Source organism: Pseudomonadota bacterium, from assembly GCA_016195085.1.
Lineage (GTDB): Bacteria > Pseudomonadota > Alphaproteobacteria > SHVZ01 > SHVZ01 > JACQAG01.
Map to the genome: position 1 here is coordinate 1 of JACQAG010000024.1, position 57,671 is coordinate 57,671.

At 66.4% G+C, this 57,671-nt stretch carries 49 protein-coding genes (1 of these 49 running past the window's edge); 31 read left to right on the plus strand and 18 right to left on the minus strand.

From position 1 onward, the window contains the following. Positions 1-302 precede the first annotated feature (302 nt). A complete protein-coding gene (locus HY058_07280; protein MBI3497088.1) occupies positions 303-1,049 on the plus strand; it encodes a 2OG-Fe(II) oxygenase in 747 nt (248 codons plus the stop codon). 314 nt (positions 1,050-1,363) lie between these two features. Here the strand turns inward: HY058_07280 and HY058_07285 are convergent, their stop codons facing one another. Continuing rightward, on the minus strand, positions 1,364-2,104 hold the full coding sequence (locus HY058_07285) for a dienelactone hydrolase family protein (protein ID MBI3497089.1): 741 nt from the start codon (positions 2,102-2,104) through the stop codon (positions 1,364-1,366). A gap of 172 nt (positions 2,105-2,276) precedes the next feature. On the opposite strand from HY058_07285, the gene HY058_07290 reads away from it, so the two are divergent. Beyond that, complete coding sequence (locus tag HY058_07290; protein ID MBI3497090.1) at positions 2,277-3,023, plus strand: DUF1080 domain-containing protein; 747 nt, start codon at positions 2,277-2,279, stop codon at positions 3,021-3,023. 8 nt (positions 3,024-3,031) lie between these two features. Here HY058_07290 and HY058_07295 read toward each other — a convergent pair whose 3' ends face one another. Then, positions 3,032-4,291 carry a PQQ-dependent sugar dehydrogenase gene (locus HY058_07295; GenBank protein MBI3497091.1) on the minus strand — a complete coding sequence of 420 codons (1,260 nt, stop codon included), beginning with the start codon at positions 4,289-4,291 and terminating at the stop codon, positions 3,032-3,034. A gap of 191 nt (positions 4,292-4,482) precedes the next feature. On the opposite strand from HY058_07295, the gene HY058_07300 reads away from it, so the two are divergent. After that, positions 4,483-5,580, plus strand: a complete 1,098-nt coding sequence (locus HY058_07300) for a hypothetical protein (protein ID MBI3497092.1) — start codon at positions 4,483-4,485, stop codon at positions 5,578-5,580. Positions 5,581-5,628: 48 nt separating this feature from the next. Here the strand turns inward: HY058_07300 and HY058_07305 are convergent, their stop codons facing one another. Together HY058_07305 and HY058_07310 are read right to left on the minus strand one after the other, a co-directional pair. Next, positions 5,629-6,453 (minus strand): hypothetical protein, encoded by an 825-nt coding sequence (locus tag HY058_07305; GenBank protein ID MBI3497093.1) that lies wholly within the window; start codon positions 6,451-6,453, stop codon positions 5,629-5,631. Positions 6,454-6,599: 146 nt separating this feature from the next. Next, entirely contained in the window at positions 6,600-7,799 is a 1,200-nt protein-coding gene (locus HY058_07310; protein ID MBI3497094.1) for a patatin-like phospholipase family protein, read from the minus strand. A 181-nt stretch (positions 7,800-7,980) separates the two neighbouring features. Between HY058_07310 and HY058_07315 the strand changes: the two genes are divergently transcribed. The 5 genes from HY058_07315 (at position 7,981) to HY058_07335 (ending at position 12,196) form a co-directional block, all read left to right on the plus strand. Continuing rightward, entirely contained in the window at positions 7,981-8,613 is a 633-nt protein-coding gene (locus HY058_07315) for a pyridoxamine 5'-phosphate oxidase family protein (protein ID MBI3497095.1), read from the plus strand. Positions 8,614-8,709: 96 nt separating this feature from the next. Continuing rightward, positions 8,710-9,759, plus strand: a complete 1,050-nt coding sequence (locus HY058_07320; GenBank protein MBI3497096.1) for a LacI family DNA-binding transcriptional regulator — start codon at positions 8,710-8,712, stop codon at positions 9,757-9,759. Positions 9,760-9,949: 190 nt separating this feature from the next. After that, positions 9,950-10,750, plus strand: coding sequence for a transporter substrate-binding domain-containing protein (locus tag HY058_07325; protein ID MBI3497097.1), 801 nt, complete (start codon positions 9,950-9,952; stop codon positions 10,748-10,750). Between the two features lie 95 nt (positions 10,751-10,845). After that, on the plus strand, positions 10,846-11,517 hold the full coding sequence (locus HY058_07330; protein MBI3497098.1) for an amino acid ABC transporter permease: 672 nt from the start codon (positions 10,846-10,848) through the stop codon (positions 11,515-11,517). A 7-nt stretch (positions 11,518-11,524) separates the two neighbouring features. Then, positions 11,525-12,196, plus strand: coding sequence for an amino acid ABC transporter permease (locus HY058_07335; protein MBI3497099.1), 672 nt, complete (start codon positions 11,525-11,527; stop codon positions 12,194-12,196). Positions 12,197-12,380: 184 nt separating this feature from the next. On the opposite strand, the gene HY058_07340 is transcribed toward HY058_07335, so the two are convergent. Together HY058_07340 and HY058_07345 are read right to left on the minus strand one after the other, a co-directional pair. Then, complete coding sequence (locus HY058_07340; protein MBI3497100.1) at positions 12,381-12,593, minus strand: hypothetical protein; 213 nt, start codon at positions 12,591-12,593, stop codon at positions 12,381-12,383. Between the two features lie 65 nt (positions 12,594-12,658). Next, positions 12,659-13,573 carry a LysR family transcriptional regulator gene (locus tag HY058_07345; protein MBI3497101.1) on the minus strand — a complete coding sequence of 305 codons (915 nt, stop codon included), beginning with the start codon at positions 13,571-13,573 and terminating at the stop codon, positions 12,659-12,661. A gap of 128 nt (positions 13,574-13,701) precedes the next feature. Here HY058_07345 and HY058_07350 point away from each other — a divergent pair, with 128 nt between their 5' ends. From HY058_07350 to HY058_07385, 8 genes are read left to right on the plus strand one after another with little or no spacing between them, the layout of a single operon-like run. Beyond that, positions 13,702-14,733: an ABC transporter substrate-binding protein gene (locus HY058_07350; protein ID MBI3497102.1), complete on the plus strand. Its 1,032-nt coding sequence runs from the start codon at positions 13,702-13,704 to the stop codon at positions 14,731-14,733. Between the two features lie 16 nt (positions 14,734-14,749). Next, positions 14,750-15,787: an ABC transporter ATP-binding protein gene (locus HY058_07355; protein MBI3497103.1), complete on the plus strand. Its 1,038-nt coding sequence runs from the start codon at positions 14,750-14,752 to the stop codon at positions 15,785-15,787. 2 nt (positions 15,788-15,789) lie between these two features. Beyond that, the gene (locus tag HY058_07360) at positions 15,790-16,647 is read left to right on the plus strand and encodes an ABC transporter permease (protein MBI3497104.1); all 858 of its coding nucleotides are present in this window, start codon (positions 15,790-15,792) and stop codon (positions 16,645-16,647) included. Continuing rightward, positions 16,644-17,444 carry an ABC transporter permease gene (locus tag HY058_07365; protein ID MBI3497105.1) on the plus strand — a complete coding sequence of 267 codons (801 nt, stop codon included), beginning with the start codon at positions 16,644-16,646 and terminating at the stop codon, positions 17,442-17,444. The genes HY058_07360 and HY058_07365 overlap by 4 nt, the downstream gene beginning before the upstream one ends. Next, positions 17,441-18,577 carry an FAD-binding oxidoreductase gene (locus HY058_07370; protein MBI3497106.1) on the plus strand — a complete coding sequence of 379 codons (1,137 nt, stop codon included), beginning with the start codon at positions 17,441-17,443 and terminating at the stop codon, positions 18,575-18,577. Before HY058_07365 ends, HY058_07370 begins: the two co-directional genes overlap by 4 nt. Further along, positions 18,528-18,833 (plus strand): (2Fe-2S)-binding protein, encoded by a 306-nt coding sequence (locus HY058_07375; protein ID MBI3497107.1) that lies wholly within the window; start codon positions 18,528-18,530, stop codon positions 18,831-18,833. Before HY058_07370 ends, HY058_07375 begins: the two co-directional genes overlap by 50 nt. Then, complete coding sequence (locus HY058_07380) at positions 18,830-20,212, plus strand: FAD-dependent oxidoreductase (protein ID MBI3497108.1); 1,383 nt, start codon at positions 18,830-18,832, stop codon at positions 20,210-20,212. The genes HY058_07375 and HY058_07380 overlap by 4 nt, the downstream gene beginning before the upstream one ends. Positions 20,213-20,223: 11 nt before the next feature. After that, the gene (locus HY058_07385; GenBank protein MBI3497109.1) at positions 20,224-21,375 is read left to right on the plus strand and encodes an FAD-binding oxidoreductase; all 1,152 of its coding nucleotides are present in this window, start codon (positions 20,224-20,226) and stop codon (positions 21,373-21,375) included. 172 nt (positions 21,376-21,547) lie between these two features. Here the strand turns inward: HY058_07385 and HY058_07390 are convergent, their stop codons facing one another. The 10 genes from HY058_07390 to HY058_07435 form a co-directional block, all read right to left on the minus strand. Beyond that, positions 21,548-21,916, minus strand: coding sequence for a hypothetical protein (locus HY058_07390; GenBank protein MBI3497110.1), 369 nt, complete (start codon positions 21,914-21,916; stop codon positions 21,548-21,550). Then, positions 21,916-22,776 carry a universal stress protein gene (locus HY058_07395; protein MBI3497111.1) on the minus strand — a complete coding sequence of 287 codons (861 nt, stop codon included), beginning with the start codon at positions 22,774-22,776 and terminating at the stop codon, positions 21,916-21,918. The genes HY058_07390 and HY058_07395 overlap by 1 nt, the downstream gene beginning before the upstream one ends. A gap of 120 nt (positions 22,777-22,896) precedes the next feature. Next, positions 22,897-23,493, minus strand: a complete 597-nt coding sequence (locus tag HY058_07400; GenBank protein MBI3497112.1) for an SCO family protein — start codon at positions 23,491-23,493, stop codon at positions 22,897-22,899. Next, positions 23,490-23,960, minus strand: coding sequence for a copper chaperone PCu(A)C (locus HY058_07405; protein ID MBI3497113.1), 471 nt, complete (start codon positions 23,958-23,960; stop codon positions 23,490-23,492). Before HY058_07405 ends, HY058_07400 begins: the two co-directional genes overlap by 4 nt. A gap of 15 nt (positions 23,961-23,975) precedes the next feature. Next, a complete protein-coding gene (locus tag HY058_07410) occupies positions 23,976-25,871 on the minus strand; it encodes a CopD family protein (protein ID MBI3497114.1) in 1,896 nt (631 codons plus the stop codon). A 34-nt stretch (positions 25,872-25,905) separates the two neighbouring features. After that, positions 25,906-26,238: a copper homeostasis periplasmic binding protein CopC gene (copC, locus tag HY058_07415; GenBank protein MBI3497115.1), complete on the minus strand. Its 333-nt coding sequence runs from the start codon at positions 26,236-26,238 to the stop codon at positions 25,906-25,908. Between the two features lie 133 nt (positions 26,239-26,371). After that, positions 26,372-26,743 carry a hypothetical protein gene (locus HY058_07420; protein ID MBI3497116.1) on the minus strand — a complete coding sequence of 124 codons (372 nt, stop codon included), beginning with the start codon at positions 26,741-26,743 and terminating at the stop codon, positions 26,372-26,374. 126 nt (positions 26,744-26,869) lie between these two features. After that, positions 26,870-28,117, minus strand: coding sequence for a DUF1501 domain-containing protein (locus tag HY058_07425; GenBank protein ID MBI3497117.1), 1,248 nt, complete (start codon positions 28,115-28,117; stop codon positions 26,870-26,872). A 12-nt stretch (positions 28,118-28,129) separates the two neighbouring features. Continuing rightward, the gene (locus tag HY058_07430; GenBank protein MBI3497118.1) at positions 28,130-29,689 is read right to left on the minus strand and encodes a DUF1800 domain-containing protein; all 1,560 of its coding nucleotides are present in this window, start codon (positions 29,687-29,689) and stop codon (positions 28,130-28,132) included. A gap of 416 nt (positions 29,690-30,105) precedes the next feature. Further along, a complete protein-coding gene (locus HY058_07435) occupies positions 30,106-31,590 on the minus strand; it encodes a peptide ABC transporter (protein MBI3497119.1) in 1,485 nt (494 codons plus the stop codon). A 199-nt stretch (positions 31,591-31,789) separates the two neighbouring features. Between HY058_07435 and HY058_07440 the strand changes: the two genes are divergently transcribed. From HY058_07440 to HY058_07485, 10 genes are all read left to right on the plus strand, one after another. Beyond that, on the plus strand, positions 31,790-32,026 hold the full coding sequence (locus HY058_07440; protein ID MBI3497120.1) for a hypothetical protein: 237 nt from the start codon (positions 31,790-31,792) through the stop codon (positions 32,024-32,026). A 180-nt stretch (positions 32,027-32,206) separates the two neighbouring features. After that, positions 32,207-35,356 carry a CHAT domain-containing protein gene (locus tag HY058_07445; GenBank protein ID MBI3497121.1) on the plus strand — a complete coding sequence of 1,050 codons (3,150 nt, stop codon included), beginning with the start codon at positions 32,207-32,209 and terminating at the stop codon, positions 35,354-35,356. A 3-nt stretch (positions 35,357-35,359) separates the two neighbouring features. Further along, complete coding sequence (locus HY058_07450) at positions 35,360-36,052, plus strand: hypothetical protein (GenBank protein MBI3497122.1); 693 nt, start codon at positions 35,360-35,362, stop codon at positions 36,050-36,052. Positions 36,053-36,083: 31 nt separating this feature from the next. Continuing rightward, positions 36,084-38,219 carry an adenylate/guanylate cyclase domain-containing protein gene (locus tag HY058_07455; protein ID MBI3497123.1) on the plus strand — a complete coding sequence of 712 codons (2,136 nt, stop codon included), beginning with the start codon at positions 36,084-36,086 and terminating at the stop codon, positions 38,217-38,219. 45 nt (positions 38,220-38,264) lie between these two features. Then, positions 38,265-39,491, plus strand: coding sequence for an MFS transporter (locus HY058_07460; protein MBI3497124.1), 1,227 nt, complete (start codon positions 38,265-38,267; stop codon positions 39,489-39,491). 220 nt (positions 39,492-39,711) lie between these two features. After that, positions 39,712-40,383, plus strand: a complete 672-nt coding sequence (locus HY058_07465) for a TetR/AcrR family transcriptional regulator (GenBank protein ID MBI3497125.1) — start codon at positions 39,712-39,714, stop codon at positions 40,381-40,383. Beyond that, positions 40,380-41,591, plus strand: coding sequence for an efflux RND transporter periplasmic adaptor subunit (locus HY058_07470; GenBank protein ID MBI3497126.1), 1,212 nt, complete (start codon positions 40,380-40,382; stop codon positions 41,589-41,591). The genes HY058_07465 and HY058_07470 overlap by 4 nt, the downstream gene beginning before the upstream one ends. After that, entirely contained in the window at positions 41,588-44,743 is a 3,156-nt protein-coding gene (locus tag HY058_07475; protein MBI3497127.1) for an efflux RND transporter permease subunit, read from the plus strand. Before HY058_07470 ends, HY058_07475 begins: the two co-directional genes overlap by 4 nt. 277 nt (positions 44,744-45,020) lie before the next feature. Then, positions 45,021-46,379 carry a tetratricopeptide repeat protein gene (locus HY058_07480; protein ID MBI3497128.1) on the plus strand — a complete coding sequence of 453 codons (1,359 nt, stop codon included), beginning with the start codon at positions 45,021-45,023 and terminating at the stop codon, positions 46,377-46,379. A gap of 21 nt (positions 46,380-46,400) precedes the next feature. Continuing rightward, the gene (locus HY058_07485) at positions 46,401-48,785 is read left to right on the plus strand and encodes a FecR domain-containing protein (protein MBI3497129.1); all 2,385 of its coding nucleotides are present in this window, start codon (positions 46,401-46,403) and stop codon (positions 48,783-48,785) included. Positions 48,786-48,794: 9 nt separating this feature from the next. Here the strand turns inward: HY058_07485 and HY058_07490 are convergent, their stop codons facing one another. Then, positions 48,795-51,020, minus strand: a complete 2,226-nt coding sequence (locus HY058_07490; protein MBI3497130.1) for an adenylate/guanylate cyclase domain-containing protein — start codon at positions 51,018-51,020, stop codon at positions 48,795-48,797. 246 nt (positions 51,021-51,266) lie between these two features. Between HY058_07490 and HY058_07495 the strand changes: the two genes are divergently transcribed. The 5 genes from HY058_07495 (at position 51,267) to HY058_07515 (ending at position 57,099) form a co-directional block, all read left to right on the plus strand. Then, the gene (locus HY058_07495; GenBank protein ID MBI3497131.1) at positions 51,267-52,766 is read left to right on the plus strand and encodes a M81 family metallopeptidase; all 1,500 of its coding nucleotides are present in this window, start codon (positions 51,267-51,269) and stop codon (positions 52,764-52,766) included. A gap of 504 nt (positions 52,767-53,270) precedes the next feature. After that, on the plus strand, positions 53,271-53,861 hold the full coding sequence (locus HY058_07500; protein MBI3497132.1) for a hypothetical protein: 591 nt from the start codon (positions 53,271-53,273) through the stop codon (positions 53,859-53,861). 16 nt (positions 53,862-53,877) lie between these two features. Continuing rightward, positions 53,878-54,525 carry a hypothetical protein gene (locus HY058_07505; protein MBI3497133.1) on the plus strand — a complete coding sequence of 216 codons (648 nt, stop codon included), beginning with the start codon at positions 53,878-53,880 and terminating at the stop codon, positions 54,523-54,525. A 309-nt stretch (positions 54,526-54,834) separates the two neighbouring features. After that, positions 54,835-56,529 carry an amidohydrolase family protein gene (locus HY058_07510; protein ID MBI3497134.1) on the plus strand — a complete coding sequence of 565 codons (1,695 nt, stop codon included), beginning with the start codon at positions 54,835-54,837 and terminating at the stop codon, positions 56,527-56,529. Between the two features lie 12 nt (positions 56,530-56,541). Then, positions 56,542-57,099: a cupin domain-containing protein gene (locus tag HY058_07515; GenBank protein ID MBI3497135.1), complete on the plus strand. Its 558-nt coding sequence runs from the start codon at positions 56,542-56,544 to the stop codon at positions 57,097-57,099. 18 nt (positions 57,100-57,117) lie between these two features. On the opposite strand, the gene HY058_07520 is transcribed toward HY058_07515, so the two are convergent. Beyond that, positions 57,118-57,671 carry the final stretch of an amidase gene (locus tag HY058_07520; GenBank protein ID MBI3497136.1) on the minus strand. It continues 946 nt past the right edge of the window, so the window shows 554 of its 1,500 coding nt (coding positions 947-1,500); its start codon lies off the right edge, out of view — the gene reads right to left on this strand; it ends in the stop codon at positions 57,118-57,120.

Here is a 57,671-nt window from a genome sequence, read left to right on the forward strand (position 1 = left end):
CCGCGTCAACCTCATGCATCGAAAGCCAATTGCCCACCTGCTCAACCCACTGCCAGGGCCAAGTCTCAATAACTCCCAATTGACCCTTCAATGCATCTGAATCTAAACCGGACAGCCGTGGGCTTGACCCGGCAATCCATCTTGTTTTGTACGATGGATGCCCGGATCAAGTCCGGGCATGACGACAAAATAGGCAGGTAGCCTGACGCCCCGCTGGCGGCGACGCAAGGCCGACGACCTCGGCCGGGATTCAACGCATGAAGCGGATGGACCCTGCGGTCCGCCTGCCCCCATCATGGCCCATGGCCGGCCAACGCCCCGCATCCGCCGAGGATCAGGCTCGCAGCATCGCCACCAGAGCAGCGGCGCTGGACTGGCCCGAGATCGCAGCCTCGCTCGATGCGCGGGGCTATGCCACCACCGCGCCGCTGATCGAGCCTCAGCAATGCCGCGCCCTCGTCGCGCTCTACGGCGATGCCGGCCGCTTTCGCTCACGCGTGGTCATGGAGCGGCATGCCTTCGGCCGCGGCGAATATCAGTATTTCTCCTACCCGCTGCCGGAACCGGTGGCCGCCCTCCGGCAGGCGCTCTATCCGAACCTGGTGCCGGTCGCCAACCGCTGGAGCGAGGCTCTTGGGCGGGCCGATCTCTACCCGCCGCAGCTCCCGGCATTTCTGCGGCACTGCCATGCGGCCGGACAGACGCGGCCGACGCCGCTCATGCTCAAATACCAAGCGGACGACTACAATTGCCTGCACCAGGATCTTTATGGACCGCTCGTCTTCCCCCTGCAGGCGACCATCCTGTTGAGTGCCCCCGGCACGGACTTCGAAGGCGGCGAATTCCTGCTCATGGAGCAGCGGCCGCGGGCCCAGTCCCGGGGCGAGGTGGTGCCGCTGGCCCAGGGCGAGGCGGTGATCTTCGCGGTCCACCACCGGCCGGTCGCCGGCAAACGCGGCCCCTACCGGGTCAATCTCCGCCATGGGGTGAGCCGAGTGCGCTCCGGCCACCGCTTCACCCTCGGCCTCATCTTCCACGATGCGGCGTGACGGTGCCCCCACCCTGCAACCCTCTCCCACCCCTGAGCTTCTGTCGAAGGACGGCGGGGGCGGGAGCCATGATCAATCATGCGTCTTGTCCCCTCCCCCAGCGCCGACGCGCGAGGGCGGGAGGACGATTTTTGGGCTCCCTCCCCCAACGTGTTGGGGGAGGGTCGGGGTGGGGGCACACGGTGTCGACCACGGACAGCCCAGCTAGTGTCCCGCCCCAGAAATTCGTCAGCGAATTTCTGGGGCGGGACACTAATCAATTGAATCTAGTGTGATGATTCCGAAGTTCGGTGACGAACTTCGGAATCATCACACTAGGGACCGATCAGCTCGGCGCGAAAGAATGCGACCTCTCGATTGAACGCGTCGGTCGCCGCTGGCTCTGCCCAAGTGGAATGGCGATGCTTCTCGCCGGGATAGACGACAAGCTCGGCGCGACCGCCGAGTTGTCTCGCGAGGCTGACCAGGTTCTGGCCCGAGAGCAGGGGGACGTTATCATCGGAGTCTCCGTGCAACGCCAGCAATGGCGGCAGGCGTGTCGTCCGGAGGCGCTGCTCGTCATTCGGAATGAAGCCATAAAAGACGACGAGCGCCGTGACACGCGGATCACGAGCGCTGACGAAGGCGAGTGCGCCGCCGAGCGAGAAGCCGAGTAAGCCGATACGCCCCGATGCGTCCGGCCGCCGCAGGATGGCAGTCGTCGCGTCGGCCACGGTGATAGCCCATTCATCCCAACAGCTGCAGTACCAGTTCGAGCCAGGTCTAAAGTACGGCACGAGATAAGCGTCAATGCCGCTCGCAGCGAGCGCCCGCGCATGGTGCGCATAGGACTGCGGGTTGATCTCAAGGCCGCTCGACCCGTGCAACATCAGCACGGCGGGCCGCAATGCTGCAGTCGCCGCTGCGTAACGCGTGACTGTGACCGCGCGGCCACCACTATCGAAGGTCAATTCCTCGGGGACCAGTTCGGCCGCCACGCCGGATTGCGCGAGCAGGGTGGCGCAAGCGAGTGCGACCACCAGCCGATGCAGCGGTAAGATCATGCCGGCTGGCATAGTAGCCGATCGAAGCATCGAATGCCCCCACCCCGACCCTCCCCCGCGTATGACGCGAGGGAGGGAGGACGATTTCCTGCTCCCTCCCCAGCCTTCGGCAGGGGAGGGTTGGGTGGGGGCATCCACACGGTCCGTTGTATGCTGGCGCCTCATGCAGTCACGCGAGGCGCCAATGCCTTTTTGCGTTCCGGCGAAGGTCTTCGTCCGGCTCGCGCTCGCCCACTGCCTCGCTCTGGTTCTCTACGACTCGGCCCTCGCCCAGGACTTCCGTCTGCTGTTCGACGGCACCAGCCTCAAGGGATGGCATGTGAGCGCTGCCAGCGACCACAGCCGGACGAGCGCCCATCGATCCGGCGGCCGGTGGACGGTCGAGGCCGGCGCCATCATCGGTACCCAGGATCAGCCGGGAAATGGCGGGCTCTTGCTGAGCGACGATGAGTTCGGCGATGTCGAGATCGAGCTCGAGGCGAGGAACGATTTCGGCATCGACAGCGGCATCTTCCTGCGCTCGACCGAAGCCGGTGCCGCCTATCAGTGCATGGTCGACTATTATCCCGGCGGCACCATCGGCGGCGTTTATGGCGAGGGGCTCACCGGCGATCTCCATGTCCGCAACTTCAGCTTCCTCGATCGGCCCGAGCTGATCGAGCTCGTGGATGGGCCGTTTCCGCTGCCGGTGGCGCCCGGCCAATGGCCGAGCCTCTGGCGCGTCGGCCAATGGAACCGCATCCTTGTGCGCATCGAAGGCAACCCACCCCGCATTCGCTCGGCCATCAACGGAATCACGGTCATGGACTTTACGGATAAGGAGCTGCGGCTCGGAGCAAGCGGCCGGATCGGGCTGCAGCTGCATGGCGGCGAGCAATTCTGGGGCTTGGCCGTGCGCTACCGCGATCTTCGCATCCGCCGGCTGGATTAAGCTCCAATTCAAGGACCGGTGTAGCTCACCTTCCAAACCGTCCGCCCGGCATCATCGGCGATCAACAGCGCGCCGTCCTTGGCTATGGCGAGCCCGACCGGCCGGCCCCAGACGATCGCATTGGTGGTGCCGCCGAGGCGGAAGCCCGACGCGAAGGTCTCGTAGCCGGGCTCCGGCTTGCCCGCCTTGAAGCGCACGCGGACCACGGCATAGCCCGTGGGCACGGAGCGGTTCCAGGAGCCATGGTGGCTGACGAAGGCATCGCCCCGATACTCGGCGGGAAATTGCGTGCCCTCGTAGAACACCAACCCCAAGGGTGCCGAGTGTGAGCGGAACAGCACGTCCGGCACCAACGCCTTGGCTCTGAGATCGCCGCCCTTCGCCTCCAACCCCGGCTGCGGATTGGCGCCGATATAGGAGTAGGGCCAGCCATAGAAGCCGCCCTCGACCACGCGGGTGAAATAATCCGGCACGAGATCGTCGCCGAGCCCATCGCGCTCGTTGACGACGGCATAGAGCTCCCTGGTGCCCGGCCTGAGCGCGATGCCGACGGGATTGCGCAGGCCGCGCGCGAAGCTGCGTCCCTTCGCCGCTCCCGGCTCGAACACCCGGATGCTGGCATAGGGCTCGGGCTCCTCGGCCAGGTTGGAGAGCGAGCCGATGGCGGCGTAGAGCGTGCCGTCCGGAGCAAAGGCGATGGTGCGGGTCCAGTGGCCGTAGCGCGGACCCATTTCGCCTTGTGCCGTCACCGGCTCGGGCTTGCTCCGCGCCGTCTTGTCGCCATTTGCGTAGGCAAAGCGCCACACCGCCTCGACATCGCCCACATAGAGCGCGCCGTCGCGAAAGGCGAGGCCGTGGGGCATGCGCAGCCCGGTCGCAAACGTGGTGCGCTCGGCGGCGGCGGCGGTGCCGCCGGGGTCGAGGAAGCGGGTCACGATGCCCTCTTCGGTCTCGGCCAGAAACACATCGCCATTGGGTGCCACCGCGAGATTGCGGGCCTCCCCCAGATTCTCCGCGAACAAGGTCGCGGTAAACCCCTGGGGCACGCTCGGACGGGTATCGCGCGGGCGGGCGACGATCTGGGGCGGACGCGTGGCGCTGGGGGTGGCGCGCGGCGGCGGCAGGTCGGCGGGGGTGACGACCACCCGGTCGCCGGGTTGGGTCATCTGCGCGTTGCCCGTCGGGGGACCGACGAGGAGGGCGAAGAGGCCGAACGCGCTGGCCAAGCCGAGAGGAACGCCGCACTTTTGGGAGATTAACCCGGACATGGGGCCGACGCTCCTTTCGCGGAAAGCCGCGGTCGATCGCATCCAGGGCCAGTGTGCCGGGCGGGACCGGGAGGCTCAAGGGAACCGGAGCCGGAAAAGATAAAAAGCGAATTAATCTTTCTTTAAAACTTCGCTGATATATTGTAGTTGAGAAACCAGGTCCGCCTACACGCACAGGAGGGATCCGTTCCGTGCCGAATAACGTCGAAGCGAAGAGCTCATCACCGGCGGAGACGCCGCCGCCCTCCTCCAACCTTGCCGACCATGAAAAGGACTCGCTGCATATCCTGCCGCTCTCGGCGATCCCGCTGAAGACCCCCGGTCTGCAGAAATGGCACCTCACCAAGAATGTCCGCCTGGAAACGGTGGTCGAGATCTTCAGTCTCGGCAAGCAAGTGAGCGGCCAGGTCGGCGTCGAGGAGCTGCACAAGTATTTCGACGATCGCAAGAATGTGCACGATGACCTGATCGTTCTAAGGAAGCTCGCCTCCCTCAACAGCTATGATGTCTACACCCTGCGCATCCAGCTACGCCGTCTCGGCGTCGTCGTCACCTCCCAGGACGCGCTTCAGCTCTCCGAAGCGAAGAAGCAAGAGCTCGTGCAGTTCATGCGCGCCTTCACCCGTCCGCTCATCCAGAAGGTCTATGGCGGCCTCGACGCGCAGATCACCGACTTCGACCAGCTCGTCGGCCTGTTCTCCCACCCGGACCGCGGCGAAGCCTTGCGCAACTTGCAGGTGCTGGCCGACCGCCTGCAGGTGGGCCTGACCGACATCCCGAACTTCCTCGAGGAATACGGCGACGTCTTCCTGTCGATGGCCTACTACCGCAGCGTCTTCATGCAGATCCGCCCGCATCTGGCCGGATTCAGCCAATGGACGAAGGAGGCAGCGGCCACCTACCAGCTCCGCGGCGATGCCGGCTTCCAGAAGAAATGCACGGGCATGCTCAACACCCTCGATCGCCTCGGCCTGGCCGTCCTCGCCATCCTCGAGGGCTTCGAGGAGACGGCGAAGACCTTCTGGAACGACATCACCATGGAGTCCTTCGGCAAGCTGCGCGAGACGGTGACGCGCCAGCACGCGCTCATCGGCGGGTTGCTGTGCGGCCTCTACGTCAAGCTGCGCATCTGGGGCGAGAATTTCCTCGGCAAGCGCCTCAACCCGGAGAAGAGCGCCGGGTTCATCCTTTCCGACATGTTGCCGGGGCTGGAGATCATCACCGGCCTGAGCAAGGTTTATGTGAAGCCGATAATCGACGAGCCGCCGATGATCGTCGCGGTCGTCTAGAGGGCACCGGCGCGCGGCAGCGCTCGAGCCCGGCCGTTTCGCGCTCTCTCATCCCTCGCCGGGCTTAAGCGCCGCCTTCTTGAGGAGATAGGCGCCCTGTCCGATGCCGAAGCTCGCAAGCAAGGTCGAGTCGACATCGGGGAGCGTGACCTCCCTCGCGAGCTTGAGCTCACCCAGGAAATGGAAGGTGCTGAGCGCAAAGATCGCAACCGAGCCGAGCGCAATGAGGATCATTTGAAAGTCCCCGAGATCCGCTTGTCGCCGATCGTTCTGGACGAGATCGGTCAGCAGGTTGGGACGCGCCGCGGATGGCTTCGGCACGGGCTCGTTCGGCTGCGCGGCATTCTGCACTTTCTGCGTGGTGATCACCTTGGCGCCGCCGAAGGAGAGCGCGCTCAAGCCGGAAAGCGCCAATAGATTCTCGGTAATCTGCACACCGCCGATGTAATCCGAGCCGAGATAGAGATAGCGCAGCGCGACGGTGGCGATATAGGCCGTCGCCAAGGCGGCGAACCACAACGCCAACTGCGTCTGCGAATTGCTGTAGCGGTTGTCTGCGCCGATCAGGAATGCGAGCGGAGAACGGGCGAGCATGCCGGCGGCAAGCAGGCAGAGCACGGCGAATGCGACCGCCAACGCCAAGAGCCGGTGCGTCCTCTCCACCGGCCGACGGATCTCCTGGAGCTGCTTTAGCTGCGTCGGCTTGGTCGAATCGTCGGCACTGAACTTGACGATGTCGCCCTTCCTCGCTTTTGCGAGCGTTTCCGCGGCCGCCGGATCGGCGATGGTCAAGGTCTTGTCATGGAAAGGTGCCGGCAGCGTCAGCACGGCCGTTCCCTTATCGGGATCATGGCTCTTGAGCACGCCTTCCATGACACCGCTCTTATCGGGCGGTTGGGCATCCTGGGCTCGGCCTGGCTGGGAAGCGAGTGGAAGCGACAGCAGCAATGCCACAGCCAGCAAAACGGAGCGCATGCGATCCCCCCATCTCATGTGCGCGCGATGGTCGACCCCGCGCGCTACTTCACGGCGTTCCACGCGGCAACCGCCTCTTGGAACGAGCCGTAGCCAAGCTCCGGCGCCAAGCTATCGCGATGCATCCGGAGCGGCTGATTGCTGACATTCCCGCCGATCCACAGATCCGCGAAGGCGGCGATGGCATCGACCTCGGCCTGCTGTACGGCATCCATGTCGAGATCGACGAGGTGGGTGAACTGCGCGGCGGTCATCGGCTTGTCGAGGGGGCCCGGCGCTCGCCACTGCCCTGGCTTTCCCATGGGGCTGATGAGGGGATTCATGCGCACGATCCGGCTCATCGCGGGCGACCGGACGCCGGCGCCGCTCCCGGTCATGACATGCGCAAGGAAGCTAGCGACATCCGGTGGATCGTCGAGGATCGAGGTCGCGAGCTTGCGCAGATCGGTAACGAGGCCGGGCTCGACGGTTGCCTGCACATAGGGCGACTTCGGCGGATCCGCCGGTGTCGGCCATGGCAGCACGACCGTCGCCGTGCCGAGGCTGAGCGCCGCGATGTCCGCGGGCTTTTGCCCCATGACGATCGCCTCGGTGACCGCGGCCAGGACCGGATTGTTGCAACCGGTGACGCCGCCGTCCCAGAACCGTCCGGGCCCGTCGGGAAACATCGCCGGCGCATCGAAATAGTTCACGGGCGCATTGGTGGAGGCGTGGATCGCTTCTGCGAGTGTCACGCTCGCGGTCTCGCCATGCCCCCATTGCGGACCGGCCGCGGGCGCCGAGCGGAAGAAACTGGCGGTGTTGCGGTCGTAGTCGAAGCCGATGATGAGGAGATGGACGTTGTCCGCAAAACCGGTGCGGTGCACGCCGTCGGCGGCCTTGGTGAGGAGTCGATTGCCGCGCTCCGGCAACAGGTTCTGCAGGGCCACGAGCTTGTTTTTGGCGCTGTATTTGGGGCCCATGCCCGTCAGATCGCGCAGCACCCGGTCACCCCAGGAGCTGGTCGGCGAGAATATCGCTCGGCGCTTCGCCTCATCCTCGAAATAGCCCAAGAGATCGCCGAGGCTCAGATTCTCGACGAGGCCGCCAAGCACGAGGCTGCCGCCGGAATTTGCCGCGACGAGATCGAACTCCGCGAGCACCTGGTGTCCCTTGGCGTCGGCGCCAAAGAGCGTCATGAGGGCGCGCACTTCAATGAGCGCCCAGGCGCCGCCGCCATCGAGCGATAAGATGCGATAGGCCATGGTTACCCCCGGTGAGCCTGCGCAGCCGCGAACAGCCGCCAAAAGTATGCAACCATAAGTGGATTGTGGCGTCCAGGGAAAAACAGACCCCGGGCACGCCGACCGCACCCTCGCGGCACGGGGACGGATTGGACTACCCTCAGGCATCGCCAGGACGATGCACGACAAGTGGAGAGCGACGATGACCGACGACACCGCCAACGGCGTGGAGAACGAGGACAGTCTCCGCGCCCTGTACCCGCCGGTCTCGGAGCTGGCGCGCATGAAGCAGATCGACCGGCTGGACCGGCACGCGCGCGCCTACATCAAGCTCTCGCCCTTCCTCCTCATCGGCTCCATGCGGCCGGGGTGCGGCATGGATGTGAGCCCGCGGGGCGATCCGCCGGGCTTCGTCGCCGTCGTTGACGACCGCACCCTCGTCATCCCCGACCGCCCCGGCAACAACCGGCTGGACACGCTGTCCAATCTGGTGGAAGCGGCCGAGGTCGGGCTCCTGTTCATGATCCCGGGCATCGAGATGACGCTGCGCGTCAACGGCAAAGCCTCGCTCACCCAAGATCCGGTGCTGCTCCGCCAAGCGGAAATCAACGGCAAGCGCCCCAGGCTGGCGATCAAGGTCGTGGTCAGCGAGGTGTTCTTCCACTGCGCCAAGGCGCTCCGGCGCGCCAAGCTATGGGAGGAGGACCATCGCCAGAAGCCGGGTGCCTTGCCCTCGATCGCACGCATCATCTGCGAGCAGACCGGAGCCACCCACGTCGACGTCGATGCGGTCGAGCGCACCAGCGAGGAGCGGTTGAAGACGCATCTGTACTAGCATTTGGACTCATGTGCGCGCCGCCATTCGCCTTTGCGGCTGCGGGCTGATGCAGGTCGCTGGTCATTCCCACCCCTCGCCACTATGTTTTCGCCCATGGCAACGCTTGGCGATGTGGCTTGGCGGGCTGGCGTCTCGGCTGCGACGGTTTCCCGTGTCCTCAACCATCCCGCGAAAGTGAGCCTGGAAATCCGCGAGCGCGTCATGCGTGCGGTGAGCGAGCTCGGATACCTCAGAGATGGGGCGGCGCGGGCGCTGGCCTCACGTCATTCCCTGACGATCGGCAAGGTCGTGCCAACACTCGGCATCGGGATCTTCGCAGCCGGTGTTCAGGCGTTGCAGCGACGCCTAGAAGAATTCGGCTATCAGCTTTTGGTCGCCGCCAGCGACTATGATCAGGAAAAAGAGGCGCGGCAAGTTCGGGCCCTCATTGAGAGGGGCGTCGATGGCATCGCCCTGGTCGGCCATCGGCACGCACCCGAGGTTTATGAACTCCTGCGGTCGCGCAAGCTCCCATACGTCAATACCTACCAGTTCGATGGGCAGAACCCGCATCCTTGCATTGGATTCGACAATCGGGCTGGTGCCTATCGCCTGACGCGCTGCCTCATCGATTTTGGACATCGCCGCTTTGGCATTATCACCGCTCCTTCCAGCCTCAACGATCGGATCGCGGCGCGGCTCACGGGCGTGCTCGACTGCTTGAGGGAACATGGCATCACCGCCGCTCCGGAATATGTCGTGGAGGTGGCGCAGACGATCGTCGATGGCCGAGCGGCGACGCGGATGCTTCTGTCTCAGCACTCCGATCTGACCGCAATCTTTTGTACCACCGACACGCTGGCCATCGGCGCTCTCTTGGAATGTCACAAATTGGGCATCGGGGTGCCGGAGCAGATCTCGGTCGCTGGTTTTTCGGATCTCGAGATCGTCTCCCAGCTGGATCCGCCGTTGAGCACCGTGCACATCCCGGCTGACCGAATTGGGACGATGATTGCCGATTTCCTACTTGACTGCATCGACGGTCGAGCCGGCCCAAAGAAGATCGAACTCGAGGCCGACGTGGTCATTCGGCAATCGACCGGACCGGTGCGCGCCGCGAATAAATCCCGACGCCGCCGCGCTGGGTCATCCGGCCGATCCTAGGAGACCGCTGCAACCACCTTGACGGGAGCGCGCGGACTTGCTAGCGTGAAAGCGCTATCACTTAACTATATCAGTGGCTTAATGCGGAAATTGGCGGTGAGCATCGGTGTTTGGGTGCATTGGCGACCCATGATCGGCATCGCGGCGCCTGGCTGATGACAACGACGATAAAGACAGGGGGGAAGGCACCATGAAGATTTGTTTGAGACTGTTCGCGCTGGCAATGCTGGTCGCAATGCCTGCGATGCTGGTTGCGCCGTCGACGCGCGCCGAAAGCACGCTCGACAAGATCCTCAAGGAGAAGAAGATCCGGGTTGCCATCGACGTTGGCAATCCGCCCTTCGGCATTCTCGACAAGGACGGCCAGCCCGACGGCTCGGATGTCGCCGTCGCCCGACAAATGGCGAAGGACATGGGCGTCGAGCTCGAATTCGTGCAAGTGCCCTCGACCGGCCGGATCCCGGCGCTGCTTTCGGGCCGCGCCGATGTCACCATCGCCTCCATCTCGGTTACCACCGACCGAGCCAAGGCGGTGATGTATTGCAACCCTGACGGGGCGCTCTCAATCGTCATCTTCGGGCCGCAGAGCGTTGCCATCAAGACACCCGCCGATCTCACCGGCAAGCGCATTGGAATCACCCGCGCAACGCTCGAAGAGGCGACCGTGCCGAAGATGGCGCCGCCAGGCACCAACATCGTCTGGTTCGACGAGATCGGCGCCACGATCCAGGCGCTGCTCTCGGGCCAGGTCGACGCGGTCGCCATGACCTCCTTCGCCGGCAAGACCGTGGCGGACGGCAACCCGGACAAGAAGATCGAGAACAAGTTGCTGGTGACGACCGCCTATTACGCCCCGATTGTACGGCCCGGCGATTTCGAGCTGCGGCGGTGGATCAACACCTGGATATTCGTCAACACGAACAACGGTACACTCGCCACGCTCTATAAGAAGTACACCGGGATCGATCTCCCGCCGCTGCCCGTGTTCTAACCTCGGTCCGTGAGCCGCCGCGGCGTTCTCGGCACGACGGCGTTCGCGTGCACGTCGCGGCATCCCTGCCCGCCGGCTGACGGGAGAGATCTGGCGTGAACTACGTCTTTCAGTTCAACGTCGTCTGGGATCACTTTGCGGAGCTCTTGGCGGGCGTGTTGCTGACCATTCAGCTCTCCGCCACGGCGATGGCATTGGGACTTTGCCTTGGCATCGTCTGTGCCTATGGGAAGTCGGCGGGGCCGAAGCCGGTGCGCTGGCTGGTGGCGGGCTATGTCGAGCTCATTCGCAATACGCCGTTCCTGGTACAGATTTTCATCTTCTATTTCTCGCTGCCGGTGATCGGCATCCGCCTCACCGCGAACACGGCAGCACTCGCCGCGATGACGGTCAATCTCGGCGCTTACGCAAGCGAGATCATCCGCGCCGGGATTGAGGCAATACCCCCGGGTCAGGTCGAGGCGGCGCGCGCGCTCGGCCTGAAGCGTCTGGGGATCTTCCGTTTCATCATCATCTTCCCGGCGCTGAAGACCGTCTATCCGGCACTCGCCAGCCAGTTCATCTTGCTGATGCTGAGTTCGAGCGTGGTCTCGACGATCTCCGCGGTCGAGCTGACGGCGATCACCAGCTCGCTGCAATCGACCACCTTCCGCGCCTTCGAGTTCTATTTCGTTGCCACCGGCCTCTACCTCGCCATGGCGCTCGGCTTCAGAGCCGGCTTGAGTACGATCTACTGGGCCGTGTTCCAGCGCGGCCGGCCAGCCTGAGGGTGTGATGGGGCGCAGCTTCGGCACTGGCGAGTTCCTCTACCTCCTCAAGGCGATCCCCTGGACCTTGCTGCTCTCGTTCGGGGCCCTCCTCGGCGGCGGCGTTGTCGGGATCTTGGTCGCGATCCTGCGCATTGCGCCGGTTCGCCCGCTGCGCTGGCTTGCGATCGGCTATATCGAGCTGTTTCAGGGCACCCCTGTGCTGATGCAGCTCTTTGTCACCTATTACGGGCTTGCCGTTCTCTTCAACATTCAAGTAGGTGCTTGGCCGGCAGTGCTGCTCGCCTTCACGCTCTACTCTAGCGCCTTTCTCGGCGAGATTTGGCGCGGCTCTATCCAAGCCATTCCGCGCGCTCAATGGGAGGCCGCGGAATGCCTGTCGCTCAACTTCCCCAAGCAGCTCTGGCTTGTGATCCTCCCGCAGGCGGCGCGCATTTCAATCCCGCCGACCGTCGGCTTCGCCGTCCAGCTCATCAAGAGCACCTCGATCGCCGCGATCATCGGCTTTGTCGAGCTCACGCGCGCTGGACAGCTCATGACCAACACAACCTTCAAGCCGATGATCGTCTATCCGATCGTGGCGATGCTGTATTTCATCCTGTGCTGGCCCTTGTCGCTGCTGGCTCAGAGGCTCGAACAGCGGATCGATGCCGCTCTCGGAGTGAAACAGCATTTCTGAGCAGTTTTGTCAAATGCGCGCAGCTCCGCTATGTCAACAAATTGGAGCGGTCCGATGTCGGCACGAAGTTTCAGCACCGTCGTTGTGTTAGCTCTTCCGGTATTGGGTGAAAAGCGGACACACCAGCAAGGTCGGCGGATCGACGTGAATGATCCACAGCGGACGTTGCGCGCGAAGCATATCCTCAAACGGGTGGCCGGATCGCCCCCAGCAGCATCTCCGGGGCGATCGACGGCCGCCCCGTCCCGGAATACAGCGCCGCGAAGTCCGCACAGTGATCACAAAGCGCCGCGCTCGCGATCTCCCGGACCGCCAGAAGCGGATGGTCCTGCCGAACCCGCTTCTCAAGATCGACGTAGGAAATCGATTCGCCGGATCGTTGATCAGACCCACGCATTCCTTACCCTCGACGAAACCTCCCGCCGAGTGATTCATGGACCCGCACACGTCGCTACGGGTTTTTCAACAGCCTGCTCGCGCGCGACGGAACACGGCTAGCGCGCGACGGAACACGGCGATGAATTCCAGCGCGACGCCCGAAGGCGTGCGCTGGGCGGGGTAGAGCGCCGCGAACTCGATCGCGATCCTCGGGCTGAACGGCCGGATCGCCACGCCGCGCGACTTGAATTCCTCGGCCATCAGCGGATCGACGATCGACACGCCCACCCCGGCGGCGACCAGCGAGCAGGCGATCTCGGTCAATTGCGTCTCGACGTGGATCGTGAACGCGACCCGTTTGGCGGCGAAGGCATGGTCGATGCGGTGGCGCAGCAGGGAGAACTGGCCGAGCGCGATGAACGGCTCGCCGCGGAAGTCCTTGGGCGTCAGGACCGCGCGCAGCGCCAGGCGGTGATCCGCCGGCACGGCGGCGACCGCGGTCAGGCCCTCGATCGACTGGCTGGTGACGCTCGGGAATTCGAACACATCAGAGGCGAAGCCGATGTCACATTGGCCCGAGGCGACCTGGTCTACCACGCTGCGCGAGCCGAGACCCTGAACCGCGATATGCAGCTTCGGGCGCTCCTTCAGGAAGTCGGCCACGACCCTGGGCAGGAACGAGGTCGCAAGCGCCGGGTAGGCGGCGATGCGCAGCGAGCCGGCGCGGCGCGAGCGCAGGTCGGTCGCGGTCTGCACGATCCGTTCGAGGCCGACGAAGGAGCGCTCGACCTCGTGGTACAGCGACAAGGCCTCGCTGGTCGGCAAGAGGCGCGTACCGACGCGCTCGAACAGCGGTAGGCTGACGGCTACCTGCAGGTCGCGGATCAGCCTGGAGACCGCGGGCTGCGTCACGTTCATGAGCTGCGCCGCGCTGGTAACGCCGCCGGTCAGCATGACGGCGCGGAACGCCTCGACCTGGCGCTGATTGAGACTGGGCATCCGTCCATAATATTCGATTATGGATTGGCCGCATAATTCGATTTGACGCTATGGCGATTGCCCTGTTCGATAGGCAGAACCGGAAGAAGCCGAACAACAACCTTTGCTATGGACTTGGAGGTGAGATGATGCGTTCCCTGCTGCTCGGCGGCCTGGCCGCCCTTGCCGTCGGTGCCGGCTCCGCCGCCGCCCAGACGCCGACCCTGACCCTCGGCCTCTATGGCGGGTCGTTCGAGAAGGCGATGCGTGAGACGGTCGTGCCGGCCTTCCAGAAGGAATTCAAGGCCGACTTCAAGTACGTCGCCGGCAACTCCACCGACACGCTGGCGCGGCTGCAGGCGCAGAAGGCGAAACAGGAGATGGACGTCGTCTTCCTCGACGACGGCGTTCTGTACCAGGCGATCCAGCTCGGGTTCTGCGCGCCGCTCACCGATGCGCCGATTTACAAGGACCTGCACGACATCGTCAAAGTCCCGGGCAACAAGGGCATCGGCCTCGGCTTCGTCGCCACCGGCTACACCTACAACACCAAGTATTTCAAGGAGAAGGGCTGGGCGGCGCCGTCCTCGTGGAACGAGCTGGCCGACCCGAAATACAAGAAGCTCCTGGCGATCTCGCCGATTACCGGCACCTACGGACTGCACGTGCTGGTGATGCTGGCGCGGGTCAATGGCGGCAGCGAAACCAATATCGACCCGGGCTTCAAGGCGATGGAGAAGGTGACGCCGAACATCCTCAGCTTCCCGCCGTCGCCGGCGAAGATGTCCGAGGCGCTGCAGGCGGGCGACGTGGCGATCTCGATCTGGGGTTCGGGCCGCAGCGTGGCGCTGGCCAATACGGGATTCCCCGTCGACTTCGTCTATCCGAAGGAAGGCGCGGTGTCGCTGATGATCGGCGTCTGCCCGGTGGCGAAGCCCGCCGCCTCAGACCTGGCGCAAAAGTTCATCCAGTTCAACTTCCGGCCGGAGGTCCAGGCGGTCTGGGCGAAGGAGCAAGGGGCGGGCCCGGCCAACAAGAACACCAAGCTCGAGCCCGACGTGGCGAAGCTGGTTCCCTACGGCCCGGAGCAGGTCAGCAAGCTCGTCGCGGTGGACTGGGACGTGATCAACAAGGAGCGCGAGAACTGGACCAAGCGCTGGCAGCGCGAGGTCGAGAAATAGGTCGGGGTCCGCTCTCTTGGCTTTCCTGGAACTGAGCGGCCTCGTCCAGCGCTACGGACCGGTCGTCGCGGTCGACGGGGTCGATCTCTCCGTCGAGCGCGGCGAGTTCCTGTCGCTCTTGGGTCCATCGGGCTGCGGCAAGTCGACCACGCTGATGGCGATCGCCGGCTTCGTCGATCCGACGGCGGGCCGGATCGTCGTCGGCGGGCGCGACATGGCCCAGGTCAAGCCCAATCGGCGCAACATCGGCATCGTCTTCCAGTCCTTCGCGCTGTTCCCGCACATGACCGCAGCCGACAACGTCGGCTTCGGTCTGGAGATGCGCGGCGTCGCCAAGGCCGAGCGGGCGCAGCGCGTCGCCGAGACCCTGGCGCTGGTGCGGCTGACCGAACTGGCCGAGCGCTATCCCAAGCAGCTCTCCGGCGGGCAGCAGCAGCGCGTGGCCTTGGCCCGCGCGCTGGTGATCAGGCCCGACCTGCTGCTGCTCGACGAGCCGATGTCGAGCCTGGACGCCAAGCTGCGCGAGGAGATGCGGGTCGAGATCCGCGACATCCAGCGCAAGGTCCAGATCACGACGATCATGGTGACGCACGACCAGGCCGAGGCGCTCTTGATGGCCGACCGCGTGGCGGTGATGGACCAAGGCAAGATCGTGCGCATCGGCAAGCCCTATGAGGTCTACGAGAACCCGGGCAGCGCTTTCGTGTCCGACTTCCTCGGCCGCACCAACCTCCTGCCCGCGACCGTGATCGGCCGCTCGGTCGGTCGGTTGCGGCTGCGCGTCGGCGAGATCGAGGTCGACGCGGTCGGCGAGGCGCCCGACGGCAAGGCTATGCTGTCGCTGCGCCCGGAGCGGCTGAGCTTCTCAGGCGAGGGCTTGCCGGGCCGGGTCGAAAGCTGCCTGTTCATGGGCGGGCAGTGGTTTTATCGCGTCGCCACGGCGATCGGGCAGTTGTCGGTGATCCGCCCGAACGAAGGCGGGGCGCATGTGGCGGAGGGCGGGTCGGTGCGCGTCGCCTGGCCACTCGACGCCGCGCGCGTGGTGCAGGGTTAGCGATGGCCACGTCACGTCTGCTCCCCTACGGGCTCAGCCTGCCGGCGGTGGCGGCGCTGACCGTGTTCATGGCCGCGCCCCTCGTCATGGTGCTGATGTTGAGCTTCAACAGCTTCACCATGGCGACCGGCATCCAGCCCGGGTTCAACTTCAAGAATTATGTCGAGGTGCTGGGCGACAATTACTTCCACACAATCTTCGGCCGCACCTTCGTGCTGGCGCTGTGGGTCACCGGCATCTCGATCCTGATCGGCGCGCCCGAGGCCTACGTGATCCATCGCATGCGTCCGCCATGGCGCTCGATCTTCCTCCTGGTGATCCTCGGGCCGCTGCTGGTCTCGGTGATCGTGCGCACCCTGGGCTGGGCGGTGCTGCTCGGGCGCGGCGGCATGGTCAACGTGGCGCTGGTGAAGCTTGGCATCCTCGAGCGGCCGATGGAGTTCATGTACAGCTTCACCGGCATGACCGTAGCGCTGGTGCACGTGCTGGTGCCGTTCATGGTCCTGTCGGTCTGGACCAGCCTGCGGCGGCTCGACCCGGCGGTCGAGGCGGCGGGCGTGTCGCTGGGCGCGTCCCAGGCCACCGTGCTCTGGCGCATCGTCCTGCCCCAGGCCATGCCCGGCATCCTCTCGGGCAGCCTGATCGTGTTCACGCTGGCGGCCAGCGCCTTCGCTACCCCGGCGATCGTTGGCGGCCGGCGACTGAAAGTCGCCTCCATGGCGGCCTATGATGAGTTCCTGAACTCGCAGAACTGGCCCTTGGGTGCTGCGATCGTCGTCGTGCTGCTGGTCGCGATGGTGGCGATCGTGATGGGCTACAACCGGATCGTGGAGGGCCGCTTCAAGCAGGTGTTCCAATGACCCGGACCAACGGCTCCCTGGCCCTGGCATTCCACGGGCTTTTCATCGCCTTCATCCTGGCGCCGCTGGTGGTCGTGATCCTGGTCGCCTTCACGCCGGAATCCTATCTGTCGATCCCCACCACCAAATGGTCGCTGCGTTGGTTCGAGGCGATCTGGTCGAGCGACTTTATCCCCGCTTTCTGGATCAGTGTCCAGGTTGCGACCGCGTCGGCGACCGTGGCGCTGCTCTTGAGCGTGCCCGCGGCCATCGCCACGGCGCGATTCCAGTTCGCCGGCCGCCAGGTGCTCTCCGCCTATTTCCTGTCGCCCTTGATGGTGCCGCATGTCGTCCTCGGCGTGGCGCTCCTCCGCTTCATGGCCGAGATGGGTCTGACCTCGAACATGGGCGCGCTGATCATGGGCCATGTGATCATCGTCCTGCCGTTTACCCTGCGCCTGGCCTTGGCGGCGCTCACGGGCATGAACCGGCATTGCGAATGGGCGGCCTGGTCGCTCGGCGCCTCGCAATGGACCGTGTTCCGGCGCGTGACCCTGCCGATGATCGTGCCCGGCCTCGCCGGCGGCTGGCTGCTCGCCTTCATCCAGAGCTTCGACGAGCTGACCATGACCGTTTTCGTCGCCTCGCCCGGCACGACCACCCTGCCGGTGCGCATGTTCCAGTACATCACCGACAACATCGACCCGATGGTCGCCTCGATCTCAACCGCGCTGATCGTGCTGGCGCTGGTCTTGATGGCGGTCATGGAGCGGGTCTACGGCCTGGAGCGCCTGTTGGCCGGGAAGGGGGAGGGTTGAGCGATCCTGATTTCATCGTCCTCGGCGGCGGGTTGGTCGGCAGCGCGATCGCCTATGGGCTGATCCGCCAGGGCAAGCGCGTGACGGTGCTGGACGAGGGCGACGTCGCGTTGCGCGCCTCGCGCGGTAATTTCGGCCTGGTCTGGGTGCAGACCAAGGGCCTGGGCATGCCGGCATACGCCGACTGGGCGCGGCTGTCGGTTGATGTCTGGCCGGAGTTCGCCAAGGAGCTGACCCAACGTTCGGGCATCGACATGAACTACCGCAAGCCCGGCGGGTTCCAGGTCGCGCTCGGCGAGAAGGACATGGAAGCGCGCATCGAGGTGATCGACAAGCTGCGCGCGCAGCAGGGCGCCGAGGGCTACGACTGCGAGATCGTCGAGCGCAAGCGCCTGGACAACATGCTGCCGGGCCTTGGACCGGAGGTGGTCGGCGGCACCTACTGCCCGCATGACGGGCATGTCAGCCCGCTCAGGCTGCTGAAGGCGCTGCACAAGGTGATCGCGGACTCCTATCGGCCGAACAGCAAGGCGACCGCGATCCGCGGCAGCGCGGGCGGGTTCCAGGTCGATGCCGGCGGCGTCACCCATGCCGCGCCCAAGATCGTGCTCGCCGCGGGCCTCGGAAACCTGCCCCTGGGCGAGATGCTGGGGTTCAAGCTGCCGGTGCGGCCGCAGCGTGGCCAGATCCTGGTGACCGAGCGCCTGCCGGCCTTCCTCGACTATCCACTCTCCGGCGTGCGCCAGACCGAGGAGGGATCGGTGCTGCTCGGCAGCTCGCGCGAGGAAGTCGGCTACGACAACTCCACGACGCCCGACGCCATGCACACCATCGCCGGCAACGCCCTGCGCATCTTCCCGCGGCTGCAGCACGCGCGCGTGGTGCGCGCCTGGGGCGCGCTGCGCATCCTGGCGCCGGACGAGTTCCCGATCTACCAGACCCTTCCCGGCCATGATGGGGCGATGGTCGCGACCTGCCACAGCGGCGTGTCGCTGGCCGGCGCGCATGCGCTTTGCTTCGCCAAGTACCTGGCGGACGGCGCCTTGCCCGAGCATTTCACCGCGTTCCACAGCAGGAGATTCGATGTTCCGAAGGCTTCATACGAGCTCGTCGACCCTGACCATCACGCTTGACGGCGTGGCGCTCAAGGTCGCGCCGGGCGACTCGGTGGCCGCCGCGGTGCTGGCCTCGGGCAATCCTGCCTGCCGCCAGACGCCGGTGACCGGCAGCGATCGCGCGCCCTTCTGCATGATGGGCGCCTGCTTCGACTGCCTGGTGGAGATCGACGGCGTGCCGAACCGCCAGGCCTGCCTGGTCGAGGTGCGCGAGGGCATGCAGGTGCGCCGCCAGGCCCGACCTACCCTTGTCGCGGACAGGTTGGCGTCATGAGCGGCGAGATCATCGACCTCGCGGTCATCGGCGCCGGTCCGGCCGGCATGGCGGCGGCGACTGTCGCGGCCGACCTCGGCCTCGACGTCACCGTGTTCGACGAGAACCCGGCGCCCGGCGGGCAGATCTATCGCGGGATCGAGGCGGTGGCGACCAAGCGCGCGTCCGACCTGGCGATGCTCGGGCCGGCCTACGAGGCGGGCAAGACGATCGTCAGCGCGTTTCGCGCCAGCAAGGCGAAACACCAGCCCAACACCAGCGTGTGGCTGGTGCAGAAGGATCGCCAACTGGGCATTGCATCGGGCGGGCGCGCCAGCATGGTCCAGGCGCGGCGCATCTTGATTGCGAGCGGCGCGCAGGAGCGCCCGGTGCCGATCCCCGGCTGGACTCTGCCGGGCGTGATGCTTGCCGGCGCGACGCAAGGCCTGCTCAAGTCGGCCGGGATGGTGCCGTCGGGCCCGGTCGTGCTGGCGGGGAACGGGCCGCTGCTCTACCAGCTCGGCGCCCAGCTCGCGGCGGCCGGCGCCAAGGTGACGGCGCTGCTGGAGACCGAGGCGCGCTATGGCGCAGCACTGCAGCATCTGCCGGGCGCCATCGCGTCGGGCGGCTATCTCGCCAAGGGTCTGGGGCTCATCTCCGCGATCAGGAAAGCCGGCGTGCCGATCCGGCGCAACGTCACCGGGCTAAAGGCGATCGGCAAGGATCACGTGGAAGCGGTTGAGTTCGCGGCGAACGGCCGTGCGTGGCGCCTGGACTGCGAGGTGCTGTGCCTGCACCAGGGCGTCGTGTCGAACGCACAGCTCACCCTGGCCATCCCGGCCAAGCACGAATGGAACGAGGCGCAGCGCTGCTGGCGTCCGGTCACCGACGCCTGGGGCAATACCGACCTCGAGGGCATCGCCGTCGCCGGGGATTGCGGTGGGATTGGCGGCGCGGAGGCCGCCGCTCATGCCGGCAGGATCGCCGCCTGCGAGGCCGCACGCGCCCTGGGCAAGATCGACGCCCCGCAGCGCGATACACGCGCCAGCGGCGATCGCAGCGCCTGGGAGCGGCATCTGCGCATCCGTCCCTTCCTCGACGCGCTCTATCCGCCCTCGCGCGCGATCGCCGTGCCGGCGGACGACGTTACGTTATGTCGTTGCGAGGAGGTAACCGCCGGCGAAGTGCGCGCGGCGGTGCGCCAGGGTGGCACCGGGCCGAACCAGGTGAAGTCCTTCACGCGCACCGGCATGGGTCCGTGTCAGGGCAGGATGTGCGCGCTGACCGTGTCCGAGGTGATCGCCGACCAGCTCGGCAAGTCGATGGCCGAGGTCGGCACCTATCGCGTGCGCTTCCCGATCAAGCCGCTGACGGTCGGCGAACTGGCGAGTCTGGAATGACAGGCGGGGCGATGAGCACGGCTGGTACGGTTCACGACTTCGACGTCGTCATCATCGGCGGGGGCTTGCACGGCTGTTCCGCCGCCTACCACCTCGCGCAAGCCAAGCTGAAGCCGGTCGTGCTTGAAAAGCACGTGGTCGCGCGCCATGCGTCGAGCGCCAGCGCCGGCGGTGTCCGGCGGCTGGGGCGCGACCCGGCGGAGATCCCGCTCGCCGTGGCCTCGATCGAGATGTGGCATTCTATGCGCGACATGCTGGGCGACGACGGCGAATTCCGTGCGACCGGCCAGGTGCGCGTGGCGGAGAACGCGGCCGAGCTCCAGAAATGCGAGGAGCGCGCCGCCAGGGTCCGGGCGCTTGGCTACGACCACGAGGTGGTAATCGACCGCAAGGAGCTGCGCCGCCTGGTGCCGCAGGTGGCCGAGCACTGCGTCGGTGGCCTGCATACCGCACGCGACGGTTACGCGTTCCCGTTCAAGGCGACGACGGCGTTCCGCCTCAAGGCCGAGGAGCTGGGCGCCGTGGTCAAGGAGGGGACCAAGGTCGAGGCGATCGAGCGTTCAGGGGAGCGTTGGGTGGTCAGGACCAACCACGGGCAGTTTCGCGCGCCGGTGCTGGTCAACGCCGCCGGGGCCTGGGGCGCCGAGATTGCGCGGATGGTCGGCGACGATCCAGTCGAAGAGCCGGTGGCGCTGATGATGATGGTCTCGGGCCGCATGCCGCATTTCCTCGACCCCACGGTGGGCTGCATGGGCCGCAAGCTGTCGTTCAAGCAGATGCGCGCCGGCACGGTGGTGATCGGCGGCGGGCATGTCGGCACGGTCGACCGCGAGACCGAGCTGACCGAGCTCGATTTCCGCAAGCTGGCGCTGAGCGCGCGGACCGTTTCAGCCGTGTTCCCGATCATGAAGGACGCGACCCTGGTACGCTGCTGGGCGGGGGTCGAGGGCTTCACGCCCGACGACATACCCTATATTGGTCCGTCCAAGGCGGCGCCGAACGTGTTCCATTCCTTCGGCTTCTGCGGCCACGGCTTCCAGCTCGGCCCCGTGGTCGGCAGCATTACCGCCCAGCTCGTGACGCAGGGCAAGACCAACCTGCCGATCGAGCCCTTCCGCATCGACCGCTTCGCCGGCAAGGACGCCCGCGTTCCCGCGCACTGACGGGCGGCGGGGCAATGCCAATTCGATCTTGAAGCTCTGCGCCCCTTCCACAGGACCGAGCACTCAATGTCCGGAACGTTCCGGAAGTGCTTCCTTCCGCGAGTGGCGGCCGCTTGCGAGACTACAACGGACTCACGCAAGCCATCCCCGGACGTGTCTATGAGCTCCCGTCCTAGACCGGCGCGTCCTCGACCATGACCACGCGGAAGGTCCGCTCCACGCCGTCATGCTCGGTGATGCTGACATATTCGCCTTCGCGGAAGACATGGCCGCCGAAGCGAAAGATCGGCTCATCGTCCGCCTCGCCCGGCTCATAGGAGAAGGCCCAGCCGTGCTTTGAGTGGTGCACGAGCTCACCCACCTCGTCATCCTCGCCGCGCCAGAAGCGGTGCACGGTGCACAGCTTCGCCAGCTTGCGCCAGGCCGCGAGATCGAAGGTGCCGTCCGGCTTCAAGGGCGCCTTAAACTCGTAGCCGTGATGGGCGCTGCCTTCGGGAAACTCTGGGCTGCGCGCCAGCTCGAGGCGGATTTTCTTCAACATCAGTGCACCATGAGGACGGGCAGCTTCGCCGCTTTGAGCACGCGCCTGGTGACGCCGCCCAGCACCAGCTCTCTCAGCCGGCTGTGGCTGTAGGCACCCATGACCAGGAGATCGGCGCCGGCTTTGCCGGCAGCCGCGAGAACATTGGCGCCGATGTCGCCCGCGGCCGAAAACTTGCGAACCTCAGCCGTCAGGCCGTGCCAGGCCAGGCTCCGCGCCAGGTCTTCGGCGTCCTCGCCCATGTTGCCCTTCTCCGGCGCGGTCAGCACCACGATCTTGCTCGCTTCCGCCAGCAGCGGCAGGGATTGGGCGACCGCACGCGCCGCCTCGGCGCTGCCGTTCCAGGCGATTGCCACGGTCTTGCCGATCGCCTTCGGCGCCTTCGAGGCCGCCAGCAGCACCGGCCGGCCGCTCCGGGTCAGCGCGGTTTCAATGGCGAGCGACCGGCGCTCGTCGTCCTCGCTCGACCCACGCGCCAAGATGACGATATCGGCGAGCCGGCCGCGGCGCGCGATCGTCTCGACCGCGCCTTGCATCTGCGTCCAGGTGGCCGTCGCCGCCTTCGACGTGCCTGGCTGGCCGGTGTGGGTGAGCTTGCTCGCCTTCATCCACGCCTCGAAGGTGGCGCGGGCCTGCTTCGCCCTCGTTTTGATGTCGGCCTCAGCCGCCTCGATGATCGACTCCGCCGCCGAGGCCGACAACGGATCGCCGACCATAAGCAAGTCGCTCGCGGGGTCGCGCTCGACGTGCAGCACCGAGACATGCGCGGCGAACCGGCGGGCAAGCGGCAACGCCGCATCCAGCGCCGGGCGATCCGACTTGTCGCCGAACACCGGAACGAGCAGAACCTTGACGCCCATGGCAATCCCTCCTCGGCAAACCGCTGCCAGCTCCCGGGAAGGACTCCTACCGGATGAATCCTCGCTCGGCCTTGAGATGGATCAATGTCCGACTTGCCCCGCCGGTGGCTGCCCTCACTCTCATGAGATCAGCGCATTCAAGCGCTGGGCGATGAGCTCCGGCGGGCTTTCATGGGTGAAATTCGTGACGAAGCGCCCCTGGGGATCCATGACGTAGATGACCGAGCTGTGGTCCATGTCGTACTCGCCGGGTGAGGCGCCGGCGTGCTTGGCGTAGTAGACGCGATAGGCGCGGGCGGCGCGCTGGATCTGGTCCGGCGTGCCGGTCAGCCCCACGACCGCATCGCCGAACGCCGCCACATAGTCCTTGAGCACCGCCGGCGTGTCTCGCTCGGGATCGACGGTGACGAACAGCGCCTGCACCTTCGGGCGCTTGCCCCCGAGGCGGTCGATGGCTTCCGCCATGTCGTTGAGCGCCGTCGGACAGGCATCGGGACAGTGGGTGTAGCCGAAATAGATGAGGAGCCACTTGCCGCGGTAGCTCGCCTCGCTGACCGGGCGTCCGTCCTGGTCGGTGAGCTGAAAGGGTCCGCCGATGGTGGCAACGGCAGTCGAGCCGCCGATCACCCGATCGACGACGACGAGAGCGATGCCGGCAAGCACGAGCGCGCCGATGAGGGCGGCAATCAAGGGCCATCGCTGCGTTGCTCGTATCATGACCCGGATCCTTGCTTGGGTTGCGGCGCCATCGCCCGGGCGTTCTCGACCTTGACCAGCACCTCGCGCGTTCCGGCATGTTCGAAAGTGAGCGTCATCGGGAAGCTGTCCCCCTCCTTGAGCGGCTGCTTCAGCCCGGTCAGCATCAGGTGATAGGAGCCGTTCGGCTTAAGCACGATCGGCTCGCCGGGCTTGAGCTGGATCGCATCGACGGGGCGCATCTGCATGGTGCCGTCGCCCAGCATCGTATGGGCGTGGAGCTGCGCTTGCGCCACCGGTGTGGCGACCGCGACCAGCCGATCGGCGAGCGGACTGACGATGGTCATATAGGCGACGCTCAGCTGCGAGCGCCCGATCGTGGCCCGCGCCCACGCAGCTTCGATCCTGGGCCCGGCCTCGTCCGCCTGCACCGGCAAAGCGCCGAGTAGGGCTGCGAACGCCAGGGCGAAGATGGTCTTCGTCGGCATCGATCGACTCCTCGGCTAGTGAATGTGGGGGCCGATCGCCCCACTTGCGACCGGCATGCGACGGAGAGCAGCGATGCGCTCCAGGAGGACGGCAGTGCCGGTCGAGCTCGGGTCGTCGGCAGGCAGCCAGACCTGTCGCAGCCAGCGCGCCCGATCGATCAGGAATTCGCCCCCCGGCATCGACTCCAAGGCGATCCCGGCGATCTCGGCATAGGCCGGTGCGGCCTCGGGCGAGTCGGCGACGCAGAGGCTGGGCGGTACCGCGAGCCCGGCATGGCCGACCACGACCGTGACGGCGCCGGCCTCGCTGAGCCTGCCGGCAAGCGCCGCCAAATTCGTGAGCCGCACCGGCGTGGCGGGGTCGGCGAAGACTAGATGGACGGGCTGCCCGACCATGTCGCTCAGCATGGCGGGCCCGCCGCCGGGGCAACTGACCGGGATGTCGGGGGCAGGCACGGGGCGGAGGAAGGTTGCATCCCACAGGCGCGTGCTGGCGGCGTTGGCATGCAGGAAGTCGATGAGTTGCCAGCGGTCCGCAACCTCGATCACCCCTTCGAAGGCCGGCATCGCCTCGTTCATGCCGTTCGAGATCCACCAATAGAGATCGCCATCGGCATGATCGAAGAAATGCTCGGCGGTGAGATCCGCCGGCCTCGCCCGAAGGCCCGCGGCTGCCGGACCGTTGCCTCGGCCCAGGTGCCCGTGGCAGATGACGCAGTGCTCGGCAAACAGCGCCCTGCCGCGCATGACCGAGCTCGCGGTGAAGCCGGTGGGCGAGGTCCAGAAGGTCGTCGGCAGGGCTTCGACGGCAAAGAGCCTGAGGCCTGGGGAGAAGAAGAGGACGAACGCCGCGCCCAGAGGCATGGCGACCCAGCGCAGGCGCCGATAGGGACCGGCCAGCAACATCACAATGAGGCCGACGGCGATCCCGTAGCAGGCGACGAAGGCTTCGAGGTAGAGCTCGGGGATCTGCAAGGCCGCACGGCTCGGTTGCAGCGGAAACGGCCACCAGGGTTGCTGATGGGCGCCGGGCGCCGAGGTGGCGAGCAGACCCGCGGCACCGAGGATTGAGAGGCCGACACCGATCTCGGCGCCGATCGACAGGCGAAGCCGGCTTCGAGCGGCAGGCGAGGCCTGGTCTCCCGACACGGCAGGCGCCAGGCGCCAGCGGTTGAGTGCGGCCAGCGCCAGCATGAACGCGAACAGCAGCAGCTTGACGAGGCAAAGAGCGCCGTAGAGCGTGCCGACCAAGGCCGGGATGGAGCCGACGAGAAACCAGGATTGAACCAGCGCCGTTACGGCAATGGTCGCAACCGAGGCGATGCCGACCGGCGAGAAGCGGCGCGCCGCCTCGGCTGCCGCCGGCAACGGCAATGCGAGCGACCAGAGCAGCGGCACGAGACCCCCGAGCCATGCACCCGCGGCCAGGAGATGCAATCCGTTGGCGAGCCCCGCGAGCCAGCCCGTGCCGGCGCCGATCGCCGCGCCATGTCCGATGGCGGCATGGAGCGCCAGGCCGAGTCCCGCCAGCGCCGCCGCCGCGGCATGCCACGGCGCCGGGCGCCGGCGGATGGACCCCAAAGCAAGGAGGATGGCGACGATGAGGCCTGCACGGAGGAGGAGGACGGTGCCGAAGCGCGACACCGACAAGACCTGAACGAGCGATCGGGCGAAGTCGTCTGCGCCCGCCATCGCGCGGGTTTGCAGCGGCAGCCACAGGCACGCCGTCGCCAGTGCCACGAGCGCGCTCATGACGGCGAGCCGATGCAGCCGTGCATCCACAGGCGCCGCCGCCGCGCCGGAAGCGGCGAACACCGGGGGCGCGATCGAGGCTCGGAACAGCAAGACTCCGAACAGCGACAAGGCGGCGCTCAGATGCGCGGCTCTTAGAATGCCCAGCATCGCATCCATGGGCGCGCCCTCGCTCGGGACCTGCGAATTCAGCTCACGGCTTCACCGTGAAGGCGTAATTGCCCTCGGTGCGATGCGTATCCACCGATACGACGTGCCAGCGCACCTTGTAGGTACCGGGAGCGATGTCCGTGAGGCTCGCCAGCATCTGCTTCGTATCCTTGGCAGCGAGATGCGCATCGCCCTTGTCGACGCGGCTGCCGGCGCCGTCCAGAACCTCGAGACCGGACAAGCCCGGCTCGAGCTGCTGGGTGAACCAGAGGCTCACCTCCTTCGGGGCGGTGCTGACGGTGCTGCCGGCAGGCGGCAGCGCCCGTTGCAGATGGGCATGCGCCCAGGCGGTTGCGGTGAGCGCCATGGCGAGCATGACCACGGCGAGAAAGGTCGATTTGCGCATGAGAGGCGGCTCCGTCGAGTAGCTGATCCGGTCGGGGCTGTTGCCCCGGGGAGGGTCGGGGCGGGGGTAGTCCCCACCCCCTCCCCGACCCTCCAACTGGCAATCAGGCGCTCGGCGGCGGTGCCCGCGAGGCATAGGCACTCAGGCGGGAGAGAATCGGATGACGGTCGTCAGGATCGAGCCACGCGATCGCGAGCGCGACCGGCAGACCGAGCGTCCGCGGCGCTGCCAGTGACAGGGCTGCGCCGACGGAGGAGCACTGCAGACATTGGTCATGCAGGTGCTTGAGGGGGGGCGTGCCGCCGGTATCGGTCTTGCCGTGCTCTCCCGGTCCTTCCCCAGGGGCAAGGCAGAGCACGGCCGCCGCATCCGCTGGTCCTCCAGGGACGACCGACGCCAAGAGCGCCAAGGGACCCGAGAGCCAGGACTGCAGCAGCAACGCCGATAACGCCGCCGCGGCCACGGATCGCGACATCCACGACCATAGGGAACGGGAGGGCCTCAAGCGCTTGTCTCGCACGGGGGCGAGTCTATCCCGGCATCACCATGCGGGGCCAGCCTCGCCCGCTCACGATGCGGGCGATGGCGGGCGCGCGCGCCGTCACGATGCCGCGACGATGCCGAGCGGCTGATAGGTGATCGTCGGAAATACCGCGGCGATGTTGGGATTGCCTTGGCGGCGCACCAGGATTTCGGCGAGCACCTGCCGGTAGTCGGTGGTGATCGCAAGATCCAGGCGCTGGTCCAGCTGATTCGCCGCCAAGCCCGGCCAGGTGCCGTAGATCCGTCCGCCATTGACCGGCCCGCCGAGGGCCAGCATGACCGAGCCATGGCCATGGTCGGTGCCGCGATTGGCATTCTCGGCCACGCGCCGTCCGAACTCGGTCATCGCCACCACGGTCAGCCGCGATTGATAGGAGGCAAGGTCGGCCCAGAACGCCGACAGCGCTTGCGAGAGCTGACCGATCTGGCTCTGCAGGTGGATGGCCTGGTCGTCGTGGGTGTCCCAATTGTTGAATTCGACGGTGGCGAGCTTGAGGCCGACATCGAGCTTGACCAGCTCGGCCACCGTCTTCAGCCCATCGGCGAGCTCGCCGCGGCCATAATCCACACCGGGAGCGGGGTGGTAAGTGTCGATCGCACCGGCGGCATTCTTGGGCGCGCGGTCATAGACCGCACCCAAGGCGGCGATCGCATGGCTGCCGACCGCGGCGTAGTCGCTGGTGCCGGCGCAGAGCTGCTGCAGCACGCCGCGGTTGGCGTCGTCGTCCTCGAGGAAGAAGTCCTGAACCGCGGGGATGGCGACGGCGCTGGTGTTGCGGAGCAGCGAGATCGGCAGGCTGTCATGGGCGGCCATGACCGGCACGGCACCCGAGCCGATGCCGGTGACGGCCAGATGTCGGGTGATCCAGCCGTCGATCAGCTCCGCCTCGCCGTCGCCATAGCCGCGTTCCATCAGGTCCTGGGACTTGAAGTGGCTGCGGCTGGCGCTGGGGAGACCGCAGGCGTGCACGATGGCGAGGCGGCCCTGGTCGTAGAGCGCCTTCAAGCCGGCTGCCCAGGGGTGGAGGCGGAAGTCGACCCCGGCCGGCCCGCCGGCGAGCGCCAGGCCGGCATTGGCGCCGGAGGCGGGTACGGCCAAGGTCGGGCGCGCGGCGATATAATTGGCGTCGTTCACCGGGGCCACCAGGCTCAAGCCATCGGCGCCGCCGCGCAGGAACAGCACGACAAGGATGTCGCCGGCCGAAGCCGTATCGGCGAACGCCACCTGGAGACCCGGCCGCAGCATGAGACCAGCGGCGCTTGCGGCTCCGGTTGCCAAGAGACGACGGCGCGAGATCATCGGCATGGCTCCCGGCTCCTAGCGATTGACGAATTCGGGCGTGGTGGCGATCAGCGCCACCAGCCGACGCAGCGCCGCTTCGAAAGCGCTCGCCCTCCCGCCGATGGCGGGACCGATGCCGTCGGCGCTCATGGCGTCGCTCAGAAGCGCGGCGTAGCTCGACGCCGAGAGGTTGCCGCCCAGCATGGCCTGGCTCCAAAAGGCGAGGATGCTGTCGACCGTGTTGGTGCCGGCCGGGAGCTGCGAGGCGAGCACCGCCTGGCCCCCGAGGATCGTGGTGCCGAACATGCCGAGAAGCAGGTTCCAGGTCCGCAGCGTCGTGTCGGTGGTGAGCCAATGGGCGTTGGTGTCGGGCAATCCGTCCGGCGTCGGCCAGGAGAACATGCGGTAGCCCGTGCTCTCGAGACCGCCCATCAGGTTCCAGCTCGGCGTCGCCACGGCGCCGACGGCGCGGAGGAACCCGACCAGCAGCTCGAACGGCCGGCGCAGCTTGATGCCTGGATTCTGCAGGAACTCCGGGGCATTGAGGATGGTGCGCAGCACCTGGGCGATCTGGTCGGGCGCGGTGCTGTTGGCGAGCCAGGTGGCGACCGCCTTGTCCACCAATGATTGCGGCGCGTTCTCGCCGTAGAGGCGCTGGCAGAGCTTGCCGCAGACGAACGCCGCGGTCTTTGGGTGGTAGGCGGCGAGATCGAAGACCTTGCGCCCGGCGGCGAGATCGGCAGTGAAGCTGGCGAGGTCGATGCCCAGGACCCTGGCCGCGGCGCGACTGTGATATCGCGGAACATAGAGGAAGGATCCATTGGCCGGATCGATAGTCCAGCCCGACAGCGCCTTCGCCGCGCCGAACACGTCGTCATCGATGAAGCCGATGGGCTCGCCCGTGGGCAAGAGCGGCACCTGGTCCCAGCTGGCGTATTGGTGGTCGTAATAGTTCGGGCGGCCGAGCGTGTGCAGCTCCAGGAGCTCGCGTGCGTAGTTCTCGTTGGGGTGGCTGGCGCGGCTCGACTGGTTGTTGAGGAAGAACATCATCGCCGTGCTGGTGCCGACCGCCTCCAGAAGCTGGCGAAAATTGCCGAGGGCGTTGGCGCGGATCACGTCGCGATCATAGGCGGGCCAGGTCGCCATGATCTCGGTATCGGCGAAGGCATCGACGCTGAAATGCGTGTGCCAGAACTCGCACAGCATCTCCCTGAGCTGGTAGGAGCTGTGAACCGCACGGATCCAGGTGGCAACGCGGACCTCTTCGGTGGCCCGCATGACTTCCGACCAGGGCGTGGTAACGGCCTGGAAGCCGAGATGCAGCTGCCAGAGATCGGCAAGCGGCTTGCCCAAGGTATTGAGCGGACGATTCTCGCGCACGGCCGGCCAATTCGCGCCCGCCGGATAGCCGATCGGAAAGCGAGCGGCGGCGAGCATCGCCTGGGTCAGCGGATCGTCGCCCGGCGGCGCCGCCAGCTGCTCGTCCACATAGGCCGCGAGGCCGATCCGCTGCATCCGCGCGACGTCCGCCGGCAGGGGACCGTAGCTCATGCGCGAGAGAGCAATCCATTCCGGCGCAGCGTTGGCGATGGTCATTCTCGGCTCCGGTCGGTGCGCGAAGCGATACGCAAATACATTGTGGCCCGAAAGTCGTTTCTGAACTGTGACCGCGGTCACAGGACGCGCTTTGTTTATCGAGGGATCAAATTAAACAGAAGATAAACGCCCCTGAATTCTTTCGATTACACGCGAATTTTCTTGGGATTGCTTCGCAGCACACCATGCAAGCAGCTCAAGCATGATATCATAAAATTTTAGGCAAATGCACAGCAAAGCGTCGGGCGACGCCCTAGTGGGATGATTCCGAAGTTCGTCCACGAACTTCGGAATCATCCCACTAGATTCAATTGATTGGTGGCCCGCTTATCCCTGAAATTCGCTGACGAATTTCAGGGGCGGGACACTAAATCGCCATGGCGTCAACGCCTAATGCGAAACGCTGGAGCGGGCGCTCACTGCCACTTCATGTCGAAGGCGAAGAACGACTCGTTGGGCGTGGGCTGCCAGAGGAACTCCTTGCGCGCGGCGTAGATCGCGACGTTCTGGTAGAGGCCGATCCCCGGCACGTCGCGCTCGAGCAGCTCGAAGGCCTTGCGATAGTTCGCCAAGCGTTTCTGCTCGTCCAAGGTGCTGCGCGCCGCATCGACCACAATGTCGAACTCCGGATTCTTGTATTTCGACCAGATGCTGTCGCTGCGGAACAAGGGATAGATGACGCCGTCGGCATCCTGGCAGGCGCAGGACCAATTGCCCGTCGACATGTTGCCGGCGTCCTCCGGATTGCCTTGCCGTCGCTTGAGGAAGGTCGGCTGGTCCGTGGACGAGATCCGAACCTTGAGGCCGACCTCTCCCAGCATCTGCTGGATCGCCTGCACCACCCGCTGGTCGTAAACCGGGGAGGTGATGAAGACGAGCTCGGCATTCTCCTGCTTCGCTTCCTTCAGGAGCGCCTTGGCCTTGGCCGGATCGTGGGGATACCCCTGGAAGCCGTCGATATAGCCGAAATTGGCCGGGGTCAGCACGATGTTGACCATCTTGCCATAGCCGGCCAACAGCGCCTCGATGATGAGCTTGCGGTCGACGGCATAGGCGATCGCCTGGCGCACCCGCACATCGGCCGTCGGGCCCCAGAGCGCGTTCAAGAACATGTAGCCGATGCGCTCGGTCGGCACCGACAGGATCTTGAGGTTGGCATCGCCGACGATCGGCTGAGTGTCGTCGGGGTTTAGGCCGCGGATCACGTCGGCCTTGCCGGTTCTGAGATCGGCGACCCGGGTCGCTGCGTCCGGCACGCCGCGAAACTCGACATGCTCGAAGGGTGCCTTGCCCCGCCAGTAGGCGGGATTGGCCTCGAGCGTCACCTTGACGCCGCGCTGCCAGGAGGCCAAGCGGTAGGGCCCGCTGCCGAGCGGCTGCTGGTTGAACTCGACGTCGCCCAGCTTCTTGACCGCGGTCTCCGGCACGATGCTGAGCTTGACGAGCTGGCCCAAGAGTGCGGGATAGGGCGAGGAGGTGGTGACCCTGACGACGCCCGGTGCCGTTATCTTCGCATCGACGATGGTGTTGAACTGGCTGAGCTGCGGGCTCTTGAAGGCGGGATTGGTGATGCGTTTGACGCTGAACACCACGTCTTCCGGCTTCAGGGCCGAGCCGTCGTGAAAGACCACGTCGCTCCGGATCTCGAAATCGATCTCGGTATCGCTGGCGTAGCGCCACGATTTGGCGATCTGCGGCTGGATCTTGCCCTGGGCGTCGCGGGTCAGGAGATTGTCGAAAATGTTGCGGTAGACGGTGTAGCTGTCGGTGTCCCACTGCACCTGCGGGTCGAGCGAGGCCGGATCGCCCTGCAGGCCCACGGCCAAGGTGTCTTTGCCGGCGGCGAGAGAAGGTGCCCCCGCCAGCGCCAGACCGGCGGCGAGCGCGCTCATCATCGCCATCCGCCCGCCTCGCCTTGGCGACCGTCCGAGATCCGTCTCAACCATTGGGCCTCTCCCCTTTTATAGCCGCCCCCGACTTGGCTCGAAGCTTAGCATAGGCACGGTCGATGCCACGGTCCGCCAGCTTCTTCCGCGACGAGGCGGCATTGCTTCTTATATTATTGCCCAGATGGAGCCAGCGGACGAAGGGCCGAGACCCATGGCCGAGCGACCAGAGAGCTACGAACCCGGGGCGGTGGTCTGGCGGACCCCCGAGGGCGAGCCCGTCTCTTGCGTGGAAAAGATCAAGGTCCTGAACCAGGACTTCGAGGAGCTGAGGCAGCTCGCCCAGGACGCGCTCGAAGACGCCATCCTCATGGGCTGCGACGAGCGCCAGGTCCGCGCCGAGCTCGCCCGCCTCATCGCCTCGCTGCACAATCCCTACAATAAGGGCTGAGGCGGCCAGAGCTGCCCGGCGGCTCGCTTTGTGACGGCCCTCACAGCCGCGCTCGGCGAAACGGCGCAGGAATGCAACCGACTGGGGCTTACCCGACCCCTGGTCGAGTGCGTCCGCACTCATATCATGGTACGGTTTCGGCCGTACCTGCCTCAGGGCTTGGCCGAGCGGGGGGCATGCGTGCTGAAGCAGCCTGACGACCGTGCCGAATTCGGCCGACGCTTGCGGTGCCCGCTTTCGCGGCTGCCAGCGCTGAGCCTCGCGATCGCGCTGACTTCCATCACCGTCGCCCTCCTCCCCCTGCGGGAGGCGGACGCCCAGAGCGGGACCGCTGCCCCGTTGCAGCGCCAGGAGACCGAGGCGTCGCCCGACCAGCTCTTGGACGAGGCCTTTACCGCCAATCCGGAGCGCCTGGCTCAGGCGAAAGCCAAGGCGGCCGAGCCGCCGCCGCAGACCAACGATGCCGAGCGGCTGGCGCAGTTCTATCGCAATCGCGGCGTCGCCGCCCAGATCGCCAGCCTGCCGCAGCAGGCGATCGAGGATTTTCGGCGCGCCGCCGAGCTCGCCCGCCAGGCTCCGAGCGTCGACCGCGGCGAGATCCTGTGGCACCTTGCCACGGTCCTCGGCGGCATCCAGCGCACGCTGCCGGCCATCAATTTCCTCCGCGAGGCGATCGAGGCGACACCGCAGAACCGCCGCGGCAGGGTCATCGGCTGGTATTCTCAGCTCGCCGGTTTTCAAGGCAGCATCGGCAATCTCCCGGCGGCCGAGCGATCGGTGGCGCAATGCCAGGAGCAGTATCAGCAGCTGATCAACAGCCCGCGCCGTAATTTCAGCGAGCAGCTGCGCTTAACCTGGCATGTGCAGGTGCTGCGCGCCGAAGCTGCGTTGTGGCAGGCCAGGGGCCGCCAGGTGAAGGCGGAACCCCTGCTCCGCGAGGCGCTCGAGGAAGCGCAGAAGCTGCCGAACGGCGGTGGCGTCATGCAGGCCCTCCATGCCACCCTCTCGCGCAATCTGATGGTCCGCGGACGGCTCGGCGAGGCGGAGAACGAGGCGCGGTTGGCGCTCGCGCAAGCGCAGCGGGCCGGCGGTGCCGGCGGCATGCAGGCCAGTCACGCGCTGCTTGGCCTGGCCGTTGTGCTGATGGAAGAGGGCCGGGTGGTCGAGTCAGAGACCTTGATCCGCAAGAGCATCGAAATCTTCAAAAGCGTCGGCTTGCAGGCGAATGGCGGAGTTCGATTCCCTCTTGCCCATGCGCTCGCCGCGCAAGGCCGCTGGCGGGAGGCCTATGACGAATTCGAGGTGGCGCGGAAGAGCTTCGCCCAGATCCCGCAGCAGTTCGAGCTGAAGGTCCGGCAGGATGTCACCTATCCCTTGGTGCTGCTGAAGTCGGGTCACGGCCCGGAAGCGGTTGAACGTCTGGCGGCGATGGCGGACACCGCGACGAAGCGCTTCGGGGAGAGGCATTACGCCGTAGCCGCCCTCCCGAGCGGTCTCTACGCCGTGGCGCTGGCGGAGACCGGTTCCACCGACAGGGCGCTCGCCGAATTCCAATCCTCGGTGCCGTTCCTCCTGCAGCGCTCGCGCGAGGCGAACGATGAGGAGGATTCGGCGGCCGGCCGCGAGCAGCGCGTGCGTCTTGTACTGGAATCCTACATCTCCCTGCTGGCGGACCTGGCGGCTTCGGGCAAGTCCCTGCCCAACCTCGACCCGGCGGCCGAAGCCTTCCGGCTGGCCGAGGCCGCGCGCGGCCAGAGCGTCGTGCGCGCGCTCGCTGCCTCCTCGGCGCGGGCCGCGGCGGCGACACCTGAGCTCGCCGAGATCGCCCGGCGCGAGCAAGACGCCCAGCTGCAGCTCTCGGCCTTGAACGGGCTCCTGGCCAACGCCATCAGCGCCCGGGCCGAGGATCAAGATGAGAACGCGATCAAGACGCTCCGCGTCGAGATCGATCAGCTCCGCGACGAGCGGGCGAAGATCGCCGGCGAGATCGAGCGCCGCTTCCCCGACTATGCCAATCTGATCAATCCAAAGCCCGCGAGCTTGGCCGACGCGCGCTCGAAGCTGCAGCCCGGCGAGGCCTTGCTCGCTTTCTATGTGGGCGAGCGCAGGACCTACGTCTGGGCGGTGTCTCCGTCGGGAGCGCATTTCAATGCGGCCCAGATCACGCGCGACGATCTCACCCGGCAGGTGGCGGCGCTGCGCCAGGCCCTCGACCCCAACGCCCAGAGTCTCGATGACGTCCCGGCCTTCGATGTGGCGGCGGCCCAGCGCCTCTATGCCACGCTGATCCAGCCGACCGAGCCCGCCTGGGGCGAGGCGAAGAGCCTGCTGATGGTGCCGCACGGACCCTTGGGCCAGCTGCCGCTGGGCTTGCTGCCGACCACACCGGCCAGTCTGGAGAAGACCGGCCTCGCCTTCGCCGGCTATGCCAAGGTGCCTTGGTTGCTGCGCCGGGTGGCGGTGAGCCAGCTGCCTTCGGTCGCCTCCTTCTTGACCCTCCGCGCGCTCCCCGCCGGGCGCGGCGATCGTCGGCCCTTCGTCGGGTTCGGCGATCCCTGGTTCAGCCTTGCCCAGGCCGAGGAGGCGAAGGCGGCGATGAAGACCGAAGCCGCCCCGCTCACCACCCGCGGCGTTCGCTTGAAGCTGCGCAGCGCCCCCAGGGGTGCGGACATCGCCGCCGAGATGGCCCAGCTGCCGCGCCTGCCCGACACCGCCGAGGAGGTGCAGGGCGTGGCCCAAGCGCTCAAGGCCGATGCCGCCCATGAGGTGTTCCTCGGCGCCGCCGCCAGCAGGCAAACCGTCACCGGGCTCAAGCTCGCCAGCTGGCGCATCGTCATGTTCGCAACCCACGGCCTGGTGCCCGGCGACCTCACCGGCTTGACCCAGCCGGCGCTGGCCTTGAGCGCCCCGGAGGTGACCGGCGATGCCGGCACCGGCCTCTTGACCACCGAGGACATCCTGGCGCTCAAGCTCGACGCCGATTGGGTCATCCTTTCGGCCTGCAATACGGCGGCCGGCCAGGGGGCGGGGGCCGAGGCGATCTCGGGTCTGGGGCGCGCCTTCTTCTACGCCGGGGCCCGGGCGCTGCTGGTCTCCAATTGGCCGGTCGAGACCACCTCGGCCCGGACCATCACCACCGACCTCTTCCAGCGCCAAGCGGAGAATCCCGGCCTGTCGCGCGCCGAGGCCCTCCGCCAGGCCATACTCGCTCTCATCGATAGCCCGGGTTATCTCGACCCTGGATCCGGCAAACCGCTGTTCTCCTACGCACATCCGATCTTCTGGGCCGCCTTCTCCCTCGTCGGCGACGGCGGCGGCACCTGGAGGTAATCAATGACCGGTATCTCGCGCGCGATCCTCGCCATCGCCGGCGGCCTCTTCGCTAGTCTGGCGATCACCCTACCCCTCGCCTCCGCCGGCGCGGCGGAGGATCCGGTGGCGCTCGTCGAGGACATCACCAATCCCGCCGACGGGATCGACTTCATGGATGTCTTGCCCAAGGGCAAGGTGATCAAGCTCGGAGCCAAGGACACCTTGATCCTGGGCTACCTCAAGTCCTGCCAGCGCGAGGTGATCACCGGCGGAACCGTCACCGTCGGAGCCGAGCAGAGCATCATTGCCGGCGGCAAGGTCGAGCGGCGCAAGGTCGAGTGCGACGGCGGCCACATGCGCTTGACCGCCGATCAATCGGGCAAGAGCGGCGTCATGGTCTTCCGCGGCGCGCCCGGCAAGCTGCCGCCGGCGCAGCTCACACTCTATGGCACCAGTCCGGTCATCAGCCTCACCAGCGGCAGCGGCACGGTGGTGGTCGAGCGCCTGGACAAGCCCGGCGAGAAGCGCGAGGTGACGGTCGGCGGCGGCGGCGCGATCCGCTCCGCCTTCTTCGACTTCGCCCGCCACGACATGGCGCTCGCCGCCGGCGGGCTCTACCGCGCCAGCAGCGGCGGCCGCGAGCTGGTCTTCAAGGTCGCCCCCGACGCCCAGCCCGGGGTGACGCCGCTGGTCGGCCGGGCGATCCGCCTCTGAGGCGGCCGCGCCACGAGTTAGTCCGCCGCCGATGAGGTGGCGCGATCTCGCCGGTGCGCTTCTGATCGCATTCGCCGTGACCGGCGTGCTCGCGACGGCACCCTTCGCCTTCTTCTCCGGTCTGTCGATCGACCTCTTGTTCTGGCTGCGCCACCACAGCTACGGGGCGCTGCATCAGGCGGAGGACTCGCCGACGGTGGTGGTGGCCTTCGATGAGGAATCGCACCGAACCCCGCCCTTCGACGGCGTACCCCAGGCGCTTTGGACCAAGGATGTCGGCCACGTGCTCGATGCCGTGCTTGTCGGCGGGGCGAAGGTGATCGGCTTCGACGTGATCTTCGAGAAATCGATGGAGAGCTTCGTTCCCGGCTTCGACCGCGACTTCCTGCGGGCGCTCTTTCGCGGCGGCCGGGAACGAAAGGTGGTGCTTGGCAAGGTCCAGCACGCGATCCTGCCGATCGCTCCCTTCCGCACCCAGGTGCTCGCCGTCGGCAATGCCGCCAACGTGCGCACGACCAACCTGTTTCGCGACGACGATGCGGTGATCCGCCGTATCCCGCTGCTTCTGGAGAGCGATGATCTGCAGAGCGGCGTCAGGCACGAGACCTCGATGGCCCTCGAGCTGGCCGCGCGCTGGCTCGGGCGGGTGCCGGAAGCGCTCGCCGATGGCGGAGTGCGCCTCGGCGACTATCTCATTCCGCAGTCGCCGCCCAACAACATGCCGATCAACTTCTCGACCGGGATCGGCGACGTTCCCACATATTCCTTCGCCGATCTCGCCGCCTGCGCGGATGCAGGCAATACGGAGTTCTTCGCCCGGCATTTCGCCGGCAAGGTGGTGCTGCTCGGCGCGGTGCTCGACGTCGAAGATCGAAAGCTCACCTCGAAGCGGCTGGCCACCGGCCGGGAAGGTACGACGAGCGGAGAGCGCTGCGTGCATCCGCCCATGCAGGGCCTCTACCAGGAGGATCTGATTCGCGACGACATTCCCGGCGTGTTCATCCATGCCAACGCCGTCAACAATCTCCTGCGCGGCGAGGGCCTGATGGAGCTCGACCGGCCGATGGCGATCGCCATCACCTTCGCCCTTGGAGCGGTGTCGGCGGTTGTGGCGCTGCTCTTGCCGGCAGGCCGCTCGGGCCTGGTGCTGCTGGCGGGAGCGCTCCTGTGGGTCGCCGCGGCGACCGCGGCGTTCCGCCACGGCACCGTGCTGCCCCTGGTGCAGCCGCTGGTCGCCATGGCCGCGACCTTCGCGGCACTCTTGGGATATCGCTTCACCGTGACCGACCGCGACAAGCGCCAGCTCAAGCGCGCCTTCGCCTTCTACCTCGCTCCCGCGGTGGTCGATCGCATGCTGGCGGCCAACAGCACGCCCGAGCTCGGCGGCGAGACGCGGCAGCTGACCGTGTGGTTCTCCGATCTTGCCGGCTTCTCCACCTTCGCCGAAGGCATGGAGCCGGACGACCTGGTGGCGCTGATGACCGAATACCTCTCGGCGATGACCGAGGTGGTGGAAGTCCATGGCGGCTTCGTCGACAAATACATCGGCGATGCGGTGGTGGCCGTGTTCGGCGCGCCGGTCGAGGATGCTCTGCACGCACGCCACGCCGTCGAGGCGGCGCTCGGCTGCGCCCAGCGGCTGAAGGATCTCAACGCCAACTCGCCCTTGCTCCGCGGCCGGCCCTTGGCGCAGCGGATCGGCGTCAACACCGGCCAGGTGCTGGTCGGCAATATCGGCTCGCACCGCCGCTTCAACTACACGGTCATGGGCGATCCGGTGAACGTCGCCTCCCGCCTGGAAGGGGTGAACAAGGTCTATGACACGGAGATCCTGGTGACGGATGCCACGGCGGCGGCGACCGGCGATGGCGTGTTCTACCGCGAGATCGACACCATTCGCGTCAAGGGCCGCGATACGCCCTTCAATGTCTTCGAGCCGATGGGGACGGCCGGCAGTCTCCCGGCCGATCGCCTCGAGCTTTGCCGCCGCTACGCCGAAGCGCTCGGACACTATCGGGCCGGCCGCTTTGCCGAGGCGCGGAGCGTCCTCGATGCGATCGCTGAAGGCGATCCCCCCTCGGCGCGCCTTCTCGACGTGGTCAAGGGCTTGGCCGGGCGGCCGCTATCCGCGGGCTGGGAACCGATCAATACGCTTCTGGAGAAATAGGGCGCTGGTAGTCCGCGCCCACGCTTGGCGCTAAGCTCGGCGCCGATGCATCGAGCTGCCGATCAGAGCCCAGATGAAGCCGCACCGGCGCGGGCGCATGCCACGCTCATCACCTGCGGGGCGACGCACGCGCTGCATGACGGGCTCGGCGATGCGCTCTATCTCCTGCTGCCAATCTGGCAATCGAGCTTTGGTCTCTCGCTCGCCGAAATCGGCCTGCTCAAGACCTCCTTCTCGGCCGCGCTCGCCAGCGTCCAGGTGCCCGCCGGCATCGCCTCGGAGCGGCTCGGCGAACCGGCGCTGCTGGCGCTTGGCACCGCGGCGATGTCCTTGGGTTTTCTGCTGCTAGGCCTGGCGGACGGCTTCGCCCCGCTGGCGCTGGCGATCGGGCTCATGGGAGCGGGAGCCGCCGTACAGCATCCACTGTCATCGGCGCTGGTCGCGGCCGCCTATGGCGAAGCGCGCCGGCGGTTGGCGCTCGGCACCTACAACTTCGCCGGCGACCTCGGTAAGGTGGCGATTCCGGCGGCGCTCGGCCTGGCGTCCGTCTATGTCGGCTGGCGCAGCGCCACCATGGGGCTCGGCGCCTTCGGCATCCTCGGCTCGGCCTTTCTGTACGCCATGCTGGTTCGCCTCAGACCCGGTAGCCGGCATGACGACCGGCACGCGGCACCGGCCCGCGGCGGCTGGGGCATCCGCGATGCGCGCGGCTTTGCCGCCCTCTCCGCCATCGGCGTCATCGACAGCATGACGCGAACCGGCTTTCTCACGTTGCTGCCGTTCTTCCTCGTGAGCCGGGGGGCGGCCATTGCCGAAATCGGCTTCGCGCTGGCCCTGGTTTTCGCCGGCGGCGCCGCCGGCAAGTTCTTGTGCGGTGCGATCGCCGGACGCCTTGGCATCGTCGCCACGGTGATCTTGAGCGAATTCCTGACCTCGGCAGCGGTGCTGGCCCTGCTGGTCGTGCCGGATTGGGCGGCAATGCTGCTGCTGCCGCTCGTTGGGGTGGGGCTCAACGGCACCTCCTCGGTGCTCTACGGCACCATTGCCGATCTGGTCGAGCCCGAGCGCCGTGCCCGCGCCTTTGGACTTTTCTACAGCATCGGCATCGGCGCAGGCGCGCTTTCGCCGACTGTCTGTGGGGTGATTGCCGACCGGGCGGGTGTGCCTCAGACCTTGGCCTTGGTCGCCCTCATGGTGCTGCTGACCCTGCCTCTGTCCGCCTTCTTGCGGCAGACCGGCCGCATCCAGCCGAGCCTGCCGGCGGCCCCCTAGCGTGATGATTCCGAAATTCGTCGGCGAACTTCGGAATCATCACGCTGGTTTCAATGAAATAGTGTCCCGCCGGCGCCTAAATGCCCCGGCTTACGACCGGGGCATTAGGCCGAGGCGTTGGCCTCGAGCGGATCCGGGCCTGGGTACGATTAAGGGATTCGCCTCAAATACCCGTGATTGCCGTTGACATCCGTTCAACCGGCAGTATGGTTTTCCGCAATTGGAACTCGTGAGTTTCACCTTGCCGCTCGATGACACCAAATCCTGGCGCCTCAAGCGACGGCAGCGCATTTTGCTCGCGGCCTCGAGTCTGTTTGCGCGCCGTCCGTACCAAGAAGTGCAGATGGACGATGTCGCACATTTGGCCGGAACCGGCAAAGCAACGGTCTATCGCTACTTTCCCTCCAAGGAAGAGCTCTATCTCGAGGCCTTCGATCAAGCCTTGGCTGTCCTCGAGGATGCCATCGCCGTCGCCTCGGACTCCGGCGGATCGCCGATTGCCGCGCTCGAAGCCATGCTGCGGGCGCTGGTGGAGACCCTGGCTGAGCAGCTGCCGTCGCTGCGCGTGCTGGGCGGCGACGACAGCCACCTGGCCGAGCGCGGTCGGCAGGTGTTTCGGCGCCGCGCCGCCCACATCGCCGATCGGCTGCGCCAGGTCATCGAGCAAGGCATCGAACGAGGCGAGTTTCGCGCCATGGACACCGAAATCGTCCCCCGCATGCTGATCAGCATGGTCCGCGGCGCGCTCGTTGCCGCTCCACGCAATTCGAACGGCCGGGCGCTTGATGCCGTCCTCGACATGGCGCTCAAGGGCGGCTTGGCGACGATGGTCGCAACACCGCCTCCCGCGGCCGTTTCCTCCGAACGCAAGCGTTGGAGCTCTTCCCGGTGAAACGTATCTGGCCCGCCCTTCTCCTGGTTGCCCTGCTCGCCGGCGGCGGCTACGGGTACAACTGGTACACGCACCTCGCCGAGCCGGCTTCGGCGGCGGCGAGCCCGGCAGCCCGCCAAGCGGCTCCCGGCGTCCCCGTGGTGACGCGGCTGGTCGAGCAGAAGCCCATGCCGGTCGACGTGGCGGCCATCGGCACCGTGCAGCCCATCGCCACCGTCGCGATCAAGTCCCGGATCGACAGCGAGATCATGCAAGTGCATGTCGCCGAGGGCCAGGAGGTCAAGCAGGGCGATCTCTTGTTCATGCTCGATGTCCGTGGTCCGCAGGCGCAGCTTCGCATCGCCGAGGCGAGCCTGGAGCGCGACAAGGCGCAGCTCGAGAAGGCGAAGCAGGATGTCGCGCGCTACACCGAGCTGTTGAAGCGCGACTACACGCCGCGCACGAACCTCGACCAGGCGGTGGCGCTTGCCAACCAGCTGGAGGCCCAGATCAAGTCCGATATCGCCAGCATCGATGCGGCGAAGCTGATCCTGGCCTACGCCACCATCCGCTCGCCGATCGACGGTCGCATCGGCGCCATCGCCTTCAAGCGCGGCAATCTGGTGAAGAACAACGATACGACCTCCTTGGCGACGATCACCCAGCTCCGGCCGATCTACGTCACCTTCTCCGTGGCGGAGGGGCAGCTCCTGGAGATCCAGAAGCAGATGGCGACCAAGGCGCCGCCGATCGTCCAGGCGATCATTCCCGGCGACCGGGCGAAGCCGGCCGAAGGCCAGCTCAGCTTCGTCGACAGCACCATCGATCCCGCGACCGGAACCATCCAGCTCCGTGCCGCATTCCCCAATGCCGATACGCGTCTGTGGCCCGGCCAGTTCGTGCGCGTCTCGATGCGTCTGCGCATGGTGCCCGACGCGCTGGTGGTGGCCTCAGACGCGGTGCAGGCCGGCCAGAGCGGTCCCTTTGTCTTCCTGGTCAAGGCGGACCAGACCGTCGAGCCGCGCAATATCGCCATCGCCTGGACCAGCGGCGAGGAGACGGTCATCGCCGACGGCCTCAAGGCCGGTGAGCGGGTGGTGGTGGACGGCCAGCTCCGCATCACCACCGGCAGCAAGGTGACCGAGCGCGGCGCCGCCGCCAACGCGGCTCCGAACCCTGCCGCCGCGGGCGGCAAAGGGCAAGGACAGGGACAGGGTCAAAAGCAATGAATCTCTCCGAGCTCTGCATCCGCCGGCCGGTCATGACCACGCTCGTGACCGCGGCCTTGATCCTGTCCGGCGTCTTCGCCTATCAATTGATCCCGGTCGCCGCGCTGCCGCGGGTCGACTATCCGATCATCTCGGTCTCCGGACAGCTCCCCGGCGCCTCGCCCGGCACGATGGCGGACACCGTGGCCGAGCCGCTGGAGCGGCAGTTCTCCACCATCGCCGGCGTCGAGCTCATCACCTCCACCAACAGCCTTGGCAGCACGCAGATCGTGCTGCAGTTCGCCCTCGATCGCGACATCGACAAGGCGGCGCTCGACGTCCAGTCGGCGATCTCGGTGGCGGCCCGCCGGCTGCCGGCGGACATGACCACCCCACCCTCCTTCCGCAAGGTCAATCCCGCGGATGCTCCGGTGCTCCTGGTGGCATTGTCCTCCGACACCGTGCCGCTCTCACGCATCAATGAGTATGCGGATGCCGTGATCTCGCCCCGGCTGTCGACGCTTTCCGGCGTCGCCCAGGTGCTGGTCTTCGGCACGCAGAAGTTCGCCGTGCGCGTGCAGATCGATCCAGATGCGCTGACGGCCCGCGGCGTCGGCATCGACGAGGTGCAGAAGGCGGTGTTCTCCGCCAATGCCAACACGCCGATCGGCAGCGTCTCCGGCCAGCGCCAGGAGCTGACCTTGCAGGCCAACCGTCAGCTCGCCACCGCCGACGGCTTCCGGCCGCTGATCGTTGCCTGGCGCAACGGCGCGCCGATCCGGCTGGGCGATGTGGCGAACGTGATCGACAGCGTGGAGAACGACCGGCTGGCGAGCTGGTACGGCGCCAACCGCTCGATCGTGCTCGCGGTCTTCCGCCAGCCCGACGCCAACACGGTCGAGGTGGTCGATCGGGTGAAAGCGCTGCTGCCGGTGTTCCGCGCCGACGTGCCGCCCGCGGTGTCGATCGATGTGCTCAACGACCGGGCGAACTCGATCCGGGCGGCGGTTGCCGACGTCCAGTTCACTCTCGGCCTCACCATCGTCCTGGTGGTGATGGTGATCTTTCTCTTCTTGCGGCGGCTGTCGGCCACCGTGATTCCCGCCTTGGCCTTGCCGGTATCGCTCATCGCCACTTTCGGGGCGATGTACGTGCTGGGCTTCAGCATCGACAACGTATCCTTGCTGGCGCTCACTCTCTCGGTCGGGCTGGTGGTCGACGATGCCATCGTCATGCTCGAGAACATCGTGCGCCACGTCGAGGGCGGCATGAAGCCCTGGGAGGCAGCACTCCGGGGCGGCCGCGAGATCGGCTTCACCATCATCTCGATCACGCTGTCGCTGGTCGCCGTGTTCATCCCGCTGTTCCTGATGGGCGGCGTCGTCGGCCGGGTGTTTCACGAGTTCGCCGTGGTGGTGACCCTGGCGATCACCCTCTCCGCCTTCGTTTCGCTGACGCTCACCCCCATGCTGTGCTCGCGTTTCCTGCATCCGGAGAAGGCGGAGGAGCACAACAACCTGTTCGAGCGCATCGCCGGCGGCACGCTCAAGCTCATGACCGAGGCCTATGCCAGCTCGCTGCGCTGGGTGCTCCGGCATCGCCCGCTCATGCTGGCGGCGCTGCTCGGCACCATCGTCGCCAGCGGCTATCTCTTTTCCGCCATTCCCAAGGGGTTTTTCCCGCAGGAGGACATCGGCCAGCTCGGGGTGGCGACGGAAGCGGTTCCCGGCATCTCATTTACCGCTATGGTCGAGCTGCAGACCCGCGCCCGCGACATCATCCGCAAGGATCCGGCGGTGCAATCGGTCGCCTCCTCGGTCGGCTCCGGCGGCTTCTCGAACACCGTCAATTCCGGCCGCATGTTCATCACGCTCACGCCGCGCGACCAGCGCCCGCCGGCGGCCGTGGTGGCAAGGCGGCTCCGCCAAGCGGTATCGAACATTCCCGGCATCAACGTCTTCATCAACCCCGTGCAGAACCTGCAGATCGGCGGCCGCCAGAGCAAGAGCCTCTATCAGTACACCCTCCAGGCGCTCGATATCGGCGACCTCTATGAATGGTCGGGCAAGCTGACCCGGGCGCTAGCGCAGACGCCGCAGCTCCAGGACGTCACCTCCGACCTGCAGGTCAACAATCCCGAAGCGACCTTGCGGATCGATCGCGAGAAGGCGGCGGCGCTCGGCGTCGGCATCGATCAGCTGCGCTCGACCTTGTTCAGCTCCTTCGGCACAAGGCAGGTCTCCACCATCTACGCCAACAGCAACGACTACCGGGTGATCCTCGAGCTCGAGCCGAAATTCCAGGGCGACCCGTCGACCCTGTCGCGTCTCTACGTGCATGCGAGCACCGGCCAGCTGGTTCCGATCGATGCCTTCGCCCACATCGAGCGCACCGCGGGTCCACTCACCGTCAACCATCAATCCCAGCTGCCGGCAGTCACCATCTCCTTCAACCTCGCCCAGGGCGTGGCCCTCGGCGACGCCATCGACGCGATCAAGAAAACCGAAGCAACGATGGGCTTGCCCGCCACCATCAACACCTCCTTCCAAGGCACGGCGCAGGTGTTCCAGCAGGCGCTGGCGAACCAGGGCCTGCTGCTGCTGGCCGCGGTGCTGACCATCTACATCGTGCTGGGCGTGCTCTATGAGAGCTTCATCCACCCGCTCACCATCCTCTCCGGCCTGCCTTCGGCCGGCATGGGGGCGCTCCTGACCTTGTGGATCTTCGGCTTCGACCTGAGCGTCATCGCCATGATCGGCATCCTGATGCTGATCGGCATCGTCAAGAAGAACGCCATCATGATGATCGACTTCGCGCTGGCCGCGCAGCGCGAGGAGGGCCGCGCGCCGGCCGATGCCATCTACCAGGCCTGCGTGCTGCGCTTCCGGCCGATCATGATGACGACGATGGCGGCGATCATGGGCACCTTGCCGATCGCCATCGGCCATGGCGCCAGCGCCGAGCTGCGCCAGCCGCTCGGCGTCGCTGTGGTCGGCGGCCTGGTGGTCTCCCAGGTGCTGACCCTCTACATCACGCCGGTGCTCTACATCTATCTCGACCGGGTCGGCCACCACGTCGGAGCAGGGATCGCCTGGCTATGGTCGGGCGGATGGCGGAAGCCGGCCTCCGCCGTGGCGCCGGCATCGAAATCCGAAGGCCGCAAGGTCGCATAGCCCTTCCCGCCGCGCGCGGTCCGCCGCGGCCCAAGCGCGGGGCTCCGCGCATGACCGCTCCTGCCCCCTTACCGCCCGCCGGCCGAAGGCTCGTCCAAAAGCCGATGCGTCCATTTGGACGGCGCCTGCGTATAGATGTTACAATCTGTAGGATTGTTTAGGCGTTTGTACGGTTTCCCGTCCGGGGTCCGGGCAAAGCTGCGGGGGCAGAATGCTTCTGGGGGGCAGTGGGAGGGCGAGCGGATCGGCGGGGCGACGTCGGGCATGGCGGCTGCTTTTGGCCGCCCTCGGGGCCGTTTCGCTCGCCGTTCCAGCCGCGGCGGAGGCGGGCCAGGGGCTCGAGCCGACCCTCGGCCTCCAGCTGGCGCAGGCGTCCTCCGTGTCGGCCGCCACCCGCGCCGAATATGACCGGACCTTCCAGGCGGTGCTCCGCGACCCAGGCAACCTGGATTTGACCTTCCGCTTCGCCGAGCTCGCGGTCGAGGTCGGCGACCTCGAAGGCGCGATCGGAGCGCTCGAGCGGCTGCTGGTCTTCAACCCGGACCTGCCGCGGGTGCGCCTCGAGCTTGGCGTCCTCTACTATCGCCTCGGCTCCCACCAAGCCGCCAAGGCATATCTGGAGCAGGCGCTCGCCGCCCCCAATGCCCCAGCGGAGGTGCGCGAGCGCGTCAGGCCGCTCATCGCCGAGATCGACCGCTCGCTTACGACCAGCCATTTCTTCGGCGCGGTGCAATTGGGCACCCGCTACCAGACCGACGCCAATGCCGCCACCGCCACCGGCAACGTCAAGCTGTTCGGCCTCGATGCGACGCTGTCGAGCGAATTCCTGAAGCAGCACGACTCCAACGGCTTCATCGTCGGCAATCTCGGCTATATCTACGATCTTGGAAACCAAGCCGGCGACGCCATCGAGAGCAACCTGAGACTCGTGGCCACGCGACAGTTCCGGCTGACGAGCCTCGATCTCGGCTTTCTCGAGGCCGATGTCGGCCCGCGGTTCCACCCGTTCGAGCGCATGCCCGGCCTGTCGCTCAGGCCTTACGCCGTCGGCGGCGCCGTCACCCTGGGCGAAGCGCTCTATTACAAGGGCGGCGGCGGTGGGCTCAGCCTCGATACGCCGCTGACCCGCGCGCTCGCGGTCAACCTGGACGGCGAAGGACGGGCACGCTGGTTCCACAATACCGCCTCGCGCTCGACCTCGACCGACAAGAACGGCCCGGAGACCGTCGGCCGGCTGACGGCCCGCTACGCGCTCTCTCCGGTCGCGGCGGTGGTGGCGGCGTTCGAGTTCGTCCGCGACGCCAGCCAGGCGGATAACGAGCGCAACAATCAGTACGGTGTGACCGTCGCCTACAACCGGCAATTTTCGGCGCCGTTCCGGCTTACCCGGCTGCCCTGGTCGTTCAGCCTCAACGCCGGGCGGGTGTGGCGCGAATATGCGGGCCCCGATTCCTCCGTCGATCCCGACGTCACCCGCCACGACCGCGAGTGGTCCGTCGGCGGCTCGCTGACGGCGGGGCTCTTCGGCCGCTGGTCTGCGACCCTGCAGGTCCAGCAGCAATGGGTGAACTCGGCGCTCGTAAACTTCGCCTACCGCAATTCCGCCGTTTCCCTCGCTCTCGGCTACGCTTTCTAGCTGTGCACAGGAGCTCGTGACATGAACACTCACTCCCGTTCCGCCGCGCTCATACTGTCGCTCTCCGTCAGCATGCTCGCGCTGACTGCAACCGCCGTCGACGCGCAGCCTGCGAACAAGGCCGGCGTCGCCGCCGCGGTCAACGCCAGGACCGATGGGACGCCGTCCACGAGCGCCACCCGAAGGCTCGAGATCGGCAACGACGTCTTCCAGCAGGAGCGCATCGCAACCGACGCTCAGGGACAGGCGCAGATGCTGTTCCTCGACGGCTCGGCCTTCACCGTCGGGCCGAACGCCGAGGTGGTTCTGGATGAGTTCGTCTACGACCCAAGCACCGAGGTGGGCAAGCTCGCGGTCTCCGCCAGCAAGGGGCTGATGCGGTTCGTCGGCGGCAAGCTCAGCAAGAAGGATGCGGTCGCCATCAAGACGCCGACGGCGACGCTCGGCATCCGCGGCGGCATCGCGCTCGTCGAGGTGGACGGCCAGACCGGCGCAACCGAAGCCACGCTCCTGTTCGGCGACGAGCTGACGGTGAGGGCGATCAACGGCGAAATCCAGCGGATCACGCGGCCGGGCTTCTCGACCACGGTCGCCAGCCGGGATTCGGCGCCAACGTCGCCCCGGCGGGCGGAGCACGATCGGCTCGGCCGGTCGCTGAACCAGCTGAACGGCAGGCCCGGCGCCGGCGGCGGAGCTAGAGAGGTTCCAACCGAGGCCCACGTCGCCGGCTCGCTGGTCGGCGGGGTCAATTCGAGGCCGGTGGCAGAGGCAATGGCACGCGGAGGGCCAGGCCCGAGCGGCCCCGGCCCCGGCCCCGGCGCCCCGCCGCCGCCCCCGCCGCCGCCGCACGACCCGGTCGCTGCCGCCAGCCAGACCGGCAACAAGGCCACCGCGGCGAAGAACAACGTCGTCATCGGTGCCTACGCGGTCGCTCCGGACCCGTCGCTGAACTCGGCCATCCCGTCGGTGCGCGGTGCGGTCGGCGGTAACCTTCCCGGCGCCGTGGTCTCGCATCAGTTCCTCGTCACCGGCACGGGGAGCGACGGAATCCAGACCCGCGGCGTCCAGGCGAGCATCGTGATCAACGGCCAGGGTGCCGGGCAGCGCTCGCTGGTCGTGGTCACCACCAGCGAGGTGCTCACGCGCGACAACGGCAGGAACAATTTCCTCGCAGGCACCGAGCGCGGCTCGGCGCGCACCGGCGCTACCGACGGATCGATCCTGATCGGCGCCCTCACCACGACGAAGAACGATTCGACCTTCTCCGGCAACAAGCTGCCCGACACCTACGTGTCGGGTACGAGCGATCCCGCGGGCGTCAGGAGCACTGCGGTCGATGTCGGCCTCGTGCCGGCGACCAAGACCGAGTACTCCTTCGTGCAGAACGCGTTCCGGGTCGCGCCGCCGGCCGGGGTCGGCGTATCGCGAACCGGCCAGGTCATGGGCGGCTACGCGACCGGCATGGTCGACACGCGACTGCCGAATGGCACGCGCGCGGACCCGACGATCCTGACCTCCGGCCAGTTCTCGAGCACGGGCGCGCAGACCCAGGCCGGCCCCGACGCCGTGCAGATCGCGACCAATCCCGGCAATCACCGGATCGCCGCCAACTTCAACCTTTCCGACGGTACCACCGACATCGACGGCAGGGCGCGCACCCGAGCGCCCAACAATTACGGCTTGAAGTTCGGATCCCTCGATGGCCCGAACAACGCCCGCAGCGCCTTCATCGACGACAATGCCTTCGCTGCCGGGGAGACGCTCGTTTCCGGCACCAACCAGGTCGCCTCGACCGTCAACGGCAATCAGGTCATCAGCGATCCCAACCTGGCCATAAGCCAGCTCTACCTCGTCTCCAGTGCGCTCGCCTCCACAGCCAGCGTATTGCCGGCGGGCGTGCAGTTCTGCCAATGCGAGTTCGTGAAATGGGGCTTTTGGGGCGGCCAGCTCGCCACCGGAGATGCTTCGGCCTTGCGCCTCGATCGCATCCATCTCGGCACCTGGGTCGCCGGCCCGATGGCCAGGGCCTCGGACATGCCGCAGACCGGCATCGCGACCTTTGTGGGCCATGCCATCGGCACGGTGGTGAACGGCAGCGCCCAGTACATCGCCGGCGGCGGCTTTTCCAATGTCTGGGACTTCGGGCGCAAGCAGGGCGCGCTCACCATCAGCAACTTCGACGGGCTCACCATGAGCGGGGCTCTCAGCAGCGCCAATGGCCGCGACTATGGTGGCACGCTGGCGGTCACTGGGCAGAGCGGCCTCGGCGGCAGCGCTCAAGGCTCGTTCTTCATGGGCAGGGGCGATCCGGCGCGCGAGACCGGCGGCCAGTTCGTGGTCAAGGCCAGCGGAACCGGCGGGTCGCGCTACGGGGCGACCGGAATCTTCGTTGGCCGCAAGCCCTAGCTCGCGGCCTCACTTGCTCTTGGCGACGTAGACCCCATCCCAGCCGGGCACGGGCGGATTTGAGCGGAATTCGCCGATGCGCTCGGCGAACATCTGGTAGAGCGCTTCGAGATCGGGCCTGAGCCCGCGGCACTCGGCGAGCGCCCGTTCCGCCGCCTCCCAGTCCTGCGCGCGGTAAGCCTTGATCATCGCCGCATGGTGCACGCCGAAGGCTTGGAACGACGGCTCCGTCACCAGGTCCGTCGGCCCCATCAGCGCATAGATGCGGACCGCCTCCTTCTTGCCTTTGACCGCGATCAGGTCGAGCTCGATCGCGGCAAAGTCCGGGGCCTTCGCGCGCGTCTCCTCACCGATGACGATGGTCATGCCATAGGTCTTTGACTGGCCTTCGAGACGCGAGGCGAGATTGACCGCATCGCCCAGGACCGAATAGTCGAAGCGCTGCTCGGAGCCCATGTTGCCGACGACGACCTCGCCGGAATTGAGCCCGATGCCGACCGCGAGCGGCCGATGCGGCCGGCCGGAAGCGGCGGCCTCATCCGCCAGGCGCTCGTTCAAGCGGGTGAGCTCGTCCAGCATGGAGAGCGCCGCCTCGCAGGCATGGCGCCCGTGCTCGCGATCCTCGATGGGCGCGTTCCAGAACGCCATGACGCAGTCGCCCATGTACTTGTCGATGGTGCCGCGGCGGGCGAGGATCGCGTTCGTCATCGGCGTCAGGAAGCGGTTGATGAGCTGGGTCAATCCTTGCGGGTTGGCCTTGAACCCCTCGGAGATGCTGGTGAAGCCGCGCACGTCGCAAAAGAGGAAGGTCATGTCGCGGGTTTCGCCGCCGAGCTTGAGCTTGCCCGGATCCCGGGCCAGCTCGTCGACCAATGCCGGCGACAGATACTGGGCGAAGGCGCCGCGCACCTGCCGCTTCTCCGCCTCGGTGCGCATATAGGTCAACAGCGAGCCGGCGAGATAAACCGCAAGGCTCGCCACCGACGGCACGACCGGGTCGACGAGAACGTGCTCGACCTCGTATCCATACCAGGAGCCGGCGAAGGCTGCCGCAATGGCGGCCACCCCGACGCTGGCGGCGACCAGCGCACCCACCCGCGCGATGACGATGATGAGGGCCGTACCCAGGACCAGAAGGAAGCTGATCTCGGCGCCATCCGCCCAATCCGGGCGTTCGAGATATTGTCCCAGCAGGATCTGCTCGAGGGCCTGCGCATGCGCCTGGACGCCCGGCAGCGCCGGATCGAGCGGCGTCGTCCTAAGATCGAACAGGCCGGCGGCGCTGGTGCCGACCACCATGATGTTGCCGCCGATCTCGTCTTCGGCGACTTCGCCCGACAGCACGCGCCAAGCCGAAATCGCCTCGCCCTCGACCCGTCGGCGGAAATGCAGCCAAACCTGGCCCCGGCTATCGGTGGGGACCACCTGTGGGCCGATCTTGACCGTGTTGATGCCGGTGTTGGCGCCGAAACTCAATGCTTGATTGGCGCCCGAGGCCTTGACGATGAAGGTGCGGGCACCCAGCCCGACGCGGAGGACTTCGGCCACCAGCGAGGGATAGAGCTGGGAGCCCAGGCGCAGCACCAGGGGCACGCGCCGGGTCATGCCATCAGGGTCTTGCACCAGGTTGAGGCTGCCATTGCCGGCCGCAGCCTTCTCGATCGGCTCGAGATCGACCACCGCGCCGACATAGCTCGGAATGAAGGGGTTGGGATCGTCGCCGGCGACCGCGAAGCTGCCCTTGAGCTGAGGTGGGCGACGGCCGGGAGTTGCGGTCAAGGTGAAACCGGTCACCACCCGCGCTTGGCCGATGGCTTCGGCCAGGAGGCGGTCATGGTCGGGCAAGCCGGAAATCGCCTCCTTGAGCCGCACCAGCTCGGGCGCATCCGCCCAAAGCCGGACGACTTCCGTGGGCGAGGTCCGGTCCGGCTCGGGAAACATCATGTCGAGGGCGACGACGGCGGCTCCAGCCTCGGCGAGATTGCCGATGAGCTTGGCCATGACCGTTCGCGGCCACGGCCATTGGCCGATGCGCGCCAGGCTTTCCTCGTCGATATCGACGACGCGGACCGGCGCCGCCTCAGGCTCCCGGGGGGCGAAGACCTGGTAGGCATCGAAGACTCTGAGCCGAAAGCCGCCCAGCAGCTCCCCCGGATCGATGACGCGCCAGGACAGCGCCAGGGCCAGCATGGCGATGGGGATGGAGTAGTCGACAAGCCGCCGGAAGAACCGCATGGGGAGTGGCGTTCGCCTTCTTCGGTGCCGATGCGCAGGAGCGTGGCAAGACCTTAGTCTCGGGCAAGCTCGCCGTCATCCCGCGAGCTGCTAGGATTCAGCCGCCAGGGTGGACCGTTATGCTGGGGGGCGCTAAGCTTTTTCCCATCAGAAAGCCGGATTCAGGCTCGCCCTGGCTCTCCCGCCTCCTCTCCTCGCCCCGCTGATGGATCCCGGCCGGAGCGCCCACCAACCGCCAGAGGCTCCATGCACACCATCCTGATTGCCGAATGCGCCCAGGAGATCTCCTCCTTCAATCCGGTGCCCAGCGAATACACGAACTTCACCGTCGTTCGCGGCGATGAGATCATTCAGCGCCATCGCGACCAGAATACCTCGATCGCGGGGGCGCTCGGCGTGTTCAAGGAGCGCGCCGACGACATCCGCGTGGTGCCGACCTATGCCGCAACCGCCTACAGCGCCGGCATGCTGTCGAAGAAGGGCTTCGCTAAGCTCTCGGACGAGCTCCTGGCGGCGATCCGGGCCAAGGCCAAGGGTGCCGCTGCGCTCTACTTCTCCCTGCACGGCGCCATGGGTGCGGATGGCGAGCTCGATCCCGAGGGCAACCTCCTGGAGCGCGCCCGCGAGATCCTGGGCCCGCGCATTCCCATCGTGATCTCCCTCGACCTCCACGGCATCCTGACCGAGCGGATGCTTCGCCATATCGATGGTGTGGTCATCTACCACACCTATCCCCATGTGGACTTCGCCGACACCGGCCAGCGGGCGGCCCGGCTGCTGCTGCGCATTCTCGATCGCGCGATCAAGCCGGTCATTTCCCGCGTGGTCGTGCCCTGCCTGGTGCGCGGCGACGAGCTCATCACCGAGACCGGCGTCTATGGCGGCGTCATCCGCCAGGCGCAGAAGCTGGAGCAAAGCGGCAAGGCGGCCGCCGCCGCCTTCATGATCGGCAACCCCTTCACCGACGTGCCGGAGCTGTGCAGCCAGGCCGTGGTGGTGACCGACGGGGATGTTGCCGGCGCCGAAGCCGCCGCCACCGATCTTGCCTGGAGCTTCTGGGCCGACCGGCCGCTGATGCAGACGCGCCTGGTGGCGATTCAGGATGCGATCGCCAAGGCCAAGACCATGACCGGCCCCGTCATCTTCACCGATGCCGCCGATGCGACCAGCTCGGGGGCGACCGGCGACAGCAACGCCATCCTGGTGGCGCTGGTCAAAGCCGGCTATGCCGGCAAGGTGCTGCTGCCGATCGTCGATCCGCCGGCCGTGAAGGCCGCCTTCGCCGCCGGCGTGGGGGCCACGCTCAAGGTCAAGCTCGGCGGCGCCTTGGACAAGCGCTTCAAGCCGGTCGAGCTCGAGGTGACCGTCGATCTTCTCTCCCGCGGCCGCTGCGTCTTGGAGCGCAGCGGCTTGCCGATGGACGCCGGCCCGACGGCCGTGCTCCTCCACAAGAACTTCACCATCGTGGCGATCACGCGCGGGGCCTATCTATTCGACCGTGCGGTGTTCTATGCCGCCGGACAGGACCCGAAGCGCTTCGATCTGACGGTGGTGAAGTCCCCCCATTGCGAGCACCACATGTTCGACGATTGGGCGGAACGCAACTTCAATATCGACGCGCCGGGCGCCACCAGCGCCAACTTGCACAGCCTCGGGCATAGGATCTGCCGGCGGCCGATCTATCCGCTCGATCCCGAGGCGACCTTCAAGCCGAAGCCGCAGACCTTCCAGCGCGGACGGAATTGAGCGCGCGGAGGTTCGTCCTGCTTGCGGTTTTCTGCTTCGATCCGCCCCTCACCCTAACCCTCTCCCCAAGGGAGAGGGGGTAAAAAGGAAAGCGGCTCCTATTCCCTTGTATGGGGGGCTTTGCACAAGAAGTCGTAAAACATCGGCCATTTTTGTGCAGCCGAATCTTTTTTTGCAGCCGACACTAGGATGAACAGTCCGCCGGAGGGGGGCCGACGCACTGGCAGAGATGATCACAACGGAGACCGCTGTTTCCACCTTGCAAGCTCGCCTTTGAGTGACGACTATTGCCAAATGGTAGGGTTCCTCAGGCTAGTCACATTCCTTCTCGGCCTCTCGACATACTTCTATGCCCTACCTCGGGGCTGGGCAGCGGATGAGCTATGCCTTGATGGATTCTGTATCGGCCAACCTCTCACTGCGGATCGGTTTGCCGAAATCGACTGGTTGGTTCCTAAGGAGGTGAAGAAGGAAAATTGCACCGGGATAGGATGCCAGCCAGCAGTGGCCTTTCGTGGCTACCCGGAGAAGCTTCAATCAGAACTGGCCGAAGCCCTTAGCTGGAGTTACGACGTCGTCGCGAAATATAACGTCGTTTCTCGGAACAACCTGCCGATCCTTCGCCAGTATCGATATGAGTGTAATCCGTCAGCGCGAACCGGTCGCGGCGAGCGTCGCTTCATTGGAATTCACCGAAGCACACCTAGCCGATATCTCACCGTAATTGGCTTAAGGCTAATTGGCAGTGAGCTTCGAGTTTATCGGATCGTGCGAGAGTACCCGATTACGAATCAGAATGAACTCCTCTTGCTTGCACGCGAACTCCACAAGACCTACGGCGAAGCGATCCTGTATGTCGACTATCTCAGTTCGAACGCCTATTCTGATGTGATCCGACACGACAAAAGTGGCTGGTTCGGCCGGAGCAAGCTTTTCAATCCCAACGATCTGGCCGACAACGCTGCCGAACTCGTTCTGATTGATCCGAAGACGCGCGACCTGCTCGGACCGTCGAAAATGCCGGAAAGTGGCGAGGTCAGAGACCTGCCCGTCGCGCCACATCCCCAATGCAATCGAGTCTTGCCGCTCCAATAAAGGCGAGTTTGCTGGGATGACCGACGCACCACAGCGACGCTTCACCAAAGCCGACGTGCTCGTCATCTTTCAACGGCAAGACCACGCTTATCAGCTTGCTCTTCTTGCTAGCCAACTTCTCCGGTCCCAGAACAACTCGCAGGGTACGGTCTCCGCGACGGCACGGGGAAGCCAGACAGGTTTTGGCAGTCATTGGATTTCTGGAGCAGAACTGGCAGCGAAGCTCGATAGCGAGGAGCGTGATGGGCTGTGGAGTGAGTTCACGCTCGTGCAGCTTCACGCGCTTATCCAGTTCCCATTGGAGGTGTTGGAGGACTATTGCGAGGATGCCAAGCAGCTTGCTGCTCTAGCGGCGACTGACTGGTATCGGTTCGCCAAACACATTCGAAACGCAGTCGCCCACAATCGACGTTTTCATTTTGGACGGAACAATGAGGGCAGATTCAAGCACCTTCCGGCATCCTGGGAAGGGCAAGAGATCACCGAGGACATGCAAGGCAAGCCGCTCACGTTTGAGCATCTCTGGCATCAGAACGGATACCGCCTCTTCGTCGCGATGCGTGCCTTCTTAGAGTCGCTACCCGAGCCCCCCCTCGATAGCCGCTGCCTTCCTCACTCAGAGCAGAAGCATGCTGAAGCATCGCTCTCCGGCGACCGTATATGAGCCCTGTTGGCCGCTGCATCTATTGCGGAGCAACCGACAAACTTTCACGCGAGCACATCCACCTCGTCGGTGGATCAGGAGAAGAAACAAGTCCTAAGGACGGCCTTCTTCACACAATTTACGCCTACGAACCCGGGCTACATAGCGACGTATCCTCAAGGATCTGACTGTATTTACGGGTTGGTCTCTAGATCGACGGATTCAGCCTCAGGGCTTTTTTGTGCAGACGCCATTATTTGTGCAAGGCCCCCATGGGGAGAGGGTTAGGGTGAGGGGCGGCGCCAAACGGCAGAGCACGCTCAAGGTGTCATGCACGACCTCGTCATCAAGAATGCGGTGATCGTCGACGGGCTCGGATCGAAGCCGCTTCAGGGCGCGCTCGCGGTGGACAATGGCCGGATCGTCGCCGTCGCGGATGCAGAGCGCACGGGCGCGCTCGGTGGAGCCCGCGAGATCGTCGATGCCGAGGGCCTCATGCTGGCGCCGGGCATCATCGACGGCCACACCCACTATGATGCGCAGCTCACCTGGGATCCCTGGGCCGATCCCTCGCCGGCGCTCGGCGTCACCACCGTGGTCATCGGCAATTGCGGATTTACCATAGCGCCTTGCCGGGAACGGGACCGCGACTTGACCATGCGCAACTTGACGCATGTAGAGGGCATGTCGCTGGAGGCGCTGCGCACCGGCATCGCCTGGGAGTTCGAGAGCTTCTCCGATTATCTCGCCATGCTGGAGAAGAACGGCGTCGGCCCGAACGTGGCCGCCTTCGTCGGCCATTCCTCGATCCGCACCTATGTGCTGGGTGGGGACGCCGCCAGGCGGCGCGCGACCGATGCCGAGATCGCCGAGATGCGGCACCTGGTGCGGGACGCCATGGACGCCGGCGCGATCGGCTTCGCCACCTCCACGAACGAGCCGCACAACTGCGAGAACGGCATCCCCATGCCTTCGCGGCTCGCCGACGATCGGGAGATGCGGGCGCTGGTCACGGCCATGGGCGAGAGCGGCCGCGGCGTGTTCATGCTGACCAAGGGCACCGTCACCCCGGTTCCCTATCTCGAGTCCCTTGCTGCCGACAGCGGCCGGCCGGTGCTGATCGCCGCCATGCTGCACAACCAGACCAACCCGACCCGGGTGTTCGAGGGCTTGGCTGAGATGCAGGCGGCGCGCGGGCGCGGGCACCGTCTCTATCCGCAGGTGTCGTGCTGCCCGCTCACCATGGATTTCACCCTCCGGAGCGCCTACGTGTTCGAGGGCCTCGCGGCCTGGAAGCCGGCGATGCAAGCCCATGGCGAGGCCTTGAAAGAGGTCTATGCCGACCCACAATTCCGCGCCGCGGTGAAGGACGACCTCTTGCAGCACCGCGGCATGCGCCTCTTCAACAGCGAATGGGACAAGCTCGACGTGGTCGAAGCGATGCGGCCCGCCAACCGCTGGGCCGAAGGCGGCTCGGTGGCAAGCCATGCGGCAACGGCCGGCACGCATCCGCTCGATTGGATGCTCGATTTCGCGCTTTCCGAGAATCTCGAGACGCAGTTCACCGCCGTGCTCTTGAACACCGACGAGGAAGCGGTCGGCCGTCTCTTGACCCACCCCGACAGCCATATCGCCCTTTCCGACGCCGGCGCGCATCTCACCTTCTTCTGCGATGCCGGCTTCGGGCTGCACCTCCTTGGCCATTGGAGCCGGGAGCTGGGCTTGATGCCGGTCGAAGAGGCGGTGCGGCGGCTGACGAGCCAGCCCGCCGCGTTATTCGGCATGCAGGACCGCGGCAGGCTTGCACCGGGAGCAGCCGCCGACCTCATCCTCTTCGATCCGGCCACCGTCGGCCGCAGCGAGAAGCGCCGCGTCAGCGATCTGCCGGCCGGCGCAACGCGCCTGGTGACGGAAGCGGCAGGTCTCCACGGCGTATGGATCAACGGCGAGCGCGTCGCCGATGCGAACGGTCTCTCGGCGCCGGACCGTCGGCCAGGCAAGGTGTTGCGCGAATTCGCCGCTTAAAGGGAGAGCACGATGGCCCAGCTGGAAGTCACCTATTGGTCGCGTGAAGCGATGCTGAAGCGCGTGGCGCGGTTCGATAGGCTCAAGGGTTCCGATGGCGGCCTTCCCGACAGCCGCTATCCCGAAAGCATCCGCACCCTCTACAACGTCATCGGCTTTCAGCCTCCCGAGGGCGAAGGCGAGGTGCACTCGCCGGTCGGCGCGGAAGCGGCACGGATGGCAGCCATACCCATCAGGGAAGGCTTCAATCTCGGCTTCTGCCGGTGCAAGTCGGGCAAGGGGCCGCTGATGCACAACCACGACACCAACGAGACGTTCATCGCGCTCACCGGCGTCTGGCGCGCGTCGTGGGAATCCGCCCCGGGCAAGGTCGAGTGGATCGACCTCAAGCCCTATGACGTCGTCTCGTTCCCGCCCGGCGTTCCGCGCCGCTTCGAGAACGTGACCCCGGGCGACCCGGAGCTGGACCAGCTGCTCTTGTTCGTGATCGGCGGCGACAGCCCGATGGCCGAGTTCACCCCCGCTGCCCTCGAGCTCCTGGCCAAGGCCGGCTTATACGCCCCCGCGTAAAGGGAGCGAGATGGAAGCTCATCCCGCCTTCGTCACATGCACCGGCGGGGTCCGGTTGAACCATTCCGGCTTCGCCCGCTCGAGCTGTGCGGCCAATCTTAAGAGCAGATCCTCGCGGCCGAAATTGCCGTAGAGCTGCGCGCCCACCGGCAGCCCGTCGCGATCGAAGCCGGCTGGGACCGAGACGCCGGGCATGCCGGTCTCGTTGCCCGGCATGGTGTAGCGGCAGGCATCGGCCAGCCGCGCGATCCAGCCCTCCAAGGGCTCGTCGCGCAGCAACGAATAAGGTCCATTGGCTTGAGGCACCCGGATCGCAAGGGTCGGCGTCAACAGCACGTCGTAGCGATCCATGAGCTTGCCGAAGGCGCGGGTCACGGTGTTGTTGTGCGCCATCGCCTTGTAGAGATCGAGGGTCGTGTAGCGCTTGGCCGCCTCGTAGTGGCGCCAGGTCATCGGATTGAGATAGTCGCCGAGGCTGTTGGCGCCGATGGCGCGGCTGTCGCCGATCCAGCCATAGGGAGCCCGGGCGGAGATCCATTGGGTGATGTAGCCCCACCACATCGCCTGCCAGT

Bases quoted from the DNA above. Each gene is read 5' to 3' on its own strand.
- HY058_07325 (MBI3497097.1), top strand. From the start codon at position 9,950: ATGAAGATTTGTTTGAGACTGTTCGCGCTGGCAATGCTGGTCGCAATG.
- HY058_07295 (MBI3497091.1), bottom strand. From the start codon at position 4,291: ATGTCCGGGTTAATCTCCCAAAAGTGCGGCGTTCCTCTCGGCTTGGCC.
- HY058_07510 (MBI3497134.1), top strand. From the start codon at position 54,835: ATGCACGACCTCGTCATCAAGAATGCGGTGATCGTCGACGGGCTCGGA.
- HY058_07485 (MBI3497129.1), top strand. From the start codon at position 46,401: ATGAACACTCACTCCCGTTCCGCCGCGCTCATACTGTCGCTCTCCGTC.
- HY058_07315 (MBI3497095.1), top strand. From the start codon at position 7,981: ATGACCGACGACACCGCCAACGGCGTGGAGAACGAGGACAGTCTCCGC.
- HY058_07340 (MBI3497100.1), bottom strand. From the start codon at position 12,593: ATGCGTGGGTCTGATCAACGATCCGGCGAATCGATTTCCTACGTCGAT.
- HY058_07410 (MBI3497114.1), bottom strand. From the start codon at position 25,871: ATGGATGCGATGCTGGGCATTCTAAGAGCCGCGCATCTGAGCGCCGCC.
- HY058_07475 (MBI3497127.1), top strand. From the start codon at position 41,588: ATGAATCTCTCCGAGCTCTGCATCCGCCGGCCGGTCATGACCACGCTC.
- HY058_07430 (MBI3497118.1), bottom strand. From the start codon at position 29,689: ATGACCATCGCCAACGCTGCGCCGGAATGGATTGCTCTCTCGCGCATG.
- HY058_07400 (MBI3497112.1), bottom strand. From the start codon at position 23,493: ATGATACGAGCAACGCAGCGATGGCCCTTGATTGCCGCCCTCATCGGC.
- HY058_07425 (MBI3497117.1), bottom strand. From the start codon at position 28,117: ATGCCGATGATCTCGCGCCGTCGTCTCTTGGCAACCGGAGCCGCAAGC.
- HY058_07360 (MBI3497104.1), top strand. From the start codon at position 15,790: ATGGCCACGTCACGTCTGCTCCCCTACGGGCTCAGCCTGCCGGCGGTG.
- HY058_07285 (MBI3497089.1), bottom strand. From the start codon at position 2,104: ATGCCAGCCGGCATGATCTTACCGCTGCATCGGCTGGTGGTCGCACTC.
- HY058_07395 (MBI3497111.1), bottom strand. From the start codon at position 22,776: ATGGGCGTCAAGGTTCTGCTCGTTCCGGTGTTCGGCGACAAGTCGGAT.
- HY058_07345 (MBI3497101.1), bottom strand. From the start codon at position 13,573: ATGCCCAGTCTCAATCAGCGCCAGGTCGAGGCGTTCCGCGCCGTCATG.
- HY058_07460 (MBI3497124.1), top strand. From the start codon at position 38,265: ATGCATCGAGCTGCCGATCAGAGCCCAGATGAAGCCGCACCGGCGCGG.
- HY058_07505 (MBI3497133.1), top strand. From the start codon at position 53,878: ATGACCGACGCACCACAGCGACGCTTCACCAAAGCCGACGTGCTCGTC.
- HY058_07490 (MBI3497130.1), bottom strand. From the start codon at position 51,020: ATGCGGTTCTTCCGGCGGCTTGTCGACTACTCCATCCCCATCGCCATG.
- HY058_07450 (MBI3497122.1), top strand. From the start codon at position 35,360: ATGACCGGTATCTCGCGCGCGATCCTCGCCATCGCCGGCGGCCTCTTC.
- HY058_07455 (MBI3497123.1), top strand. From the start codon at position 36,084: ATGAGGTGGCGCGATCTCGCCGGTGCGCTTCTGATCGCATTCGCCGTG.
- HY058_07495 (MBI3497131.1), top strand. From the start codon at position 51,267: ATGCACACCATCCTGATTGCCGAATGCGCCCAGGAGATCTCCTCCTTC.
- HY058_07310 (MBI3497094.1), bottom strand. From the start codon at position 7,799: ATGGCCTATCGCATCTTATCGCTCGATGGCGGCGGCGCCTGGGCGCTC.
- HY058_07365 (MBI3497105.1), top strand. From the start codon at position 16,644: ATGACCCGGACCAACGGCTCCCTGGCCCTGGCATTCCACGGGCTTTTC.
- HY058_07290 (MBI3497090.1), top strand. From the start codon at position 2,277: ATGCCTTTTTGCGTTCCGGCGAAGGTCTTCGTCCGGCTCGCGCTCGCC.
- HY058_07380 (MBI3497108.1), top strand. From the start codon at position 18,830: ATGAGCGGCGAGATCATCGACCTCGCGGTCATCGGCGCCGGTCCGGCC.
- HY058_07420 (MBI3497116.1), bottom strand. From the start codon at position 26,743: ATGTCGCGATCCGTGGCCGCGGCGGCGTTATCGGCGTTGCTGCTGCAG.
- HY058_07390 (MBI3497110.1), bottom strand. From the start codon at position 21,916: ATGTTGAAGAAAATCCGCCTCGAGCTGGCGCGCAGCCCAGAGTTTCCC.
- HY058_07280 (MBI3497088.1), top strand. From the start codon at position 303: ATGGCCGGCCAACGCCCCGCATCCGCCGAGGATCAGGCTCGCAGCATC.
- HY058_07515 (MBI3497135.1), top strand. From the start codon at position 56,542: ATGGCCCAGCTGGAAGTCACCTATTGGTCGCGTGAAGCGATGCTGAAG.
- HY058_07350 (MBI3497102.1), top strand. From the start codon at position 13,702: ATGCGTTCCCTGCTGCTCGGCGGCCTGGCCGCCCTTGCCGTCGGTGCC.
- HY058_07435 (MBI3497119.1), bottom strand. From the start codon at position 31,590: ATGGCGATGATGAGCGCGCTCGCCGCCGGTCTGGCGCTGGCGGGGGCA.
- HY058_07440 (MBI3497120.1), top strand. From the start codon at position 31,790: ATGGCCGAGCGACCAGAGAGCTACGAACCCGGGGCGGTGGTCTGGCGG.
- HY058_07320 (MBI3497096.1), top strand. From the start codon at position 8,710: ATGGCAACGCTTGGCGATGTGGCTTGGCGGGCTGGCGTCTCGGCTGCG.
- HY058_07385 (MBI3497109.1), top strand. From the start codon at position 20,224: ATGAGCACGGCTGGTACGGTTCACGACTTCGACGTCGTCATCATCGGC.
- HY058_07335 (MBI3497099.1), top strand. From the start codon at position 11,525: ATGGGGCGCAGCTTCGGCACTGGCGAGTTCCTCTACCTCCTCAAGGCG.
- HY058_07375 (MBI3497107.1), top strand. From the start codon at position 18,528: ATGTTCCGAAGGCTTCATACGAGCTCGTCGACCCTGACCATCACGCTT.
- HY058_07405 (MBI3497113.1), bottom strand. From the start codon at position 23,960: ATGCCGACGAAGACCATCTTCGCCCTGGCGTTCGCAGCCCTACTCGGC.
- copC (MBI3497115.1), bottom strand. From the start codon at position 26,238: ATGCTCGCCATGGCGCTCACCGCAACCGCCTGGGCGCATGCCCATCTG.
- HY058_07305 (MBI3497093.1), bottom strand. From the start codon at position 6,453: ATGGAAGGCGTGCTCAAGAGCCATGATCCCGATAAGGGAACGGCCGTG.